Consider the following 57371-nt stretch of genomic DNA (forward strand, 5'->3'; position numbering starts at 1 on the left):
TCACCCCTGCGAGCCAGCCAAAGCCCGGGAGGCGCCGAGGTCAGTGCGCGCTCGACCCGGCCCAGAGGTTGATCCCGGACTCGGTCGCGTACTTGTCGATCTCGGCCAGCTCGTCGGCGGTGAACGTGGTGTTGTCCAGCGCCGCCAGGTTGTTCTCCAGCTGGGACACGCTGCTCGCGCCGAGCACCACCGAGGTGACCCGCGGGTCGCGGACCGACCAGGCGATCGCCAGCTGGGCCAGGCTCTGGCCACGCCGTTCGGCGATGCCGTTCAGCGCCCGGATCTTGCCGAGGTTCTCCTCGTTCAGCCAGTCCGGGGTGAGCGACTTGTGCTCGCCGGCCCGCGACCCCTCCGGGATGCCGTTCAGGTAGCGGTCGGTGAGCATGCCCTGCGCCAACGGGGAGAAACCGATGCAGCCGGCGCCCTCCCGCTCCAGCACGTCGAGCAGATCCTCCTCGATCCAGCGGTTCAACATCGAGTACGACGGCTGGTGGATCAGCAGCGGGGTGCCCAGGTCACGCAGGATCGCGGCGGCCTCGGCAGTCTTGGCCGGCGAGTACGACGAGATGCCGGCGTACAGCGCCTTGCCGGAGCGCACCGCGGTGTCCAGCGCGCCCATCGTCTCCTCGAGCGGGGTGTCCGGGTCGAAGCGGTGCGAGTAGAAGATGTCCACATAGTCCAGCCCCATCCGCTTCAGGGACTGGTCCAGGGACGCGGTCAGGTATTTACGGGAGCCGTGGTCGCCGTACGGGCCGGGCCACATGTCGTACCCGGCCTTCGTCGAGATGATCAGCTCGTCCCGGTGCGGGGCGAAATCCTCGGCGAACAGGCGACCGAAATTGATCTCGGCCGAGCCGTACGGCGGGCCGTAGTTGTTGGCCAGGTCGAAGTGCGTCACACCGAGGTCGAAGGCGCGGCGCAGCACGGCCCGCTGCGTCTCGATCGGCTTGTCGTCGCCGAAGTTGTGCCACAACCCCAGCGAGACGGCGGGCAGTTTCAGGCCGCTGCGTCCGACGCGGCGGTACGTCATGGCGTCGTACCGGCTCGGGGCGGCTGCGTAAGAGGTCACCGTTGATTCATATCCCACCCCGGGTGGTCCTACCCGCCGACCTCGGCGACTGCTCGCCTCGACGGCCCGGTCAGGGTGTAGGCGGCGAACCCGCCGAGCGCCAGCACCAGCGCCGTGACCAGGGCCGCGGTGTCCCCCGGCGCCTGGGACTGCCAGGTCAGTACCCGCCCGAGGGCACCCTCCCCCTGCGGGAACATCACGGCGAACAGCGTCCAGCCGAGTGGCAGGAACCAGGACCGGGCCGGGGTGAGCAGGGTGGCGCTCAGCGCGGTCATCCCGAGCAGCCCGGCCGCGTCGCGGACCACCACCCACGCCGGGCTGAACCGGGCCGGGGTGACCAGGGTGACCGCCAGCAGTCCCACCACGATCAGCAACACGGTCAGCAGGTGCCCGGCCCGCCGGACCGGCCACCGCAGGGCGGCGGTCCGGTCCAGCGCATAGTCCGGGCTGGTCAGGGTGGTGGTCAGCCCGGCCACCATCAGCAGGACGGTCAGCACGATCAGTTCCGGGGCCACCACGCCGTTCTGGGTGTTGCCCAGCGCCAGCAACCACATCAGCACCGCGCAGCCGGCCGCCAGCGACAGCGCCATCGGGGCCCGCCGCGAGCGCAGGTACAGCGTCAGCCACCTCACGTCGTGCACTTCAGCGCGTCGGCGCGGATCGCGAGCACCTTGGCCGTCGCCTGCTCCGCGGGCAGGGCACGCAGCTGCGCCCAGAGTGCCCGGGCCTCGGCGGCGCGCTCGGGGTCGTCGAACTCCGAGACGGCGGTCGGCGGCTCCTGCCCGACCAACCAGTACCCGGCCGCGCGCGCCTGGGCCCAGGACGGCCCCTCCTCGCACTCGTACGGGCCGGTGAACGCCGCGATCACCGTCTCCGGCACCACCGCGGACGGCTCGGCCAGGTGACCGCCGGCGCCGACCTCGACGCGCAGCAAGGCGGTGTCGGCGGTCTGCGGCGCCGGCACGAACGGCAGGTACGTGGTGTTGTCCTCGTGGACCCGGGTCGGCCCGCCCGGCAGCTTCGCCAGGACGGTCAGCGCCTCCCGGGCCGGGCCGACCAGCTCGGGCAGCAGCCCGGCGTGCACCCGGCTGACGCACACCCGCGGTTCGTCCTTCGCGCAGACCAGCGCCTTCGCGACCGGGTCGACCGAGTCGGTGACGATCCGGTTCTGGTGCGGCATGACCAGGATGGCCAGCGCGGCGCCCACCCCGAGCGGCAGCAGCGCCGCCACGCGGGTCCGCCAGGTGCCGGACGCGAACAGCATCGCGCCGGCGACCGCGAGCGCGGCCATCCAGATCGCCTGGGAGCCGCTGACCTGCCAGGGCACCGTCGCGTAGTCGTCCGGCATGTTCATCTCGTCGATCGGCGAGAAGACCATGGACAGCCAACCTCGGGGCCGGGTGGCCCAGGGCAGGCCCAGCAGCAGGCCGAGACCCGCCACGGCCAGGACCGGCGGGGTCACCGGGTGCGGCAGCAGGCGGCCGACCGCCAGACCGAGCCAGACCCCGGCGATCAGCGTCAGGCCGCCGACCGCGGCGACACCCAGGACCGCGGACGGCAGGTAGTCGGCGGTCCTGAAGATCGACACCCCGGCCGCGACGCCCACCAGCAGGTAGCCGGCGATCATGGCGAGGGCCATCGCGGTGATCGTCGGCACGGCCCGCCGCACCCGGGGCCGGGGCGTGCTGGCGAACAGCTCACCGACGTCCGACTTCTTCTCCCGGCGGCCCTGCCAGGCGCCGGCGGCCAGGGCCAGCGGCCAGAGCAGCACCAGGTACAACCGCTGGGTCATGGCCAGCTGCATCCACCCGACCGACCACTCCGACCCGGTCATCGAGCCGCTCGCGAGATACATCAGCGCGGCGCCGACCGCCAGCACGATCAGGGCCGATCCGAGGGCCGCCGACCGGCGCAGCTCGATACCCAGCACGCGGCTCATCGGGCGGCCTCCGCCCGGTGCCGGCGCAGCAGCGCGGAGTAACCCCGCTCGGCGGGACTGTCCCCGGCGTCGCCCTCGCCACCCTGGCCGATCAGCTCGTCCGGGGTGCCCTGGAAGACCAGCCGGCCCGCGTTGATCATCACGACGTCGGAGCACGCCGCCACCACGTCCTCGACCAGGTGCGTGGAGACCAGGACGCAGCTGTCGACGCCCAGGTCACGCAACAGCTCCCGGAAGTCGAGGCGCTGCTCCGGGTCGAGGCCGACGGTCGGTTCGTCGAGCAGCAGCACCGAGGGGTCGTTGACGATCGCCTGCGCGATGCCGGCCCGGCGCAGCATGCCGCCGGACAGCGTCTTCATCCGCGAGCCGGCCCGGTCGGCGAGACCGACCCGTTCGATCGCCCGCTGCACCGCGCCCGGCACCGACGGCCTCGGCATCTCCTTGAGCCAGGCCATGTACTCGACGAACTCCCGCACGGTGAACCGCGGGTAGAAGCCGAACTGCTGCGGCAGGTAGCCCAGCCCGCGGCGGACCCGGCGCAGGTCGGCGCGGCCGGCCACCGACTCGCCGAGCAGGGTCAGCGCCCCGCCGGCCGGTTCGATGACGGTGGCCAGCGCGCGCATCAGCGTGGTCTTGCCGGCGCCGTTCGGACCGAGCAGGCCGTGCACCCCCGTGCCCAGGGCCAGGTCGAGTCCGTCGACGGCCAGGTGCCGGCCGGCCCGCACGCGCAGGCCCTCGGCGTGCACCACCCACGGGTGGGTGGTGGGGGCCGTCTCGGCCGCGCTCACCGTACGCATAAATCGGTCTCCTTCGATTGATTGCGCCGACAGCTGTCGCGGGGAAGCGACAACCCGACGGCGCCGGGGAGGTTCAGGTGGCGCCGCCGTGAGGCGGCGCGAGAGAGCTCAGTGGTGGCTGGACAGCCGCCGGAAACGGTCGGACCGGATCAGGGCGAACCCCGCGGACACCGCGATGACCAGCAACCACAGCCCGGCGCTGCCCGCCTGGAGCACGCCCGGCAGGCGCAGATTGATCAGGGACGGCACTGCCACCGCGAGGCCCCATCCGGCCGCCAACCCGAGGGCCGCGCGGCGGACGCCGACGAAGACGCCGAGCGCGACGGTCACCGTGGTGAACGCCAGGCACGGCAGCAGTGCCAGGGCCAGCGACGCCCCGGTCCGGTCGCTGGCCAGCCCGAGCACCGGGATCACCACGGCCAGCACCGCAGCGGTACGCCGCAGCAGCAACGGCAGTCCGGCGGTCGGGGTGCCGGCGATCAGCTCCCAGGCCGGATCACTGCCCCGGCTCCACGCCACCGCCACACCGGGCAGCGGCGCGACCGGAGCCAGCAGCAGCACCAGCGACGGCAGGCTGGGCTGCAAGCCTTGGAGCAGCACCGCGCAGCCCAGTACCGCGATCGTCATGGTCAGCCACGGCACCAGCTGCCAGATCAGCCATCGGTGCCGGGCCGCCGACCAGGGCCGGCGGCGGGCCGGAGCGGGTCCGGTCGTGACGCCCTCGTCCACACCGGCCGCCACCCGCTCGAGCAGCGCCCGCAGGTCGTCCGGCACGTCCGTGGTCAGCAGCGCCCGGCAGTCCGCGCAGTCCTCGAGGTGCACCTCGACCGACCAGACCGTGGCCTCGTCGAGAGCCGGGTCGCCGTCGGCGTACCGGGTGATCCAGGTGGGGTTCGGGTGTCCGGTCATGACAGCGCCTCCCGCAGAGCGAGCCGGGCCCGCCGCGCCCGGGTTTTCACGGTGCCCTCGGGCACTCCCAGCAGCAGCGACGTCTCCCGGACCGAGAGACCGTCGAGGACCATGGCGCGGAGCACCTGGCGTACGTCGTCGGGCAGCGTGAGCAGCGCCTGCTCCAGGTCGTGCCCGACCCGGCCGGCCATCACCTCATCCTCGGCGGCCGGTGCGACCGTCGCGGCGAGTTGCACGGCCGGCAGGTCCTTCTGCCGGGCGCGCCGCCGGAACGCGTCGACGAGCCGGTTGGCCGCGATGGTCCACATCCAGCCGACCGCGCTGCCTGTGGTGGCCGACCCGGCGAAGTCGCCGGCCGCCCGCCACACCGCCAGATACGTCTCCTGCATCACGTCGGCGATCACGTCGTCGTCCGAGCAGCGCCGGCGCAGGCGGACGGCGAGCCACGGCGACGTGCGCCGATACAGCTCGTCGAACGCGTGCCGGTCACCGGCTGCGGTGCGGCGCACCAGCTCCGCCTCGTCCTGACTTGGTCTCACAACCAGCAAGACGACGGCAGATGACCTTCGGTTCTCCAGGAAGAGTGACGCGCGTCACAGAGTGGCTCTGCCGTACGTTGGGCGGTATGGCCTTCGACGAGGGACTCGCGGAACGGATCCGGGACGCGTTCGCGGACGCGGACGGCGTGACCGACAAGCGGATGTTCGGCGGGATCACCTTCATGGTGCACGGCAACATGGCCGTCGGCGTGATGGGCGACGACCTGATCGTGCGGCTCGGCGCGGAGGCCGGCGAGGCCGCGCTCACCGAGCCGGGCACCCGGGTCTTCGACTTCACCGGCCGTCCGATGAAGAACTGGATCGTGGTCGACGGCGACCGTCTCGACGACGAGGAGCTGGCCCGGTGGCTGCGAGCCGGCGTCGACTTCGCCAGCTCGCTGCCACCAAAATAAAGACCTTTTTAAACCACTTTTCGGTACGAGGTGAGCGTCGCGTCCAGGATCTCCCGTCCGGGACGCTCCCACAGCTCGGCGTTCATCACCTCGACCTCGATCGGCCCCGCATACCCGGCCTTCTCCACCGCGGCGTGGAACGCGGCCATGTCGATGCACCCGTCACCGGGCAGGCCACGGCCGGTCAGCACTCCCTGCGGCAGCGGGGTGACCCAGTCGGCCAGCTGGTAGATCGCGATCCGCTCGCCGGCCCGCGCGATCCGGTCCAGCACGGTGTCGTCCCACCACAGGTGGTACGTGTCGACGGTGACACCGACCTGCCCGACCGGGTGCTGCTCGGCGATCGCCATGGCCTGATCCCAGGTGCTGATCACGCAGCGGTCCGCGGCGTACATCGGGTGCAGCGGCTCGATCGCCAGGGTCACCCCGGCGGCGGCCGCGTGCGGCACCAGCTCGGCGATCGCGTCGGCGACGTGCTGCCGGGCGCCGGCCAGGTCCTTCGAACCGGCCGGGAGCCCGCCGGAGACCAGCACCAGCACCTTGGTGTCCAGGGCGGCGGCCTCGTCGATGGCCCGGCGGTTGTCGTCGAACCAGTCCGGCGCCTGGAAGAAGCCGCTGCGGCAGAGCGTGGTCACCGACAGGCCGGCGTCCCGGACCAGGGCGGCGGAACGCTCCAGGCCGTACTCGGTGACCGGCTCACGCCAGAGCGCGACCTGGCCGACGCCGGCCTCGACACAGCCGGCGACCAGGTCCGGCAGGTCCCACAGCTTGGCGGTGATCTGGTTGAAGGAGAAACGGCTCATCCGGCCATCACCTCGAAGAACCGGTTCGCCCGGTGGGCGGCCAGGTCCGGGTCAGGGAGCAGGCCGGCGGTGTCGGCGAGCTCGATCAGGGTGGCGAAGTGCGGCACCGAGCGACCCGACTGCAGGCCGCCGACCATGGTGAAGTGCCGCTGGTGACCGGTCAGCCAGGCGAGGAAGACGATGCCGGTCTTGTAGTAGAAGGTCGGCTTCTCGAAGATGTGCCGGGAGAGCGGGACGGTCGGCGCGAAGATCCGGTCGTACTCGGCCAGGTCACCGCGGTCCAGCGCGGCGAACGCGGCAGCGGCGGCCGGGGCGATCGCCGCGAAGATGCCGAGCAGCGCGTCCGAATAGCCCTGCTCGTCGCCGCGGATCAGGTCGGGATAGTTGAAGTCGTCACCGGTGTAGAGCCGGACGCCGGCCGGGAGCCTGCGGCGCAGGCGGATCTCGTGGTCCGCGTCGAGCAGCGAGACCTTGACGCCGTCGACCTTGGCCGCGTTGCTGTTGATCAGCTCGAGCAGGGTCTCGGTCGCCTTGTCCACGTCGGACGAACCCCAGTAGCCCTCGAGCGCCGGGTCGAACGCGGTGCCGAGCCAGTGCAGCACGACAGGTTTGTCGGACTTTTCCAGCAAGGGTCGGTAGATCGCCAGATAGTCGTCGGCGTCGCGGGCGGTGGCGGCCAGGTGGCGGCTGCACATCAGCACCGGGACCGCACCCGCGGTGAGCACGTCGCTCAACTGCTCGGCGTAGGCCCGGCCGACCTGCTCGAGGGTGGCCGCGCCGGGTGCCAGCTGGTCGGTGGCGACACCGGCCACGATGCGACCGCCCGCGGACCGGGCCTCGGCCGCGCTGCGCCGGATCAGTTCCTTGGTCGCGGCGTAGTCCAGGCCCATCCCGCGCTGCGCGGTGTCCATCGCCTCGGCGACACCGAGACCGTGCGACCACAGGTGATGGCGGAAGGCCAGCGTGGTCTCCCAGTCCAGGACCGCGGGCGCGCCCGGGGCGTTCTGCGCGCGCGGGTCGGCGACGACGTGCGCCGCCGCGTACGCAATCCGGTTTGTGGGTGGGTTTTTCGGTATTTCCCATGACTGCTGTCCGGAAAGGACCAGGTCGCGGCCGTCGGGGAGGTGCACCGTGGCCATGTCAGGCGTTCCCCAGCTCGATGCGTCGGCCCTCGCGCGCCGACTGCAGACCGGCCTCGGCCAGCCGCACCCCGCGGGCACCGGACGCGAAGTCCCAGTGGAACGCCTCGCCGGCCACCACGTGCCGGAGGAACGCCTCCCACTGGACCTTGAAGCCGTTGTCGAACTCGTCGTTGTCGGGCACCTCGGCCCACTGGTCCCGGAACGACGCGCCGGTCAACGGCAGATCCGGGTTCCAGACCGGCTTCGGCGTGGTGGCCCGGTGCTGGATCTTGCAGCCGCGCAGACCGGCCACGGCGCTGCCCAGCGTCCCGTCGACCTGGAACTCGACGAGCTCGTCCCGGTTCACCCGGACCGCCCACGACGAATTGATCTGGGCGACGATGCCACCCTCGAGTTCGAAGATCGCGTACGCGGCGTCGTCGGCGTCAGCGGTGTACTCCTCGCCGCGCTCGTCCACCCGGCGCTCCACGTGCGTGGCGATCGTGGTCTGCACCCCGCGGACCGCGCCGAACAGCTCCTCCAGCACGTAGTTCCAGTGCGGGAACATGTCCATCACGATGCCGCCGCCGTCGGCCAGCCGGTAGTTCCAGCTCGGCCGCTGGGCGACCTGCCAGTCCCCCTCGAAGACCCAGTAGCCGAACTCGCCGCGCACCGACAGGATCCGGCCGAAGAACCCGCCGTCGATCAGCCGCTTCAGCTTGCGGAGTCCGGGCAGGAAGAGCTTGTCCTGCACGACACCGCTGCGGATCCCGGCCGCGCCGGCCAGCTCGGCCAGCTCCTCGGCGGCCGCCGAACTCTCCGCGAGCGGCTTCTCCGTGTAGACGTGCTTGCCGGCGCCGATCGCCTGCCGGATCGCCTTCTCCCGCTGCTGGGTCACCTGCGCGTCGAAATAGATCTCCACGTCCGGCCGGGCCAGCGCGGCGTCCAGGTCGGTGGTCCACTCGGTGAGGCCGTGCCGCGCGGCGATCGCGGCGAGCTTGTCCGGGTCGCGGCCGACCAGGATCGGCTCGGGCCAGATGTGGCCGCCGCCGGGCAGGGCCACGCCGCCCTGCTCACGGATGGCCAGCAGGGAACGGACCAGGTGCTGCCGATACCCCATCCGGCCGGTCACTCCGTTGAGCACAATGCCGATCGATCTGCGCGCTGCCATGTGCGGTTACCTCCGGGTGCTTTGGGAAAGCGCTTTCCTGCTGCTGGCAGCGTAGGACGCTGATCGGCCCGGAACAAGAGTCAATTCACACACCGCCGAACCACCCCCGCGAGCCTGCCCACAAACCCCCTGCGTGGGGCTTTTAGCGCAAACCCAACCGCAACTCCCCACACAAGCCGCGCCCGACACTTGCGTGGGGACTTTCGGTGCGGAGCGAACCCCAACTCCCCACACAAGCCGCGCCCGACACTTGCGTGGGGACTTTCGGCGCGGAGCCGACCGCAACTCCCCACGCAGGCGGCACCCGACAGCAGCGTGGGGACTTTCGGTGCGGAGCGGACCGCAACTCTCCACGCAGGCGGCGGCCGACGGGGTGGGAAAGGGCGAATCCCGCGCTCGGTGGGGAGCGCGGGATTCGTTGGGCGGTGCTAAGGGGTCAGCGTTCGCAGTTGACGGCCACGTCCGGGGCGTAGGGGTGGCACTCGTCGCCGGCCACGCCGTTCGCGCCGCCGTCAAGGTGGTCCGCGGCGGCCCGGTCCTCGTAGCCGAAGAGCTGGTCGTCGCCGGCGTCGCCGTACAGGTAGTCGCGGCCCTCGCCGCCCTCCACCAGGTCGTTGCCGCCGCCGCCGTGCAGGATGTCGTCGCCGGGGCCGCCCTGGAGCTGGCCGGCGCTGTTGTTGCCGGTCAGACGGTCGTTGCCGGTGCCACCGATCAGGGTCTCGACGTCGGTGCCCACGTTGTCGTGCTCGCCGGACTGGCCGTCGTCGCCAACTCCGTCGGCGTCCGCCCAGACCGCCCGGGTCCGGCCGTAGTACGACACCGCGTCGGTGCCGGCGCCGCCGAGCAGGACGTCGGCGTAGACGGCCGTGGAGGCGTCGTCGCCGTCCAGCCCGTCGTTGCCGGGGCCACCGTCGAGCCGGTCCTTGCCCCGGCCACCGGAGAGGCCGTCCTGGCCGTAACCGCCGTACAGCTTGTCGTTGCCGTCGACGCCCTCGAGCGAGTCGTTGCCGTTGCCGCCGTAGAGGGTGTCGTTGCCGGCCCAGCCGACCAGGGTGTCGTTGCCGTCACCGCCGGAGAGCGCGTCGTTGCCGGTGTCGGCGTCGAGGTGGTCGTTGCCGCCCATGCCGTAGAGCCGGTCGGCGCCGGACATCCCCCGCAGGGTGTCACCGCGCGAGCCGCCGACGAGTTTGTCGTTGCCCGAGCCGCCCTCGGCGGTCATCGGCAGACCGGAGTTGTTCACCACCGAGTCGTTGCCGTCGTAGAGCCAGATGTTGACCCGGGTCGGGCCCTTGCCGGTGCAACGGACCTTGGTCTTGTCACCCTTGACCGCTTTGCAGCCCTTGCCGGCCTTGACCGCGACCCGATCGTCGACGGTCACGGTGTTGCCGCTGCGGGTGATCACCACGCGGTTGGTCTGGCTGCTGCCGGCCACGTAGCGGAACTTGGTGCCGGAAATCGAGGCGACGCCGGCGGTGGCGGCCTGCGCGGGCGCGGCGAACGCGCCGATCGAAACAGTTGCGAGAAGAGCCGCGCCGAGACGGGCGGGCAGAAGAGAGTGAAGCACGTGGATCCTCCCCAAGGATCCGGGCGGCATCCATGCCGCACGGCGGCGTGATCATATCTTGGGTACGCCGTCCGTCAGCACCCCGGAAAAGTCAACGCGGGGGCCAACGGACCCCCGCGTTGACTCAGCGTTCGCAGTTGACCGCGATGTCCAGAGTGTCCGGCTGGCACTCGTCGCCGGAGGCGCCGTTCGCGCCGCCGTCGAGCAGGTGGCCCGCGGCGGTGCCGCGCGCCTCGACCGCGTCCAGGACCAGTTCGAGGGCCAGCTCGAACTGGTCCTCCCGGTCGACCTCGCTCAGGTGTTCGGCCACCCCGCGGATGTGCGGGTACCTGTCGGCGGGCAGCACCACGTACTCCCGGTCCCAGGCCAGGCCGTCCTGGCGCATCACGTCCAGCCCGACCGCGTGCACGTTCGCCTCGAAGGCCGTCCAGGCCAGCACGGTGTCGGCGACCACCCGGTACATGCTGGCCGCCGCCCGCCCGCTCAGCCCGGCCTGCTCCATCGCCCCGATGATCAGCTCCACGGTGCGGAACTCGGCCTCCTGGCGCAGCGTCCGGGTGGCCACCAGGGCCGCGACCCGGGGATGCGCGACGAACGCCCGGCGGGTGGCCCGGGACAGCGACATGATCCGCTCGCGCCAGCTCGGCTCGTCGTGGTCGACCTCAGCGAGGGCGTTCTCCAGCAGTTGCGCGCCGATCGCCAGCAGCAGCTCGTCCTTGTCCCGGAAGTGCCGCAGCACCGCGGTCGGCGCCACCCCTAGCGCCGGCCCGAGCCGCCGGAACGTCAGCGCGTCGGAACCCTCCGCCTCGGCCACCTCCATCGCCACCCGCACGATCTCGGCCCGGCTCAGCGTGCCCCGCTCCCTCTTCGCCATGACCACATCCTAGTGAAACAACGTTGTGAACACCGTTGACATCAGTGTTCAAATGTCGTTGCATCTGTGGCCAGGGCCACTCTGAGGAGCGCACGGATGAACACAGCCATGCCGAAGTCGCTCGGCGTCGTGGACGGCGTTGTCATCGCCGCGTCCAGCACCGCCGCCACCACCAGCATCGCGATCGGCACCGGGGTGCTGGCCGCGACCGTCGGTCACCAGGTGCCGATCCTGCTGATCCTGGCGTTCCTGCCGATGCTCGGCATCGCCGGCGCCTACGCCCGCCTGAACCGCTCCGAACCGAACTGCGGCGCCGGATACACCTGGGTGGGCAGCACGCTCGGCCCGTGGCTGGGCTTCCTGGCCGGCTGGATCCCGATCGCCGGCACGGTGATCTTCCTGGCCTACACCACGGCGATCTGCGGCTCGCTGCTCATCCAGACCGCCGACAAGCTCGGCCTGCACGGCCTCGACCCGAACTCGACCGCCCAGTGCACCCTGGTCGGCCTGGTCATCCTGGTCGCGGTGACCTGGACCGCGATCCGCGGGGTCAGCCACGCCGCGAACTTCCAGAAGTACCTGCTGATCTTCGAGTACGCGGTCCTGATCGTCTTCTGCGGCTGGGGCATGATCGTCGGCGACCAGCCGTTCTCGCTCTCCGGGCTGAACCCGTTCGCCTTCGACTCGGTCACCTCGCTGGCACAGGGCCTGGTCCTGGCGGTCTTCTTCTACTGGGGCTGGGACGCGGCGTTCAGCGTCACCGAGGAGACCCGCAACCCGGAGGACGCGGCCCGCGGCGGCTACATCGCGCTCTTCACCATGCTCGGCCTCTTCGTGCTCGGCTCGATCGCGTTCCAGCGGGTGCTGCCGGTCGGCAAGCTGGCCGAGAACGGCGCGCAGGGGCTCAGCTACTACGCCGCGAAGCTGGTCGGCGAGCCGTGGGCGTCGCTGCCGCTGCTGGCCCTGATGTTCTCGGCGATCGCGTCGGTGCAGTCCGGGGTGATCCCGACCGCCCGGCTGACCCTGGCGATGAGCCGGGACCGGACGCTCGGCCCGGCCTGGGCACGGCTCAACCCGCGTGGCGCCCCGGCCGCCGGCACCGTCGCGATCGCGGTGATCGCCGGGTTCGTCGCCCTGCTGGAGTTCGCCATTCCCACCCTCAACCAGGCGATCCTCGCCGCGGTCAACACCATCGGCCTGCTCGTGGCGATCTATTACGGACTGACCGCTGTCGCCTCCGCGGTCCGCTTCCGCGGACTCCTGCGGACGAACCCCGCCGAAGGCTTGCGGGCCGTCGTGGTCCCGCTCCTTTCCGGTACGACGTTGCTCGCCCTCGGCGTCTACCTCGCCGGGTACTACGCGACACTCAGCGACGGGTTCGCCATCAGCGTCGACAACGGCTGGTTCAACCTGGCCGCGCCGGCACTCATCGTGCTGCTCGGCCTGGCCGCCGCCGCGGTCGCCAAGTGGCGCCGCCGTTCCCCCTATTTCGTCACCGCCGTCGCTGCCACTGCCGAGGAGACCGTATGACCACCGCTGACCTGCTCTTCACCGGTGGACCCGCGTTCACCGTCGACGCGGCCCGCACCCGGGCGACCGCGGTGGCCGTCAAGGACGGGCGGATCCTGGCGGTCGGTCACGACCTGGACGAGCTGCGCGGCCCGGGCACCGAGGTCGTCGACCTGGCCGGCCGGCTGCTGATCCCCGGTTTCCAGGACGCGCACGTGCACGCGGTCTTCGGCGGCGTCGAGATGGGCGAGTGCGACCTGACCGGCACCACCGACCTGAACGAATACCTGTCCCGGGTGGTCGCCTACGCCGCCGCGCACCCGGACCAGGAGTGGATCACCGGCAGTGGCTGGTCGATGGAGAGCTTCCCGGGCGGCGTGCCGACCAAGGAGCTGCTCGACCGGGTCGTCCCGGACCGGCCGGTCTACCTGACCAACCGCGACCACCACGGTGCCTGGGTCAACTCGGTCGCCCTGGAGCGGGCCGGCCTCACCCGGGACACCCCGGACCCGGCCGACGGGGTGATCAACCGGGACGCCTGCGGGCACCCGGCCGGCGCCCTGCAGGAGGGCGCGGTCACCCTGGTCAACCACCTGATCCCGAAGACCACCCCGGCCGAGCTGGTGGCCGGGCTGCGCCGGGCGCAGGACCTGCTGCACTCGCTGGGCATCACCGGCTGGCAGGACGCCATGCTGCGCGGCTCGAACGGCTACCCGGACCCGGCCGACGCCTACCTGACCGCGGCCCGCGAGGGCTGGCTCACCGCGTCGGTGACCGGGGCGCTCTGGTGGGACCGGGACCGCGGCGGCGAGCAGATCCCGGAGCTGGTCGCACATCGTGCGCAGCTCACCCACGGCCGGCTGAGCTGCTCGACCGTGAAGATCATGCAGGACGGGGTGGCGGAGAACTTCACCGCCGCGATGACCGCGCCCTACCTGGACGCGTGCGGCTGCCCGACGCCGAACAGCGGCCTGAGCTTCGTCGAGCCGACCGCGCTGAACGGGTACGTCACCGAACTCGACGCGCTCGGCTTCCAGGTGCACTTCCACGCGCTCGGCGACCGGGCGGTCCGCGAGGCGCTGGACGCGATCGAGGCGGCCCGCGGCAAGAACGGGTTCCGGGACACCCGGCCGCATCTGGCCCACCTCCAGGTGGTGCACCCCGCCGACATCAACCGGTTCCGGCGGCTCGGCGCGACCGCGAACCTGCAGCCACTGTGGGCCGCGCACGAGCCGCAGATGGACGAACTGACCATTCCGTTCCTCGGGGCGGAGCGGGCCGGGTGGCAGTATCCGTTCGGTGACCTGCTGCGGGCCGGTGCGACCCTGGCGGCCGGCTCGGACTGGCCGGTGAGCAGCCCGAACCCGATCGAGGGCATCCACGTGGCGGTGAACCGGTCGGCGCCCGGCGAGGACGACGGGCGGGTGTTCCTGCCGGCGCAGCGGCTGGACCTCGGAACGGCGCTGGCGGCCTACACGGCGGGTAGCGCGTACGTGAATCACCGGGACGACAGCGGCAGTATCCGTACCGGAAACGTCGCGGACCTGGTGGTGCTGGACCGCGACCCGTTCGACGGCCCGGCCGCGGAGATTTCCGCGACGAAGGTCGCGATGACCTTCGTCGGCGGCACGGCGGTCTATCGGTCCTGAGCGGCCACGACGGCCAGGCACTCGCGGCAGATGTCCGGGCTGTTCCAGGTGGCGAAGATGTCCACCTCGGGCGGCTGGTCCGCCTCGTCCCAGTCCGCGAAGCCCATGACGGCGTAACGGCGGTACGGCAGCGGGGTGCCCGACACGGGCGCCCCGCACCGGGCCCGATCCGCCAGTTGCGATAAATGCCGCAATTCGTCGGCCACGCCACGGATCATCTCGTGGCTCTCCTGGACGCGCCACATCCAGTACGGCGAGAGCGGGCCGAGCACCATCGCCCGTCGCGGACAGTAAACGGCCGCCCAGTGATAGTCGTCCGGCGCGTGGCTGATCTCGACCGGGATCAGCTGATCAATCGGGGCGCGCGGCGCCTCGGGAAATCTCGGCAGCGGGTCACCACAGATTGACTCTCGGTAGTGTTCCACGTGAAACATCGCATGCAGCTCGGTCGACATCGACCCAGAGACAGTGCTGTATGCGGCATATCTCGCGGTGCCATCCGGGAAGCGGACAGTGGCCAACCAAGTACCCACAGCGACCCCCTCGGTCCCGTCACCCGAGACGCAGGCTAAACCGGCGAGGCAAAACCCGGCAGGATCAGGGTCATGCCTCTGCTCTTCTCGTACGGCACCCTGCAGGAGTCCGCGGTTCAGCGGGCCAACTTCGGACGGGAGCTGGAGGGCCGGGCCGACACGTTGCCCGGTTACGCGGTGCGACTCCTGGAGATCACCGACCCGGAGGTCATCGCGATCAGCGGCGAGACCCGTCACCCGATCGTCGTGGAGACCGGCGTCGAGCACGACCGGATCCCCGGCGCGGTCTACGAGGTCTCCGAGGACGAGCTGCTCGCCGCGGACAAGTACGAGGTGGCCGACTACCACCGGGTGCTGCTCTCGCTCAGCTCCGGCGTCCGCGCCTGGGTCTACGTGAGCGCCGCCGCCTACTGACCGCCCCCGGCTGGCCCTCAGGGGTGCCTCGGGGCCCACGAGACACCCCTAAAAACCAGCCGGCGAACCGCGAGCGGACCGCCGACGCTGCGACGGCTGGCTCTGAGGGGCGCCTCCGGACCCGCGAGACACCCCTGAGGACCAGCCGGGGGACCGCGAGCGGACCGCGGGCGTTGCGCGGAGCGGTCAGGCGGGTCACAAGCGGTCGGCGGCCGTGGTGAGGTTCGGGTAACTCGTTGACGTAGGTGGGGGTGACCGGGCGGTAATCCCCGCTTCCTACCGTGGCCATGCGAGGACGACCCCGGACGGAAGGACTCCCCCTGTGGCCGCCGATGTCACCCAGGTGCGCACCGTCTGCGGCTACTGCGGCGTCGGCTGCGGCATCGTGCTCGACGTGGCGAGCGACCCGGACGGGCGCCGCCGCGTCCTCAAGGCGACCGGCGACAAGGCGCATCCGGCCAACCGCGGCCGGCTCTGCACCAAGGGCGCCACCAGCGCCGAGCTGCTGCAGGCCGAGGGGCGGCTGGGCTACGCCCTGGTCCGGCCGGAGCGCGGCGCCGAGCCGCAGAAGCAGAACCTGGACGAGGCGATCGCGGAGACCGGGCGCCGGCTGCGGACGATCGTCGACGAGCACGGGCCGGACGCGTTCGCCATGTACGTCTCCGGCCAGATGACCCTGGAAGCCCAGTACCTGGCGAACAAGCTGGTCAAGGGCTACATCGGCACCAACAACATCGAGTCGAACTCGCGGCTCTGCATGGCCAGCGCGGGCACCGGCTACAAGCTGTCGCTGGGCGCCGACGGGCCGCCCGGGTCGTACGACGACCTGGACCACGCGGACGTCTTCTTCGTGATCGGCGCGAACATGGCGGACTGCCACCCGATCCTGTTCCTGCGGATGATGGAGCGGGTCAAGGCCGGCGCCAAGCTGATCGTGGTGGATCCGCGGCGCAGCGCCACCGCCGACAAGGCCGACCTGTTCCTGCAGATCCGGCCGGGCACCGACCTGGCACTGCTCAACGGCCTGCTGCACCTCGTCGAGAAGGACGAGGAGTTCATCACGGGGTACACCGAGGGCTGGGCCGCGATGCCGGAGCTGCTCGCGGACTACCCGCCGGACCGGGTGGCCGAGCTGACCGGGCTGGCAGAAGCGGACATCCGCACCGCCGCCGAGTGGATCAGCGACGCCCCGAACTGGGTCTCGCTGTGGACCATGGGGCTGAACCAGAGCACGCACGGCACCTGGAACACCAACGCGATCTGCAATCTGCACCTGGCGACCGGCGCGATCTGCCGCACCGGAAGTGGCCCGTTCTCGCTCACCGGGCAGCCGAACGCGATGGGCGGCCGGGAGATGGGCTACATGGGTCCGGGTCTGCCCGGGCAGCGATCGGTGCTGGTCCCGGCGGACCGCGAGTTCACCGAGCGGGTCTGGGACCTGCCCGGCGGCACCCTGCGCACCGACGTCGGCAAGGGCACCGTCGAGATGTTCGAGCAGATGGCCGCCGGACGGATCAAGGCCTGCTGGATCGTCTGCACCAACCCGGTCGCCTCGGTCGGCAACCGGAAGACGGTGATCGCCGGGTTGGAGGCCGCCGAGCTGGTGATCACCCAGGACGCGTTCGCGGAGACCGAGACGAACGCGTACGCCGACATCGCGCTGCCGGCCGCGATGTGGTCCGAAACGGACGGCATCATGATCAACTCTGAGCGCAGTCTGACCCTGGTCCACCCGGTGGTGGACGCGCCGGACGAGGCGTTGCCGGACTGGTTGCTGATCGCCCGGGTCGCGGCCGCAATGGGCTATGCCCAAGCCTTTTCGTACGGCAGCGCGTCCGAGATCCTCGACGAGATCAAGCAGTTCGCGAACCCGCAGACCGGTTATGACCTGCGCGGAGTGTCGTACGAAAGGCTCGAAGCGGGCCCGGTGCAGTGGCCGGCCGTGCCCGGTGGGCCGGACCGCAACCCGATTCGCTATCGCGCCGAAGGCGGTGGTTTCCGGTTCGCCACCGCGAGCGGCCGAGCGGTCTTCCATGCCCGCCCGCACCTGGACCCGGCCGAGCTGCCGGACGACGACTTCCCGTTCGTGCTGAACACCGGCCGGCTGCAGCACCAGTGGCACACGATGACCAAGACCGGCAAGGTCGCCAAGCTCAACAAGCTCAACCCCGGCCCGTTCGTGGAGATCAACCCGGCGGACGCGGCGGCGCTCGGGGTGGCCGAGAACGATCAGGTGGAGATCGCGTCGCGGCGGGGCCGGGCGGTGCTGCCCGCGGTGCTCACCGACCGGGTGCTGCCGGGGTCGTGCTTCGCGCCGTTCCACTGGAACGACCTGTTCGGCGAGTACGTCAGCGTCAACGCGGTGACCAGCGACGCGGTCGACCCGCTGAGCTTCCAGCCGGAACTGAAGATCTGCGCCGTCAATCTCTCCAAGGTCGCCGTCCCGGCGCCGGTCGCCACCTCGGGCACCACGATCCACGACCTGCTCGGCCTGGATCCGGTGCCGCCCGCGCTGACCGACCCGCAGCGCCGCTACCTGGCCGGGTTCATCGCCGGGCTGCCACCGGGCCTGGCCGGCGCGCCCACCCTGCCGGGGAACGCCCCCTTCGACCCGGACACCACGATGTGGGTGAACGGCCTGCTCGCCGGGGTCTTCACCACCGCGCCCGTGAAGGCCGTGGCCAGGCCGCAGCCGACCGGGCCACGGCTGCAGATCCTCTGGGCCTCACAGACCGGCAACGCGGAGGATTTCGCGCGCGGACTACAGAACCGCCTGGCCACGACCGGTCACCAGATCTCGGTACGCGGCATGGACGGCGCCGCACCCGACCTGCTCGACCCGGACGCCGACCTGCTCGTGGTGACCAGCACGTTCGGTGACGGCGACGCACCGGACAACGGCACCGCGTTCTGGCAGTCGCTGACCGGCGACGGCGCGCCCCGGCTGGACGGCCGCCGGTTCGCGGTGCTGGCCTTCGGCGATTCCAGTTACGACGACTTCTGCGGACACGGCCGCCGCCTCGACGAACGGCTCGCCGAACTGGGCGGCACCCGGCTCGCCCCGCGCGCCGACTGCGAGCCGGACTTCGAGGACACCGCCACCGACTGGCTGGAATCGGTCGTCTCGGCGCTGACCGCCCCGCCCCCGGTCGCACCGACCCGGGCCGCGCCGATGACCGCCCACCTGGTCGGCAACCAGCTGCTCAGCGAGCCCGGCTCGGCCAAGGAGGTCCGCCGGTTCACGTTCCACACCGGCGGGCGGCTGGACTACCGGGCCGGTGACGCGCTCGGCGTGTGGCCGGTCAACTGCCCGGACCTGGTCAGCGAGTGGCTGACCGTCACCGGCTTGGCCGCGGACGACGCCGTCGAGCTCGACCGGGTCGGCATGCTCCCGCTCGGCGAGGCGCTGTCCAAGCACCTGGACATCACCCGGATCACCAGCGACCTGCTCCGGTTCACCGCCGACCGCGGTGGGGACGCGCAGCTGCGCACGCTGTTGCGGCCGGACAACAAGGGTGAGCTGGCGAAGTGGTCCTGGGGGCGCCAAGCCGTCGACCTGATCGCCGAGCAGGGAGTGCGCGCGTCGGCGCAGGAGTGGGTCGGCGTGCTGAAGCGGTTGCAGCCCCGGCTGTATTCGATCAGCTCGACACCGCTCGTCGACCCGGATCAGGTGAGCCTGACCGTGTCGGTGGTGCGGTTCGACAGCCTGCTCGGGCGTACCCGGAAGGGTGTCTGCTCGACGCACCTGGCGGACGCCGAACCGGATCTCGAGGTGTCGTTGTTCGTGCAAAGGGCGCCGCACTTCCGGCCGCCGGCCGACCCGGCCACCGCGATGATCATGGTGGGGCCGGGCACCGGGGTGGCGCCGTTCCTCGGGTTCCTGCAGGAGCGGCAGGCGAGCGGCGCGTCCGGGGCGAACTGGCTGTTCTTCGGCGAGCAGCGCCAGGCGACCGATTTCTACTATGCCGAGGAGCTGGCGGCGCTGTCCGCGGCGGGCACGCTGACCCGCCTGGACCTGGCGTTCTCCCGGGATCAGCGGGCCAAGGTCTATGTCCAGGACCGGATGCGGGAGCACGGCGCGCAGGTGTGGGCCTGGCTGACCGGCGGCGCGCACTTCTACGTCTGCGGCGACGCCAGCCGGATGGCGAAGGACGTCGACGGCGCCCTGCACGAGATCGCGGTCAACCACGGCCGGCTGAGCCCGGAAGCGGCCACCGCGTACCTGAAGCAGCTCGCCGCCGAGAAGCGTTACGTGCGGGACGTGTACTGAGCGCGGTTCAGCGCCATCCCGGCCAGCCCGCAGCAGGCGGTCAGCCAGCTGAGCGGCAGCAGCAGGTAGACCGCGTCGCCGACGATTCCGGAGAGCAGACCGCTCAGGATCAGCAGGGCCGCGCCGATGAAGACGAGAGCGGCGACTGCCACCGTCCGATGCAGGGCGTGCGTAGGCATGGGAACTCCTGGGCTCGGCAGCGGGATGGGCTGGAAGCGTCCCCTATCCCCGCGAATCAGGACAACCGCCATCCGGGCTGAGTGAGCGCCCGTTACGACGTGACGGCCATCACAGTCATGTCAGGCAACGGATCTTGGCGGTCGGCGCCACCTCCCCCATGAGGCGACCTTCCCCCACCCCGCCTCGCCCCGAAGCGGAAGGAACACCCATGAACAGCGCCGAAGACAGCGCGAACAAGCCGAGTCGCCGGAAGCGGAAAGTCGTGCTGGCGACCGGCATGGCCGTGGTCGTCGCCGGGCTCGGCACGGTGGCCGGCGTATCGTTCGCCGACGCCGACACCGCGACCGCCGCCGGGTTCTCCGACAACTTCGAGGACGGTGACACCGCCGGCTGGACCAAGTCGGGTGGTGACTGGTCGGTCGTCAGCGACGGCAGCAAGGTGCTCAAGCAGGGCAAGTCCGGTGCGACGCTGGCCCGGCAGTTCGCCGGCGACACCAGCTGGACCGACTACACCGTGCAGGCCCGGGTCGAGCCGCTCGCCGTCGCCACCGGCGGGTACGCCGCGCTCGTGGCCCGCTCGACCAGCTCGACCAGCTTCTACCGGCTCGCGCTGACCGGCACGAACAAGGTGCGCCTGGAGTCGGTGAAGTCCGGCTCGGCCACCGTCCTCGGCGAGGCGGCCCTGACCGTCAAGGCCGGCGAGTCGTACACGCTGGCGCTGAAGGTCAGCGGGAGCACGCTGAGCGGCTCGGTGAACGGGGCGTCGATCCTGTCCGCGACCGCTACCGCGTTCGGCAAGGGCCGGGTCGGCGTGCAGACCTACGACGCCACCGCCGAGTTCGACGACGTGCTGGTCAGCACCGGCGGGGCCGCCGCGACCACCGCACCGACGACCGCGCCGACGACCACGGCTCCGACCGCCTCGGCGACCGCGACCGCCGCACCCACGAAGACCGCGACCGCGAGTCCGACCGCGACCACGTCGGCATCCGCGTCGGCGACGAGCGGAGGCAGCGGCACCAGCACCGCGTTCGAGACCAGCCCGATCGGCTTCGGCGAGGGCACCACCGGTGGCGCCGGCGGCACCACCGTGAAGATCACCTCGCTGTCCCAGCTGGTCACCGAGGCCGCCTCGGACGGCGCGAAGATCCTGCAGCTCTCCAGCGTCCTGCAGGGCAGCGGTGCCGACGAGGTGGTGGTCTCCTCGAACAAGACCATCGTGGGTGTCGGCGCGAACGCCGGCCTGACCGGTGCGGGCTTCTTCATCAAGAAGGCCAGCAACGTCATCATCCGCAACCTGAAGATCTCGTTCGCGCAGGCGCCGACCGACCTGATCGCGGCGCAGAAGTCGGACCACATCTGGATCGACCACAACGAGCTCTTCAACGACACCAGCCACGACAAGGACTTCTACGACGGCATGGTGGACCTGACCCACGCCACCGACTTCGTCACGGTCTCCTGGAACTACCTGCACGACCACTTCAAGGGCTCGCTCGTCGGCCACTCGGACAGCAACGCCGCCGAGGACACCGGCCACCTGCGGATCACCTACAGCCACAACTGGTTCGACAACGTGGCGTCCCGGCTCCCGCGCCTGCGCTTCGGCACCGTGCACCTCTACAACAACCTGTTCACCAACGCCAAGACCAGCGGCATCCACTGCCTGATGGACGCGCAGTGCCTGGTGCAGAACAACGTCTTCGTCGACGTCAAGCTGCCGGTCTGGACCACCGAGGACTCCGACAAGGACGGCTTCGCGGTCATCTCCGGCAACGACTTCGGCGGTGAGGCCCCGGTGATCACGCAGACCGGCACGTTCACCAAGGCGCCGTACTCGGTCACGCTGGACCAGACGTCCGCGGTCTCCGCACTGGTCAAGGCCGGTATCGGCACCGGCAAGATCTGACACTCGCCGCACTCCAGGCGCCCGGTCCGCTCACGGCGGCCGGGCGCCTTCGGCGTTTTTTCGTACGTACGAAAAGCGCCCTGACGACGCCGCAGCCCGCTCCGGTCACGACCAGATCTGCTGGTGTTCGCAGCTGACCAGGGTGTCGGTGGAGGTGTAGAGGCAGGAGTCGCCGGTGGTGGTGGCGTTGGCGCCGCCGTCGAGCAGGTCGGCGGCGAACGGGCCGGACACCTCGAAGCCGTTCAGCGAGTCGTCGCCGGCCTCGCCGTAGAGCTTGTCGCGGCCGTCGGAGCCGTCCAGCTCGTCGTTGCCGCCGCCACCGAGGATGACGTCGTCACCCTCCATGCCGTTGATGAAGTTGGCCGCGCCGTTGCCGGTGAGCCGGTCGTTGCCCTGGCCGCCGTAGATGCGCTCGACGTCGGCGCCGACCGTGTCCCGCTCGCCGGCCTGCCCGTCGTCACCGGTGACGCCGTCCAGGTCGACGGTCACCGCCCTGGTGTGGTGGTTGTACTCGACCGTGTCGACGCCCGGGCCGCCGAGCAGCACGTCCGCGCCGATCGGGCCCTGCCGCTGGTCGTCGCCGGTCAGGTCGTCGTTGCCGGCGCCACCCTCGAGGCGGTCGCTGCCCGACTCACCGAGCAGCCAGTCGTCGCCGTTGCCGCCGTACGCCCGGTCGTTGCCGGAGCCGCCGAGGAAACCGTCGGCGCCGTTGCCGCCGGAGAACACGTCGGTGCCGTCCCCGCCGTCGGCCCAGTCGGTGCCGTCCTCGCCGGAGAACCGGTCGTTGCCCCGGTCGCCGTAGAACCGGTCGTTGCCGGCGCCGCCGTACGCGGTGTCGTTGCCCCAGTCGCCGAGGATCGTGTCGTTCCCCGCGCCGCCGTTGAGCAGGTCGTTCTCGAACGAGCCGTTGAGCCGGTCGTTGCCGCCGCCGCCGTAGAGCTTGTCGGCGCCGTGGCCGCCGTCGATCGAGTCGCCCTTGGTGCCGCCGTAGATCCGGTCGTTGCCGTCGTCACCGTAGGCGACCATCGGCACGTCGGACCGGTTGGACAGCACGTCGTTGCCGGCGTACAGGTTCACCGACACCCGGGTCGGCGTCGCCGACGTGCTGCACCGGACCTTGGTCTTGTCGCCCTTGACCTGCTTGCAGCCCTTGCCCGGCTTGATCAGCTTCTTGTCGTCAATCGTGATCGTCCGGCCACTGCGCGTTATGATGACGCTGTTCGCGCCGGTGTAGGCCGCCTTGTATCGCACCTTGGAGCCACTCACCGTGGCGATGCCGATGCTGCCTTCCGCGGCCTCAGCGGGCCCGGCGAAAACAGCGGCAGCGGCAGTGGTGACACCCAGGGCCAGCAAGAGCCTCGGAACGCGTCGCAAGTGGATCCTCCCCCGTCGAGTCCGAGGATCATAAATGGTCGGCGGCCCGGTTGGGCACTGGTCGTTATGGTGACGGCCGGGTCTCCGGGAAGGCGGGCAGGACGTGCGGATTCTGATGGCCGATGACGAGCGGACGCTTGCCGACACGGTCGCCGACGGGCTGCGACAGTTCGCGATGGCGGTGGATGTCGTCTACGACGGCACGAACGCGCTGGAGCGGATCAGCACGCACCGCTACGACGTGGCGATCCTGGACCGGGACATGCCCGGCCTGACCGGTGACGAGGTCTGCGTCCGCGCCGTCGACCAGGGCATCGACACCCGGTTGCTGCTGCTGACCGCGGCCGCCGGGATCCGCGACCGGGTCGAGGGGCTCGGGCTGGGCGCCGACGACTACCTGACCAAGCCGTTCGCGTTCGCCGAGCTGGTGGCCCGGGTGCAGGCGCTGGCCCGGCGCTCCGCGGCGCCGCTGAAGCCGGTGCTGGAGCAGGACGGCGTGGTGCTGGACACGGTCCGGCACTTCGCCGCGCGGGACGGGCTGACGCTGGCCCTGACGCCGAAGGAGTTCGCCGTGCTGCGAGTGCTGCTGCGCGCCGGCGGGCAGGTGGTCAGCGCCGAGGAGCTGCTGGAACAGGCCTGGGACGAGAACGCCGACCCGTTCACCAACTCGGTCCGCGTCACGATCATGACGTTGCGCAAGAAGCTCGGCGAGCCGGCGGTCATCCACACCGTGCCGCGCGTGGGCTATCGGCTGGGCCAGTGAAGTCCCAGTCGCCGGCCCGGCGGATCATGGTGGTCTGCACCGCGGCGTTCCTGTTCGGGGTGGTCGTCGTCTGGCTCAGCGACGTCCTGCTGTTCTGGCTGAGCCTGGTCGGCGAACAGATCTGCGGGCCGGCCGGCGCCCGCGGTGAGCTCTGTCAGGTCATGGCCATCCGCACCGATCTGCAGTTCGTGGTGCTCGTCTGCCTGATCGCGGTGGTCCTGCCGTTCGGCGCCCGGTGGGCGGTCCGGTGGTGCCTGCGGCCGATCCGCGAGCTGGAGCCGGTGATCGCCAGCGTCGGCCCGCAGAACCTGGGCTACCGGATCAACGCCGGCACCGGCAACACCGAGATCACCGTGCTGGCCCGGGCCATCGACGAGATGATGGACCGGATCGCGATGGGTTACGAGGCGCAGCGGCACTTCGCCGCGAACGCCTCGCACGAGCTGCGCACCCCGCTCGCCGTGCAGCGCACCCTGATCGAGGTGGGCCTGGCCCGGGCCACCACCCCGGAGAAGCTCGACCTGGTCACCGCGCAGCTGCTGGAGAGCAACGAGCGCAACGAGCGACTGATCGAGGGCCTGCTGGTGCTCAGCGAGAGCGACCGCGGGCTGGTCACCAAGATCCCGCTACGGCTCGACGAGATCACCGAGACCGTCCTGGCCGACCACGAGGTACGGGCCGCCGAGGCCGGCCTGACCATCAACCGGAAGCTCACGCCCCGGGTGGTGCTCGGTGAACGGGTGCTGCTCGAGCGGCTGATCATCAACCTGGTGCAGAACGCCATCAAGTACAACCGGCCGGGCGGCTCGATCGACGTCGAGATCGGCGACCAGCCCGCGCTGACCGTCACCAACACCGGCGACGACGTGCCACCCGAGGCGGTCTCCGGACTGTTCGAGCCGTTCCGCCGGCTGGGCGGCACCCGGATCGACCACAGTGGCGGGTCCGGCCTGGGCCTGACCATCGCCCGGTCGATCTGCCGGGCTCACGACGGTGCCATCAGCGCGCACTCCTCCGGGCGGGACGGGCTCCGGGTGGAGATCGTCTTCCCGGCCGAGCGGCCGCGGTAGCAGCGCGGCACCCGGCCGCCGATCCCGGTGAGGATCTCGTGCGGGTTGGTGTCCGCCCAGGCCGCCCACTCGTCCACCGACGGGCCGCCGGCGCCGAAGAGCACCACCCGGTCGCCGGCGCTGACCGGCAGGTCACCCACGTCCACCACGACCTGGTCCATGGCGACCCGGCCGACGATCGGGCGGCGGACGCCGTGCACGGTGACCTCGGCCCGGCCGGTGACCCGCCGGGGCACGCCGTCCGCATAACCGGCCGGGACCAGGGCGAGCGTGGTCTCCCGCTCGACGACGTGGTCGTGGCCGTAGGAGACCCCGGCGCCCGGCGCGACCCGCTTGGTCAGGATCACTGTGGACTCCAGGGTCATCGCGGGGCGCAGGCCGAAGGAGCGACCGGGGATCGGCTCGACGCCGTACAGGGCGATGCCTGGTCGTACCAGATCGAACCTCGCCTGCGGCAGCTGCAGGGCCGCCGCGGAGTTCGCGAGATGGATCAGCGGTCCGGTGAAACCGGCCGCGGCGGCCTCGGCCCGCGCGTGACCGAAATCGAGCAGCTGCCGGTGCAGTCCGGGGTCCGCCGGGTCCTCCGCGGTGGCCAGGTGCGACCACAGGCCGCGCACCGTGATCAGGCCCGCGGCCTGCATTTTCCCGGCGACGGTGAGCAGGTGCGGCCAGTCCGCGGCGGTCGCGCCGGCCCGGGACAGCCCGGTGTCCGCCTTGAGGTGCACCGCCGCGGCGCGACCCAGCCGGCCCGCGGTCCGGCCCAGCGCCTCGAGCGCCCGGGCCGAGCTCACCGAGATGTCGACGTCGGCGAGCAGGGCCTCGTCCAGCACGTCGTCCGGGGCGTAGAGCCACATCAGGATCGGTGCACCGATCCCCGCCCCGCGCAGCTCCATCGCCTCGCGCAGCGAGGTCACGCCGAGCCAGGACGCGCCGTGTGCGAGCGCGGCGCGGGCCACCGGCACGCTGCCGTGACCGAATCCGTTCGCCTTGACCACGGCCATCACTTGCGCCCGGCCGGCCGCTCCGGTCAGCACCGTGGTGTTGTGCCCGATCGCGTCCAGGTCGACGATCGCCCGGGTCATCGTTCGGTCGACGCGGCGGTGCTCACCAGCTGATCGAGCAGGTCGGGGTAGGAGAGCCCGTCGGACCGCCAGATCTGCGGGAACTGCGACAGCTCGGTCAGGCCCGGCAGCGTGTTGACCTCGTTCATCACCACCACGGCGGCCCCGTCGACCTCGGTCAGGAAGAAGTCCACCCGCAGCAGGCCGGCACAGCCGAGCGCCTCGAACACCCGGCGGGCGGTGTCCTCGAGCAGGTCCCGGTGCTCCGGCTTGAGGTCGGCCGGGATGGTGAACGCGGCCGCGCCGGGCGTGTACTTCGCGTCGAAGTCGAAGAATGACGCCGAGTGGTTGATCTCCAGGGCCGGGCCGACCTCGATCGTCCGGTCCGGGCGCTGCAGCACCGCCATGTCCACCTCGCGGCCCAGCACCGCCGCCTCCACCAGGACTTTGGTGTCGTGCTTGCGGGCCAGCGCGATCGCCTCGGCCAGGTCGTCCCAGTCGTCGACGCGGGAGACACCGACGCTGGAGCCGCTGCGGGCCGGCTTGACGAAGACCGGCAGGCCGAGCCGGTCCCGGTCGGCGGGCGTGACCTGTTCCTCGCCGCGCAGCACCACACCGTCGGCCACCGGGATGCCCTCGGCCGCCACGATCGTCTTGGTGAACGCCTTGTCCATCGCGGTGGCGCTGGCCAGGACGCCGCTGCCGACGTACGGAATCCGGGCCATCTCGAGGACCGCCTGCAGGGTGCCGTCCTCGCCGAACGGGCCGTGCAGCACCGGAAAGACGACGTCGACGCCGCGCAGCGTGGCGAGCGCGTCGAGGATGCTCGCCAGCGAGGTCTGGCCGGTGGGCTCGGCCGGGAAGACCGGCTCCGCGCCGTCCGTGCCGACCTGCCAGCGGCCGGCGCGGGAGATCCGGATCGGCACCACCTGGTAGCGGTCCCGGTCGAGGAAGCGGAAGACCGAGGACGCCGAGCGGCAGGACACGTCGTGCTCCGCGCTACGTCCGCCGAAGATCACCGCGACCCGGATCTTGTCTGCGGAATTGTGCATGGCGGACATCCTGGGGAGAACACCGTGCGGCGAGCGTCAGTGATCTCCTTATCGGACCTTTAACCTTCACCTATCGGGCGGTACGCAACCGGAACGTCGCAACGGGATCGATATCTCGTCCGGTCTATGTCATGATCCGGGGCGATGTCCATTCGCGCGCTTCCCGCCACCGCGGCCGTGCTCTCCACGGCCCTGCTGCTGACCACCGGCAGCGCCGCCCTCGCGGCCTCGAACACGCTCACCCTCACCGCGGTGAACCGGTCCGGCGCCAAGGTCGCGATCAGCGCGACCGCGGTCAACCTGTCGACCAGCTCGTCGTACACCCTCCGGGCCGGCAAGGCGCGGAAGCTGCCCAAGGGCAACTACGCCGTCGTGGTCTCGATCCCGACCGGCAGCACGACCACCCTCGGCGGGCGGACCGTGAAGGTCTCCGGCACCAGCAAGCTGACCCTGGACGCCCGCTCCGGCCGCCGGATCAACCTGGGGCTGAACCCCGCCCCGGCCGGCCTCGCGGCCCGGCTCGACGTGCAGATCTGCACCAGGACCAGCGCGCCCGCCCGGATCGACGCGAGCACCTGGGACCGGACCGCGCTCTACGTGATCCCGAGCAAGTCGACCAAGCTGGCCTACGGCGCGCTGGGGTCGTGGACCGACGGCTCCGCCGAGACCGCCAGCTACGCGGTGATGCACCGGACCACCGGGCTGCCGAGCGCACCGGCCAAGACGTTCCGGCGCACCGGGCTGGCCACCGTGCAGGTCACCTCGCGCCGCGGGCCGAACTCGGCGAACTACCTCAACCAGGCGGTGCAGCCGGTCAAGGGTGGCTGCGGCGATCACCTGTGGGCGCCGCTCGGCTCCACCGACCGACCGGCCAGCAACAAGCTCTACCTGTCCGCCGGCACCTGGGACCTGCAGGCCGACGGCAGCCCGACCGTGACGCGCAAGGTCGCCGCCGGCAAGGCGTACAGCGTCCGGCTCAACAGCGCCGGCTGGGGTCCGGGCACCGAGCTGCCGTACACATATCAGGGTCGCCTCGAGTTCCCGCTCGACGACATGTTCGCCGACCCGTCGCTCTCGGCCACGTCCGGCAGCATCAGCGATGGCCGCGGGACCGCGACCCTCACCTACCGCGGCAAGGTCGTCAAGACCCGGTCGAACTCCGGCGGGTCGTGGCCCAGCCTGTACTACCGGCCGGCCAAGGCCGGCTGGTACACGCTGACCAACACCGCGACCCGGTACGAGGCCGGCGTCACCTTCCCGGCCGGGATGCTCTCCACCAGCAGCCGGGTCACCTACCGGTTCCCGCTGAACCCGAAGGCGAAGAAGAACACGCTGGCCCCGAACTACTCGGTGCAGATCATCCCGACCGGGCTGGACCTGTACAACAAGGCCAAGCCGGGCAGCACCACCACCGTGGCGCTCCGGCTGAACCGCGTCGTGCACTACGAGGACCTAACCCGCGGGGCGAACCCGAAGCTGAAGTCGCTGACCGCGAAGATCTCCGCGGACGGCGGCAAGACCTGGCGCGCGGTACCGGTCCGCAAGATCGGCGGGAACTGGACCGCGGTGGTGAAGAACCCGGCGGCCGGCTACGTCGCGGTGAGCGTCCGGGCCACGTACACCAGCGGTGGCTACAGCGAGTCGACGATCTACCGGACCTACCGCATCGGCTGACCGCGATCCGCTGACGGGGTGCGTGCCATCGGGTGATCCACCTGGTGGCACGCTCTGCGTCATGGACCTGACCGTGATCCTCGGCCCGATGAAGGGCGGCAAGTCGCTCGAGATGATCAGCTTGCTGTCACCGCTGCAGCACACTGGCATCCCGCACCGCATCTTCCAGTCCGCCCGGCACGGCCGGGACACCGCGGTGATGTCCCGCTCCGGCGGCACCCTGGAGACCGTGAAGGTGCACTCGCTGGCCGGCGCCGCCGACGGTGACGTCGAGGTGATCGGGGTCGACGAGATCCACATGTTCACCGTCGACGACATCGCGGTGCTCGGCGTCGCGGTCCGGCAGGGTGTCAAGGTGGTCGTGGCCGGCATCGACCTGGATCACCGGGGGCAGCTGTTCGCGCCGGTCCGGGCGCTGTTCGAGCTGGCGCCGGAGAAGGTGATCTATCGGCGCGCGGTGTGCGACGTGTGCCGGTCGCTGGACGCGACGCACACCCAGGTGCTGGAGCACGGCAAGCCGTTCATCCGGGAACTCGCGCCGTCGACGGCGCTGCCGGACGACGGGACCTACACGTACGAGGCGCGGTGCCGTCGCTGCGTGGTCCTGCCCTAGCTCTTGCGGCTGGTGCTCTAGCTTTTGCGGAACGCCATCCGGTAGCTCTGCGGGCTGGTGCTCTAGCTTTTGCGGAACGCGACCCGGTAGCTCTGCGGGCTGGTGCCGACGATCAGTTTGAAGCGGTCGCGGAACGCCGTGGGTGAGCCGAACCCGACCTGGCCGGCGATCTGCTCGACCGGCTGGTCGGTGGCCTCCAGCAGGTGCTGCGCGCGACGGATCCGGGCCCGGAGCAGCCACTGCAGCGGGGTCGTCCCGGTCTGCTCACGGAACCGGCGATTGAGCGTACGGATGCTCATCCCACCCCGCGCCGCGAGGTCGTCGAGCGTGACATCGGCGTCGGTGTTCTCCTGCATCCAGCTCAGCAGCGGTTCCAGGACCGAGCCGCGCGGCGTCGGCGGCTGCTCCGGCACGATGAACTGGGCCTGACCGCCCTCCCGCTCCAGCGGCATCACCGACAGCCGGGCCGCGTCGGCCGCGACCGCCGAGCCGTGATCACGCCGGATCAGGTGCAGGCACAGGTCGAGGCCGGCGGCGGCGCCGGCCGACGTGAGGAACTGGCCGTTGTCCACATAGAGCACCCCCGGATCCACCTCGATCTGCGGATGACGGGCGGCGAGGTCCGACGCGGCGAGCCAGTGTGTGGTCGCGCGCAGACCGTCCAGCAGGCCGGTCGCGGCCAGGATGAAGGCGCCGGCACAGATCGAGGCCACTCTCGCGCCGCCTGCGGCGGCTTTCCGCAGATGATCCAAAACCTTTTCCGGTACGACCATGGCCACGTCCGCGCAGCCCGGCAGGATGATCGTGTCGGCGGCCAGCAGGGTGTCCAGGCCGTACCGGGTCCGCAGGGTGAACGCCCCGGCGTCGACGGTGTCGGTGACCGAGCAGACCCGCACCTCGTACGGCGTGCTGCCGTCGGCGAGCCGCACCCGGCCGAACACCTCGAGCGGCGTGGCCAGGTCGAACGGGATCACCTGGTCGAGCGCCAGAACCGCGACGATGTGCATCGCACCTTTATAGCTGGCCGGAATCCGTTGACAGTGGGCAATCCAGCCAGTTCCGGTGCCCGATAAGGATCACTAGCGTCGTCGGCGTGACAAAGCTCCTGCTCAGCCTGCACGTCCTGGCGGCGATCATCGCGATCGGTCCGGTGACCGTGGCGGCCAGCATGTTCCCGGCGGCGGCCCGCCGCGGTCAGCGCGACGCCCTGCCCCTGCTGCACCGGATCTGCCGGGTCTACGCCCTGTTCGGGGTGGCCGTGCCGGTCTTCGGGCTGGCCACCGCGAGCAGCCTCGGCGTCCTCGGCGACACCTGGCTGATCACCTCGATCGTGCTCACCGGGCTGGCCGCCGCGCTGCTCGGTCTGGCCGTCCTGCCCGGCCAGCAGCGGGTGATCGCGGGCGAGGACGTTCCGCCGGGCCGGCTCGGGATGCTGACCGGCGTCTTCAACCTGCTCTGGGCCGTGGTCGTGGTGCTGATGATCATTCGCCCCGGCTCGACGACGGGAGCCTGACCGTGCGTGTCCTGCGGATCGCGGCGATGGTGGAGCTGCTCTCACTGGTGATCCTGCTGAGCAACCTGGCGACCGTGCACCTGAAGCCGATCGCCTCGCTGTGCGGGCCGATCCACGGCTGTGCGTATCTGATCGTGGTGATCCTGGCCTTCCCGCACCGGCCGGCCCGGTTCCTGGCCTGGATTCCCGGCGTCGGCGGGTGGCTGGCCGTGACCCGGATTCAGCGGGTCACGGCCGGCCGGTAGCCCCTGATCAGGGCAGGGCGTTCTCTCCCCGCCGTCAGGGCAGGGCGTTCTCTCCCCGCCGTCAGGGCAGGGCGTTCAGGAACGGCTCGTGACTGTTCTTGAACTCCCAGCTGTAGAACCGGTCCCAGTTGATCGACCAGGTCATCAGGCCGCGGAAGTCCGGGTTGAGGCCGCTCCGCGGGGTGTATCCGCCGCAGCCGGTGCCCTTGACCAGGCAGGTGACCGCCGACTGGACGACGGCCGGCGCGACGTATCCGTTGCCGGCGCTGACCGAGCTCGGCGCGCCGAACGCGACCTGGTCCTCGCGCAGTGCGGGGAACATGTTCGCGGTGTTACCGGCCACCGGGAAGCCGGCCAGCATCATGTCGGTCATCGCGACGTGGAAGTCGGCGCCGCCCATCGAGTGGTACTGGTTGTCCAGCCCCATGATCGAGCCCGAGTTGTAGTCCTGCACGTGCAGCACGGTCAGGTCGTTGCGCAGCGCGTAGATCACCGGCAGGTACGACCCGGCCCGCGGGTCCTGGCCACCCCACGGCCCGGAGCCGTAGTACTGGTAGCCGAGCTGCACGAAGAACGTCTCCGGCGCCATGGTCAGCACGAAGCCGGTGCCGTACCGGGCCTTGAGCGACTTGACCGCGCTGATCAGGTTGACGATCACCGGGGTGGTCGGGTTCTTGAAGTCGGTGTCACCGGTGTTCAGCGACAGCGAGTGACCCTCGAAGTCGATGTCCACGCCGTCCAGGCCGTACTTGTCGATGATCGCGCTGACCGAGCTGACGAACTTGTCCCGCGCCGCGGTCGTGGTGAGCTGCACCTGACCGTTGGCACCGCCGATCGAGAGCAGCACCTTCTTGCCGGCCGCCCGCTTCGCCTTGATCGCCGCGATGAAGTCGGTCTCGCTCTCCACCCCGGGGCACTCGGTGGCCGGGCAGAGGGTGAACCGGATGTCGCCGGAGGTCGCGTTCGTCGGCTCGCCGAAGGACAGGTTGATGATGTCCCAGTCGGCGGGCACGTCGGCCATCTTCAGGTAGCCGGCGCCGTTGGCGAAGCTGGCGTGCAGGTAGCCGATCAGCGCGTGCTTCGGCAGGCCGCCGACCGGGATCGGGGTGCTCGGGCTGGTGCTCGGGCTGGGGCTGGTGCTCGGGGACGTGCTCGGACTCGGCGACGTGCTCGGGCTGGTGCTCGGCGACGTGCTCGGGCTGGCACTCGTCGTGCTCGGCGACGGGTTCGTGGTGCCGCCGCACGCGCCGCTGTTGATCCAGACGTCCCACTGGCCGCTCTTCAGGACCGGGTCCTCACCCTGGGTCCACCACTTCGCGGTGTAGTTGTTGCCGCCCTTGGAGGCGACGTTGTCCTTGACGTAGGTGGCGGACGTGCTCCAGGCCGGGGCACACGCTGCCGCCGCGTTCGCGGTGCTGGCCACATAGACGCTGGAACACGCGGCGGCCACGACAGCCGCAGTGGCGAGGGTCACTGATCGACGCATGGCTAATTATTAGGACTGTTAACTGAAGTTGTAAAGAGATGGGCGCCCAGGAGAAATCCCGGAGCGCCCATCGTGGACCTAGTAGCGAACGGTGATCACCACTCGCCGGTTGTACTTCTGCTTCTTCTTGTCGGCCAGCTGGCCACCGACCCCGACCACCTTGATCGGCGCCCGGACCCCGAGAGCCCGCAGGTAGTCACGGACGACAATGGCCCGCTTCAGGGAGAGCCGCCGGGTGGCCGCGATCGCGGCCTTCGACTTCCGGCCGGTCTGCGTGTACCCGGTGAGCGTGATCAGGCCGGCGTTACCCATCGCACCGTCCTTGACCTTGAGGAATCGCTTGGCCGTCGGTGGCAGCTTCGCGCCGAGGTACGGGAAGAGAACACTCCCCAGCCCCACCACGCTGTGCGGCGGCGCGGTCCCGGCGCCGGTCTGCGCCGTGCAGGTGTCGTCGAGCACCACCCAGCTGGTGTCCGCGACGACGCTCCCGTCCGGCGCAACCCCGGTCAGTACCAACCGGTGCAGGCCGCCGGAGACACACGCCTTGCGCGGCATGGTGACGCCGGCGCTGAAGTGTCCCGCCGCGTCGGCACGGCCCGACGCGAGAACCACCGGCGTCGAATGCATCGTCAGGGTGTACGGCGACGACCCCTTCAGGCCACCACCGCTGATCGACGCCCGCGAGCCGGCCAGCTGCTCGTCGGACTTCAGATGCAGATCGAGCTTGAGCTTCGCGGGGACGGACGGCGTCGCTGTCGGGGTCGGAGTCGGGCCGGCCGTGGGAGTGCTCGTGCTGGGCGACGGCGAGACGGTCGGCGACGTGGTCGGCGACGCGGAGATGCTGGGCGACGGGCTCGGCCCGCTCGGCCGGACCTCGGTGGAGGGCAGGCTGGGCGGGCTCACCCCGGCCGAGTTCGTCGCCTCGACCCGGAACGTGTAGGCCGTACCGGCGGTCAGCCCGGTGATCGTCGCCGTGGTCGAGGTCGACGGATACCGCGAGCTCGGCTGGGCGACACCGGCCAGGTAGGGCGTCACCACGTACTCGAGCAGCGGGCTTCCCGGGTTGGTCGGCGCGGCCCAGGTGACGGTCACGGCACGGTCACCGGCCTGGACCGCTGGCACGGCCGGTGCGGACGGCACCACGTCCGGGGTGATCCGTACCGGCCTCGACGGCAGCCCGAGTCCGGTGCCGACGGCGTTCCGGGCCCGGACCCGGACCTCGTAGGTCCGCCCGTTGACCAGGCCGGTGACGGTGCCGGTGACCGCCGGGCCGCCGGGAGTGGTGGTCAGCGTGGTCCAGGTGATGCCGTCGGTGCTGTATTCGTACGGATCAGGGTTGTTCAGCGGAACGCCGCTGCCTCCGGTGTAGACCGGAGCGCTGAACCTCAGCGTCGCGGTCCCGTTGCCCGGCTGCGCGGTCAGTCCGGCCGGTGGCCCGGGAACCCGGTCGGGCGGGGTGAGCTGGTGCACTCGGTAGTTGAGGCTGTCGGCGATGTAGATCTTCCCGTCGTCGGGCCGCACCGCCACGCCGTGCGGCAGCGCCAGGTCGGAGTCGACGCTGTCGGTGTTGTCCGTCGCCGCGGCGAGGGCGCCACTGCCCACGATGACCTGCAGCTCGGGTGTGGCGGCCGTGGTGTCGAAGCGCTCGATGACGTTGTTCGACCGGTCCGCCAGGTACAACGCCTGTTCGGGGCCGATGGCGAGCGAGGAGATCTCGCCGAGAGCGCTGGTGGCCGCGAGCGTGCCGTCCAGCGGGAAACCCTGCTGCCCGCTGCCGGCGACGACCGACAACCGGCCGGTGCCGGCATCGACCCTCAGCACCTGATAGTTCCCGGTGTCGGCGATGAACACGTTGCCGCAGGCGTCGGCCGCCACCCCGCGCGGCGCCCGCAACGGTGATGCCGTCGCGAGGGCGGCCGGGATCGACGCCCCCGCGACGCCGGTGCCCGCGACGATCGACAGCACGCCGGTGGCCTGGTCGACCCGGACCACCTGGTTGCTGGTGGTGTCGGCGATGTACAGGTTGCCGTCGGTGTCCAGGGCCAGGCCACCCGGTGCGCCGAGTGGCGAGCTCGTCGCCGGTCCGGCGATCGGGGTGCCGCCGGTGCCGGTGCCGGCGAACGCCGTGATGATGCCGCCGGAGACCTTCTCCACCCGGTGGTCGGCATAGTCCGCGATGTAGAGGTCACCGTTGGCGGCCACCGCGAGCGCCCGCGGGGAGAGCAGCCGGGACGCCGTCGCCGGGCCGTCGAGGGTGGGGAATCCGCCGCCGCTCCGGAGACCCGCGACGATGCTGATCTGGCCGGCCGCCACCTTCGTCACCAGGCTGTCGCCCGCGTCGGCGAGGTACACGTTGCCGGCCGCGTCAGCCGTCACACCACTCGGGTTGTACAAGGGCTGCGCGGCGGCACCGCCGGTGTCCGTGATGGCTTGCAGCCCGTTGCCGGCGAAGAAGTTCAGGTGATAGGGGTACCCGGCGGCCTGCGGCACCCCCGAGCCGGTGGACACCTGGAGGTTTCCGGTGCCGGCCGCGCTGGTCGCGGTCACCACGAAATCGTACGAAACGGTGTTGTCCAACCCGGTCACCCAGCAGAAAAGCGCGCCGTCGGTGTGGCATCGCCGGCTGCCCGGCACGGACACCACGTCATAACCGGTGACCGTCGAGGATCCGGGGACGGCCGGCAGCCAGCTGACCCGCACCGCCCGGTTCGAGCCGGACAGCGCCTGCGTGAGCCCCGGCGCACCGGGCGCGTCCGGATGTTGCACCACCTGCCCCGAGCCCAGATCGGCGCTGACTCCGGCGTCGCCGCGGGTCGTCACGTACAGCCGCGACAGCGTGGGGGACGCGGCCACGCCCCAGGCCTGTGGCAGGCTGCTGACGCTGGCGAGCCTGGTGACCGGCCGGGGCGGCGTGTGCAGCGTCGAGATCAGGAACGCGCTGATTTCGTACGAGTTGAGCCGCGCGCTGATCGTGCCCCCGCCGCTGGCGCCGTAGACCGCGCGCCCGTCCCGGGTCGCCGCGAGCTGCGTGAACGGCTTCTCGTCGGTCCGGGTGATCGAGCTCAGATAGCCGAGGCTGTTGAAGGCCGTGCTGTACGCGTCGATGTACCCGGTGGTCGAGCCGTCGCCGCCGGCGGCCAGCAGGATCTCGCTGTCCGGGCCGGTGCTGTGCGGGGTGAGGACGAGATCCTGAATCGTGGTGCTGTGCGCGGTCACCACGCTGGCCCCGATGGTGTTGTTGCCGGTGGCGATCTGCCGGATCCCACCGTCGCTGCCGCCCACGAACACCCTGGTGCCGTCGCTGCTCGCGGTCAACGCGGTCGGGAAGAAGCTGGTGTTGATCATGACGTTGAGACCTGTCGTCGCGTTCAGCGCGTAGACCTTGTGCGCGTCCGAGGCGGCGACGTAGATGACGTCCTGCGACCCGACCCTGGCGACCGTGATGGCGGTGGGGACGTCACCGATGGTCCACGGCGACGCGTAGTTCATCCCGACCGTGAGTTCCGCTCCGGTGGTGGCGTCCACCGCGGCGACCAGGCCGGCACCGCCGCTCATCGTGACGTACATGGTCTGGTTGTCGCTGCTGTACGCGATGTCGTACGGATCCTGGCCGGACAGCGGCGCGACCGTGTGCCAGACAGGTGACGTCTCGGTGCTCACGTCCAGTTTCAGGATCTGCGCCGGGCCACCCGGATCGCCCAGGTCGACCGCCCACACCCGGCTCCCGTCCGGCGAGACCCGGACCCGTCCCGGCTGATGCCCCGATCCGGAGCCGAAGTCGGCATGCGCCAGCACCTGAGCGGGCTGGACGACGGCCTGGGCGGGCGAACTCACCACCACCACGGCCGACATCGCGACGAGCAGTCCGACGAGGGCCGACCTTCCGACCGCGCTTTGTGTCATGAAAATTACACTAAGTCACCATCTGGAATGAGACGGCGCCCCCGGGAGATCTCCCGGGGGCGCCTGATCAGCAAACTCGCTCAGTAGCGGACGGTGATCACCACTCGTCGGTTGTTCTTCTGCCAGGCCGGCTTGGCGGCCGTGGAGCCACCGACGCCGACCACCTTGATCGGCGCCTTGACGCCGAGTGCCTTCAGGTAGTCACGGGTGGCGATCGCCCGCTTGAGTGCCACCTTCTGCGCGGCGGCGATGCCGGTCTTCGTCTTCGAGCTGGTCAGCGCGTAGCCGGTGAGCGTGACCAGGGTCGACGTCTTCATGGCGCCGTCCTTGGTCTTGAGGACGGTCTTGGCCGAGGCCGGCAACGCCGTGCCGACCGCCGGGAACAGGACGCTGCCCAGCGCCACCGAGCCGGCCGGCGGCTTGGTCCCGCTGCCGGTCTGCGCCTTGCAGGTGTCGTCGAGCACGATCCAGCTGGTGTCCGAGACGACGGTGCCGTCCGGCGCGGTACCGCTCAGCACCAGCTGGTGCAGGCCGCCGGAGATACACGCCTTGGCCGGCATGATCACCTTCGCGCTGAACGAGCCCGCCTCGTCGGTGACGCCCGAGGCCAGGACCACCGGCGTCGAGTGCAGCATCAGCGTGAACTCCGAGGAGCCCTTCAGCCCGCCACCGTTGATGGTGGCCTGCGAACCGACGAGGTCCCCGCCGCTCTTCAGGTTGAGGTCAACGTTGATTTTCGGCGGTGTGGTCGGCGACTGGGTCGGGGTCGGCGTGGCCGTCGGTGAGGTGGACGGGCCCGGGCCCGGCGTGCTGGTGCTCGGGGACGGCTCGGCCGTGGGCGACGGGGTCGGCGGTGTGGTCGTACCGGTCGGCTTCACCTCGTTGGAGGCCGCGCTGGCCGGACCGACGCCGAGCGCGTTGACCGCCTCGACCCGGAACGTGTACGCCCCACCACCGATCAGCCCGGTGATCGTCGTGGTCAGGGTCGACGCGGTGAACCGCGCTGTCGACTGCTTGACGCCGTCGAGGTAGGTCGAGACGACGTACTCGCGGATCACACTGCCGCTGTTGGCCGGCGGGTTCCACTTGACCAGTGCCGAGTTCTCCCCGGCCTCAGCGGTGGGCACGACCGGCGCCTGCGGCAGGACGTCGGGGGTGACCCTCACCCGCTTCGACGGCACCCCGTCGCCCTCGGCGTTCATGGCCCGGACCCGAACCGCATAGGTCGTCCCGTTACCCAGCCCGGTGATCGTGCTGGTGACCGTCGAATCGTTGATGCCGGGGCTCGGCAGCGGGCTCCAGTTCACACCGTCATCGGTGCTGTAGTAGTAGGGGTTCATGTTGAGCAGGACCCCGCTACCACCGGTGTAAAGCGGCGTCGTGAACGTCAGGACCGTGGACGCGTTGCCCGCCTGGGCGAGTAGGCCGGTCGGCGGTCCGGGCACCCGGTCCGCCGGCGTCAGCTGGTGGACCCGGTGGCTGCCGCTGTCGGAGATGTAAACCTTCCCGTCGTCCGGCCGCACCGCGACACCGGACACCTGGCGGAGGTCCGAGTCGATGCCGTTGACCTCGGTCGCCGCGGCCGCGAGGCCACTGCCCGCGATCACCTGGATCGCGGTCGGCGCCGTCAGATCGATCCGCTCGACGATGTTGTTCGACCGGTCCGCCAGGTACAACGCCTGCTCCGGACCGACTGCCAGGGAGTAGATGTCGCCGAGGTCGTTGCCGATCGGGGTGGTGCCGTTCAGCGGCGTGCCCTTCTGCCCGCTGCCGGCCACCACCGAGAGCAGCCCGGTCTCCGGGTCGACCCTTTCCACCTGGTAGTTGCCGGTGTCGGCGATGTAGACGTTGCCGAAGGCGTCGACCGCGACACCGCGCGGGCTCTGCAGCGGCGACGCCGTGGCCGGCGACCCGGGGGTAGCCGTCCCGGCCGAGCCGGTGCCGGCGAAGACCGACAACTGGTTGGTCGCGTGATCGACCTTCAGGATCTGGTGGTTGCCGGTGTCCGCGATGTAGAGGTCGCCGTTGAGGTCGAACGCCAGGCCCCTGGGCGAGGCGAGCGGCGAGCTACTCGCCAGTCCGGGGATGACCGCGGCACTGGTGCCGGTGCCCGCCACTACGACGAGGATGCCCTCGTCAATCTTGGACACCCGGTGGTTGCCGGTATCGGCGATGTAGACGTCACCGGAGGGCCCGAGGGCCACCGCGTTCGGATTCGACAGGGCGGCGGTCGCGGCCGCGGTGGGCAACGCCGGCGAGCCGGCGCTGCCGTTGGAGTTACCGGCGATCCGGGTGATCGTGGCGCCGCTCACCTGCGTCACCTGGTCGGCCCAGGAGTCGGCGATGTAGACGTCGCCGTTCGCGGCGGCTGCCAGACCCACCGGCACCTGGAGCTTCTCCGCAGTGGCGGTGCCGGGCGAGGCCGGAAGGCCCGAGACCCCGGTGCCGGCGAAGAATGCCAGATCAAAGGTGTACGGGTACGGCACAGCCGACGGTGTCTGCGGCGAGCTGACCGTGGCGAGGCTCGTGCCGGCGTCGGACGTCGCGGTCACGGTGAACGTGTACGGCGTGCCGTTGGTCAGGCCGTACACCCAGCAGTAGGTGTCGGTGCTGGCGCTGTGGCACCTCTTGCCACCCGGCGAGGAGATGACGTCGTAGCCGGTGATCGACTCCGATCCGGGGTCGACCGGCGCGGTCCAGCTCACCTTGACGGCCCGGTTGGCCGACACCGTCTGCACCGAGGTCGGCACGTCCGGAGCGGTCGGATGCGTCACGGCGAGAGCCCAGCCCTCGTCCAGGGGTATGAGGCCCGTGTCGCCCCGACCGGTTGCGTACAGGACCGGCGATGTCCGGTTGGTGGTCACCCCCCACAGCTGTGACACGGTGCTCTCCGAGTTCAGCGGGGACGCCGGGGCCGGCGGCACCGCCAGCGCCGCGGTCGTGAAGTCACTGAGGTTGAAGGTGAGCAGACGCGCGTCGCTCGAGCCGTTCGTCTCGGTGCGCCCACCGGCAGCCGCGTAGATAGTCCGCCCGTCATGAGTGACCGTGATCTGGGTGAACGCGAGCTGAGCCGTGGTCGAGTTGATGAACGTGAGGCCGCTGGGCGACGAGGCGTAGGCGTCGATGTAACCGGTGGTGCCGTCGTCCCCGGCCACCAGCAGGGTTCCGCCGTCCGGGGTGACGGCCAGATCCTGGATAGTGGTGCTGTGCGACTGGTTGACGCTGCCGCCCACGATCGTGTTGCCATTGGTGCTGATCTGCCGGATGGTGCCGTCGGTGCCGGCCGTGAACACCTTGTCGCCGGCATTGCTCGCCGCCACGGCAACCGGCCCGACGCCACCGTTGGCGACGGTGCTGACGATGCCGGAGCCCAGGTCGATCACTTTGAGCGTGGTCAGACCGGAGGTGGCGACGTAGGCCCGAAGATCGCCTGAAACGGGTTCGCTGACGACCGCGATACCCGTGGGCGCGGATCCCCCTCCGGTGGAATACGGGCCTCGCGCGATGTCCTGTCCGGATCCGATCGGCGCGCCGGAGGCGGCGGAGAGCGCGACGACCTTGTCGGAACCGGTCAGCGGGGCGAACATGAACGCGCTGTCCGGGCTGAAGGCGATGTCCGCCGGGTCGTTGCCGTCAACGTTTGCCGTGACCAGCATCGAGTACCCGCTCAACGCGTTCAGGTTCAGGATCTGTCCCGGCGCCCCGGGGCTGGACAGGTCGGTCGCCCATACGTGCGTCCCGTCCGGCGAGACCCTGATCTTTCCTGGCTGCACACCCATCGGTGCATGCGCGACCGCTAGGGGGATGCCGGGCGGGGCGGTGGCTTGGGCCGGCGAACCGACCACCGCCGGCACTGCCACGCCGACAAGCAGCCCGGCAAGGACTGACCTTCCCACGACGGTGGCACCGCGGCGACACCGTTGCCGCGTCCGCGATCCACCGCCCCTCACGCTTAGTGTCATGAAAGGCACCCTAAGTCACCCTTTCCGTGGAGAAACCTCCTTTCGTGACCTCGACTGCCACTAACGACCCTCGTCGATGAGCGACCGCCTTCCCGGACGCCCTTTTTCCGATCGACGTATTTGATCAAGTCGATTAACGTGCTGACCGCGACTCCGCTGGACCCGGAGTGCACATGGCAAGGCGGCATGCGAGATGCCGCCTTACGAGGGGATCCCATGAAACGCACCACCCTGCTCCGTCTCACCGTCCCCACCGCTACCGTGCTGATCAGCCCGGCCGTCGCCGTCGTTCCCGCCTTCGCGGCGGCATCGGCCGCGCCCACCGTCACCCAGGTCGGTGCCGCGCCCGTGGTCGGACAGACCACGAAGTTCCGGTTCACCGAGCCGGACGGCAGCGAACCCACCGAGTACCGCTGGATGATCAATGGCGGCGAACTGACCGGGGTCGCCACCGCGACCGCCGGCAAGGCGACCCTGCAGATCCTGGCCACCCGCGCGGTCAACCAGCTCGCGGTCTACGCGGTCGGCGCGGACAACAGCCTCAGTGACAGCACCCAGCTCATCTACACCGGCACCGGCCCGAGCCCGTATGCGGATCAGGATCTCAACGGTGACGACAAGCCCGACCTGGCCGCGGTGGTCGGCGACCAGCTCCTGCTCGCGACCGGCAAGGGCACCGCCGGCAAGGTCCGCGTCCCGGCGATCGACCTCGCCCCGGCCGGCAACGGCATGGGCGGCAGCGGCTTCGCCGGGTTGCAGCTGATCACCGGCAAGTTCACCGGTGGTCCGTTCGAGGACTATGTCGCGTACAACCCGGTTTACGGTCAGGCGTTCGTCTACCGCGGGCTCGGCGAGGCCGACGCGAAGAACCCCGGCTTGCTCGCCAAGAGCGCGGGCAGCTGGAGCGGCGGCTTCTTCGCCGACTGGGACGGTTACAACCCGACCCAGTTGATCAACGCCTACGACCTCCGCGGCACTCAGCAGACCACGCCCGACCTGCTCGGCGTGCTGGGCAGCGCGGCCACCGGATACCACCTGTCGTACTACGGCTCGTACGGCTACACCGGCGGCTTCGACATGCCGCTCGACACCGGCGCGGTCACCCCGGACGGCGGCAGCGACTGGGCCGGATGGCAGCTCGCGTCGAAACTGCTGCCCAGCGGTACAGCGATCAGCCTGTGGAACCCGGCGACCGGGGCGCTCTACCTCTGGGAGGGTGTCACCGCCGACAGCGCGAGCGGCCGGTTGGCGTACACGCAGTACCACCTGTCGGCGCAGTTCCTGACCGGCGCCGTGGACACCACGCTGCAGCTCACCGACGTCGACGCGGACGGGGTTCCGGACGTCCGGGGCGTCACCGCGGCCGGGACTGTCACGGCGTACCGGATCAGCGGCCTGTCGGCGACCGGGACCGCGACCGTCAAAGCGCAGACCCCGCAGACCCTGCGCTGATCCCGCGACGAGGGCCCGGCTCCGATCGGAGCCGGGCCCTTCTGCGTTCCGGGCCGATCCGGCCGGCGCCGGCACCCTTTCGTCCGTACAAAAAAGTCTCTCGGACAGGCCGGTAAACCTTCGCCCGGTGGCCGGCGTGTAAGCCATGTGACTCCCCGAAGCGAACCGACGGATACCAGCGACGCCGGGTACGTGGCCTTCGTCGCGGCCGGCTGGAACCGCTACCTGTGGATGGCCAGCGTGATCACCGGAGACCGGCATCACGGTGAGGAACTCCTGCAGGAGTGCCTGGTCAGCCTGTTCACCCGGTGGCGGAAGGTGGCCGGCAAGGGCGACCCGCACGCCTACCTGCGTCGCATGCTGGTCAACGGCAACGTGAGCCGGTGGCGGCGGTGGCGCCGGGAGGAGCCGGTGGCCGAGACGCCGGACCGGCAGGACGGCCGGTACGCGCCGGTCGAGCCGCACGACGCGCTGCAGCGTGCCGTGCTGCGCCTGCCCCGGCAGCAGCGCGCGGTGATCGTGCTGCGCTATTTCGAGGACCTCTCCGAGAAGGACGCGGCCGCCGCGATGGGCTGCTCGATCGGTGCCCTCAAGTCCACCCACTCCCGGGCCCTGGCCAAGTTGCGCGCCGAGTCGGCGCTCCTCGAAACCCGTGGCTGAACCCCTCTTTTCCATGGAAGGAACCTCATGAGCGACCTGCAGAAGGCCATGCACGACTGGGCCGACCGGATGCCCGCCGGTGAGCCCCCGATCGCCGAGCTGGTCGGCGCCGGCACGCGCAGCCGGATCCGCCGCCGGGTCGGTGCGGCCGGCACCGCGACCCTGGCCCTCGCGGCAGTGGTCGGTGTCGCGCTCTCCACCGGCGGCACCACGCCGTCCGGTTCGACCGAGGCGGCCGGCCCGGTGGCGGCACCGGTGTCGCCGGCGTTGGAGCTGGCGGCCGCGGCCACCTCGACCGCGGAGTCCAGCTTCGCGTTCAAGATCGCCTCGACGCTGACCCTGGCCGAGTGGCAGATCGACCACGTCACGACCACGTGCACCGGTGCGCTCGACCCGGCGAACAACAGTGGGTACGTCAGCGGCGGCCTCTTCGAGACCCGGCTCGTGGACGGGCACAGCTACGTCCGCAAGGACACGCTCTGGATCGACCGCGGCAAGGGCACCCTGGCCGGCTCGATGCTCTGCGGTGACAGCAAGGCGCCGGCCGCGATCAGCGCCAACCCGGCCACCGCGCTGAAGAGCCTGCAGAAGGCCGGTGACGTCACCAAGACCGCCGGCGGGTACACGTTCACCGCCGACGAGGTGCGGGGCAAGGTCAAGGTGGCCAGCGGCAAGATCACCGAGTTCACGTACACGATCGACAGCAAGGTCACCAAGGACTACCCGGCGTACACCCGGGAGACCACGATGACGTTCGGCAGCTACGGCAAGGCGGTCTCGGTCAAGAAGCCGCTCTGATCCTCAGCTGAGCGCCTGACCTGGGCGAGGGGCCTCATGGCCGCTCGCCCAGCAGCGTGAACCAGCTCTCCGCCAGCACGGTGACCACCTGCTCGCGGCTCGCCTCCGACCGCCCCTCGGTCCAGTGCCGGCCGAGATGGTCCAGTTGCACGAAGGCCAGCACGGCCCGGGAGTGGCGCACCTCCGGCACAAACCGCCCGGCCCGGTCGAGCCCGTTCTTGATCTCCGCGATCACTTCCTCGAACCAGCCCACGACCAGGCCGCGCAGCTCCGGCTCGACCGTGGCGGCCTCGCTTATCGCGCTGAGATGCGGGCGGAACAGCTCCCAGCTGCTCGAGCGGTGGTGCAGCCAGCCGGCCATGGCCTGGTAGGTGCCGGCCGCGACGACATCGACGAGGACCGGCGCCGACGCGGAGCGTCCGAGGAGATCGTTCAACTCGCCGATGAGGGCCCGCGCCAGATCGCTGCGGGATTTGAAGTACGCGTAGAAGGTCACCCGGGTGGTCCCGGCGGTCGACGCGATGTCGTCGACGGTGGTCGAGGCGTAGCCCTTGCTCTGGAACAGCTGCAGCGCCGCGGACAGCAGGAGTTTGCGGGTCATCTCCTTCTGTACCGCCCGAAGGTTCGCCACGCGGTCACTTCCCCCAGGTCAGCCCGCTGATCGTCGAATTAGCTTACGGCGCGGCCGGTACCGCGGTTCACCAGCCAATCCATGATCGCCAACTGGTGGGACGCCCGTCGTTGGTGGACTCGACGACTTTCGCGGCTTTGCCGCTTCAGGGGGAGACAGCGAAGGGCCCGGACCGCTGCCGGTCCGGGCCCTGACTTTCCGGTACGAGGGTCAGCCGCTTCGCCGGTTGCCGTACTGGCGCGGGCTCTGCACGGTCCCGGAACGGACCTGACGCTGCCCGGCCTCGCCGTGCACGTGGTTGCCGGCCGACTTGCCCTTGGCCCGGCGTGCTGCCCGGTTCTCGAAGGGCTCGGGCGTCTCCTCGGTCTCCGGTTCCGAGCCGGCGTCCGCGGTGGGGTCAGTCATCGATGTCTCCTTGTGCTGTTCGAGACCGGAAAAACTCGCAAACGGCCCCGAAGCGCGACTTCCGCGATACGCAGACCGTAGCGCAAACACCACCGCGCTCAGGCCCACAACCGACGCCAGCCGGTGTCGGCGAGGCGTCACCGGCTCGGCGTCAGAGCCAGCCGCGCTTGGCGGCGCGGAGACCGGCCTCGAACCGGCTGCGCGCGCCGAGCCGGTCCATCAGGTCGGCCACCATCCGGCGGGCCGTCCTGGTCGACACGCTGAGGCGTTTGGCCGTCACCTCGTCGGTCATCCCCTGGGCCAGCAGCAGCAACAACTCGCGGTGCTGCGGGGTCAGCCCCTCCTCGTCCGGTTCCGGCTCGGCACCCAGCGGCGCGGCGGCCGTCCACACCTGCTCGAACAGGGTCAGCAACGAGGCGATCATGCCGCGGCCGGTGATCTGTACGGCGCCGGCCCGGCTGTTCTGCGGGTCGGCCGGCAGCAGCGCCACCTCCTGGTCGACGATCACCATGCGCGGCGGCAGGACCGGCACCGTACCGACCTCGCCGCCGGCCTGCACGAGCCACTGCGCGTACGCCACGGTGGCCTGATCGTTGCGGACGCTCTCCTGGTAGACGGTGCGCAGGCTGACGCCCCGCAGCAGTGAGGCCTCGTCCAGCGGGCGGCTGGCCGCCAGGCTGGCCGGCGACTGACCACCACCGGGCATGAACGACAGACACTCGAAGGTCGCCCGCACGGCCAGTTGCTCCAGCCGGGACTGGATGGCGTCCATCCCGGTCAGCAACTCGTAGTCGGGTTGGGTGGTCTCCGGTCGCAGCACCGCGCACTCGGCGACCATCTCGGCGATCGCGGCGTGGCTGGCCGCGATCTCGTGCTGCTGGCGGGCGAGATCCGCCTGCCTGCGGGCCAGCAGCGCGCTGAGCCCGACGTCCGGCCGGACCGGGCGCATCGCACCCGGCGCCTCCATCGAAGGGCTCAGCAGCGCAAGTTCGAAGAGTTTGTCGAGTGCGGTCCGCACCTCATCCTCGGCGAGCACCAGGTGCTCACCGATCTCGCCGACTCCCCAGCCGGGATTCGCCAGCATCGCCCGGTAGACCTTCTCCGCGCGCCCGTCGATTCCCAGCAATCCGAGTCCTGGCGACCCCAGCATGTGTCGCCCCCGTCATGCCGTGCCTGCATCAGTAGATCGCCCGACATTAATGCATCAGAGCAACCAGCGGCGGCCCCGTTCGAACAAATCACCGCACCGAACGGCCGAGCATTGTGGACGGTGCCGACCCTACGGAAAAACCTCGCGCAACGCCGTAATTGGACAATTCATGCCCGGGGCCGCATCCCTGGTGACAAAAACCGGTCATGGCCGGTTGTGTCCAGCCTTCGGGGCCATGAACACCCCTGGCGCGCTGGTAGAAAGTTCTCAGGCCGATCGCCAAACGCGATTGCGGCACCGCAAAAGTCACCGGACCGGCGATTTTGGACATTCACGGGGGTAAAACCAATGAAGCTTCCTAAGCGTTTCTTCGTAGCTCTGCTGGCCGTCGGTTTCGCTTTCTCGGCGGCGCCGGCAGCGGTGGGCTCCCACACTTCGACTCCAGGCGGTGGCAACGTACTTGCTGGATTCGGCTGGGACTAAAAAGGAAGCGGAGTGATGGTACTTGTTTCCATCACTCTCGCGGCCGACGGTGAGCCGATCAGCACGGTCCTGCTCATCGACACGGTCTGGTCAGTCACCAGGCCCGAGGACCGCCTCGAACATCTCAGCGCCCGAACCGGCGCCGACTGCGTTCACCTAGGCATGTTCATCCGAACAGCGTCGGCCGACGAGGCGCTCGTCACCGCACACGAAATCTGGCTCAGAGCCGCCACGATGTCAACGACGCTCCAGTGCCTGAGGAATGTCTCCGCGGCGAGTCTGCGCACCATCGACATCGCCGATAGATCTTTCGCCAAGCGGCAGGACATATGATCTCGGAAGCAGGTCAGAAATGATCAGGGTTGGTATTGTTGATGACCATCCCATCGCCCTGTGGGGGTTGCGCGGCGCGCTGGAGTCAGTGCCTGACATCAGCGTGGTGGCGACCGCCGCGACGGCAGAATCGTTCGATCCCGCAAATCTTGATGTTCTGGTTCTCGATATCCATCTCGCCAGCGATCTACCCTGCGTTCCGGTTGTTACCGCAATGGCCGCACACACCCGAGTGATCATGACATCGGCAACCGAGCGGACGGCCGACATCGAGCAGTGCATGGCCGCCGGGGCCCGGGCGTTCGTTCCGAAGAGCAGCCCGCTCGAGCAGTTCGCCGACACGGTGCGGATGGTGGTCGCGGACGGCTCGGCGCCGCTGGCCGCTCCCGCGGTCACCCATCCGGTCCTGTCACCCCGGGAGCGGGCGGTCCTGGACCACATCGCCGGCGGGCTCACCCACGAGCAGATCGCCCGCCGGCTGGGGATCAGCAAACACACCGTCGACACCTATCTCAAACGGGTCCGCGCCAAGCTGAACCTCGGCAACAAGGCCGAGCTGACCCGGGCCGCGCTCGCCACCTCCGGCCAACCAGCGGGGTACTGAGATGCGCCTGAGCACCGAACATTGGGCCAACCGGGTCAACCAGGTCATCCGGGTCGTGGTCGTCGCCACCGACCCGGCCCGCCGGGACGAACTCTGCGAGCTGCTGGCGGCCGTGCCCGGTCTGCGGGTGGCCGCCGCCGGGCCGGACCTGCCGCGACGGCGTGGCTACCGCGGTGAGGTGCTGCTCGTCCAGCACGACTTCGGCAGCGACGACACCCGGCTGATCGAGCTGGGGCGGCTCAGCCGGCGCCGCCGTGTCGTCGTCACCTCGGTGTCGCAGCTACGCAGCGACATCTGGATGGCGGTGTCCTGCGGCGCGCTGGGGTATACGACGTCCGACGCGGAGCTCGTGCCGGCGCTGCGCTCGGCCGCCGAGGGCCGCCCGCACCGGCCGTACTTCCTCGGCGACCCGCCGGCCTGGCTCGACCTGCCGCACCTGACCGACCGGGTCTTCGCCTACGTGCGGGAACGCGAGCGCGCCCAGTACCACCGCCTGATCCACGACCACGTGCTGCAGACCCTGGAGGGGTTGGCGCTCTCCCCGTCGATCACCGACGTGGAGGTCAAGGCGCTGCTCTCCCGGGAGGCGGGCGCGCTGCGCCGGTTCATCCGGGCCGGTGCCGGCGAGGACGTCCGGCCGCTGCTCACCGAGCTCCGGTCGATCATCGCCCGGCACGACCGCAAGCCGCTCGACGTGGTGCTGCGGACCGACGGGCACACCACGCCGCCGCTCGCCGACCAGACGCTGCGGGCGCTGGCCGACGCGGCGAACGAGGCGCTCTGCAACGTCAGCAAACACGCGGCCGCGCCGTCGGCGGCGGTGACGGTCACCGCCGCGCCGGACGCGGTGAGCATCCGGATCGTCGACTCGGGGGTCGGGTTCAACCGGCGTACCACCCGGCCGGGCTTCGGCCTCAACGAGTCGATCGTCGCCCGGATGCAGTCGGTGGGCGGCAACGCGACGATCGAGAGCATCCCCGGCCGGGGCACGGTGGTCGAGCTGACCGGACCGGCCATCCGGGTGCCGAGCCGGCCCGAGCACCGCGCCGCGTGAGGCGCCGCTCAGTTCCGGTTGCGGGGGTGCTGCCGGGCGGTGCGTTCGTTGCCGTGCCGGTAGTTCCCCGTCCAGCGGGCCATCGCCAGCTGCGGATCGTCCTCGACCTCGGCGAGGAACTCGGCGGCGCGAGCGCCCCGCAGCTTCGCCGCCACCCGGCCGTGATGCGTGACGATCACGGTGCCGTCGGCGCGACGAACGTACTCGAATCCACTCGCCGATCCACCCATTCGTCGGACTGTACGCGACTCCACCGGGTCCACACCGGCCCGTCGCGCGCCGGAGGCACGAGGAAATCTAGTGACTGTGATCAATAACGTACGGGGCTGGACGCGCCGCCGCGGTCCGGGCGCGCGCCCGGACCGGGCCGGGTACGCGCGCCTGTTCGCACAGGACCGGGCCGCCCCGCACTGGGCCTACGACTACGCCGACCGGCTCGCCCGGCGCCATCCCGCGGACCACCGCATCCTGATCCAGACGAGCATGTCGCCGAGCGGGACGTTCCACATCGGCAACCTGCGGGACACCATCTGCGCGCACCTGGTGCACCGGGCGCTGGTGCGGACCGGCCGGCGATCCGCCGTGCTGCTCAGCTTCGACGACTTCGACCCGTTCCGGCAGAGCCAGGCGGTGGCCGGCACCGAGCTGGCCCCGTACGGCGGACGGCCCCTGGCCCTGGCCCGCGAGCGCTCCACCGCGATCTGCCGCACCTACCTGCGTGCCCTCAAGGACCTGGGCATCTGCCCGCCCGACGCGGACCCGGACGGGCGGATGCCGGTCGGCGCCGCCTGGGAGACCCACTACCAGTGGGAGCGGTACACCAGCGGCACGTACCGGGAGATCCAGCGCCGGTACGTGCGGCACGCGGACCGGCTCGCCGCGCTGCTCGGTGTCGAGGACCCGCGGCGGCTGTTCGCCGTCTACTGCCAGCAGTGCGGGCGCAACACCACCACGATCCACGAGTTGCGCCCGGACCAGGTGCGCTACGACTGCCGGTCGTGCGGCGCGTTCGTCACGACCGAGGTGATGGAGTGCGTCAAACCGTCCTGGGCACTCGACTGGACGCTGCGGGTCGCGTACGAGCACATCGACTGTGAACCGGCCGGCCAGGATCACTGCAGCTCGGGCAGCACGATGGACCGCACCCAGCCGATCTACGACCGGTTCCTCGGCTCCGACCAGCCGGTGATCGTGCCGTACGGTCTGATCCGCCAACCCGGGCAGCGGCAGAAGATCTCCGGTTCACGGGCCGGCGGGCTGGCGCCGGACGACCTGCTCCGGGTCATGCCGCCCACCATGATCCTGTGGCTGTACGCCCGGCCCAACTGCCTCTCGGACATGCGCCTCGGCCTGGACCGCGGCTCGGTGCTCGCCGCCTACGCCGGCTACGACCGGTTCCTCAGCCGGGTGCCGGTCGCGCCGCGGGCCCGGAAACTGTACGAGCTGCTCACCGACGCGCCGGTGCCGGACGGTCCACCGCTGCCGTCGATCCGCCGGGTGCTCGGCCTCCTGCACGCCACCCTGTACGACGCCGGGCGCGTCCTCGACGAGCTGGCCGCCGAGGCACCGGCCGCCGACCGCGCGGCGCTCGCCGAGCGGGTCCGGCACGCGCTGGCCTGGGTCTCCGGCCCCGGCCGCGGCACGTCCTGGCTGCACGGCCCGGCACCCGCCGGCACCGGTACCGGTACCGCGCTGCTCGCCGGCAGTCTGGCCGGACGGTGGGACCGGGCCCGGCACGCCGCCCTGCTCGGCGCCCTGTTCGGGGTGGCCTCCGGACCACCGCTGCGCCGGCTGCTCGACGCGTTCGCCGAGGCCGAGGTGGTCGACGCGGTGACCGCGTTCGACAACACCGGCGCCCGGCCGCTGCTGCGGCGAGTGACCGACCGGCTCGACGCCGTGACCGTGACCGGAGGTTCCTGTGCACGCTGAGATCTTCGATCCGCGCTTCGAGCCGGTGCCGGCCGAATGGGAGAAGTTCGTCCAGGACGAGGGGGTCTCGGCGGCGTGGAGCGCCGACGCGCTCGCCGCGGTCGCGTGGACCTCGCAGCGCACCGTACACCTGGGTCTGGTCTTCGACGGCAAGCATGTGGTGGCGCTGTTCTGCGGTGATTTCGGCGCGCTGCGCCGCCGCCGGGCCCGGTTCAGCGCGACCGCGGGGCTCCCGCTCGCCGGGGTGTTCTTCGCCCGCATCCTGATGGGCTTCGACGAGGGGTTCGTGTTCGCCGAGTCCCTCGACCTGCCCGGCCGGACCGCGGCGCGGGCGGCGTTCGAGCGCGGGTTGCGCGCCCGGCTGGGCCGGCGCTGCCTCGGCGTCGTCTACCAGAACGTGGCGACGGCCAGCCTTCCGGCGTTCCGCAGCCGCACCCGGCTGTGCCGGCCGGTCTCGCCCAACTCCGTGCTGGTCAACCGGTGGAGCTCGATGGACGAGTACTTCGCCGAGCTGCCCCGTCGCCGGCGCCGCCGCTTCGAGCAGATCTACCGCGACGTGGACCGGGATCCGGGCCTGCGGGTGCTCCGGGCGGTGCCGGCGATCGATCCGCACGAGGCGAGCCGGCTGGAGCAGCTGACCCGGCTCAAACACCTCGGTCCGGGCGAGGTCCTGGTGCCGCTGCCCAGCCTGTACTTCGAGCGCCTCAACCACCGCGACGGGGTGCGCTACTTCGCGCACACCCAGCCGGCCGACGGCGCCTTGGTCTCCTTCGACCTGTCCTTCGAGCACCGGGGCGGGCTGGTCACCACGGTGACCGGGTCCGCGTCCGGCGCCCGTAAAGGTCAGGGTCTCTACTGGGACCTCTACCTTCGCGAGATCGAGTACGTCATCGACCGCGGTCTGCCCCGGTTGGAGTTCGGCAAGGGGCTCGTCGACCTGAAGAAGCAGTTCGGCTGCGTCACCGAGACGCAGTACGCCGTCGCCGCACCGTGGTGACACCGACCCGAGGGGAACCCCGCATGATCAAGTTCGACGCCGCCGTCACGGCGCACCTCGACGCCGTGACCCGGCGCGACCTGCCCGCCTACCTGGACACCGTCCACGACGACGTCACCGTGGTGCTGCCGAACGGCAAGGTGGTCAGCGGCCGCGACGAGGTGGCCACGTTCCACAAGGGCTGGTTCGACGACCCGGACTGGCGGATGGAGCTGACCCCGGTCCGGTCGTACACCGCCGGGGACACCGGGGTCGCGCTCTACTCGGTCGAGTACCACGACGTCGACGGGTCGGGCACGCCGTACCAGAAGACCTACGTGCTGAGCCTGCTGTTCACCCGGCACGACGACCGGTGGCTGCTGGTACACGACCAGAACACGTTCTGCTGAGATGGCGGCCCTCCTGGCGTACCGCGTCCCGCGGTCCTTCTCCACGGGCGCGCACGAGCGGGACCACGCCACGGTGGTCCGGCTCGCCCACGACGAGGTGCCCTTCTACCGGGAGCGGCTCGCCAGGGCGGGCGCCACGTCGGACGTACCGGTGCCGCTGCCGACCGCGGACCTGGACCGCCTCTACCACCAGCTCTTCCCGCTGGGTTCGCCCTGGCTCGGCCAGGCGGACCCGCCGGCCTGGGTCCCGGACCCGGCGGAGCTGCCCTCGGCGCTCCGGCTGACCGAGCGGCACCGCACCAACGCGACGGTGTTCGAGCTGCGGGCCGCGCTGCTCGGCGGCGGGCGGGGCCGGTACCGGGTGCTGCTGAACCGGGACGCGGTGATCGACCCGTTCGCGCCGGACCCGCGCGAGGCTCAGGCCGTGGCGTTCGCCGCGACGCGGCTCGCGACCCTGGTCGGCACGCCAGGCGATCTCGCAGCGTTCCGGTCCGCTGCCGGTCCGACCGATGCGACGATCCTTCCGGTACGACAATGTGCCGACATCGTCGCGGTCACCGGCGAGCCAGGGCTCCTGCACGACCCGTACCTGGGTCACCTCGGTGCCTGGGCCGCCTCGTGCGGGCACGCCCACCTGGACTGGCGGCGGTTCCACGCCACCGCGGTCCCGGCCGGTGTGCTCGTCACCAAGCTGCGGCAACGCCGGCCGACCCTGGTGCACGTGCTGCCGGCCGGTGCCGATGGGCTGACCGTGACGAGCTGTCCCGCCCACCGGACCCCGGTGCTCGTACCCCGTTCCTGACCTATCGCGGCGCCGCCGCCTTGACCAGCTTGATCTTGCCGTTCGCCTCCGGCTCGATCTGGTCGACGGCGTGCACCTCGACGGAATATCCCGGCAGTGCCGCCAGCACCGCCGTCCGGATCGCCTCCACCCCGGAGAGCTCGTCCCCGCCGGTCATCACCAGCCGGAGGTCGAGCGACCCGGGGTGGTGCTGCACCAGCTGCATCCGGTGCACCGCGGGGAACCGCTCGATCACCTTGGTCAGGAAGTCGGCGTGCATACTGCGCCCGTCCAGGGCGGTGATCCGGTCCTCGCTACGTCCCTGGATCTTGTCGACGATCGGGGTGTGCGCCACCCCGCACGGGCAGTCGTTCGGCCGGATCCGCACCCGGTCGCCGACCCGGTACCGGATCAGCGGCATGGCCTCGCTGCGCAGCCGGGTGACCAGCACCTCGCCCTCGCCGTCCTCCACCGAGACGCTGCCGTCGTCGTGCTCGACCTCGACCACCACGTTCCCGGTACGCAGGTGCAACGCCCCGAGCGGGCAGGTCCGCGCCGCCGTGAACATCTCCACCGACGCGTAGACCTCGTGCCCGGCCGCACCGAAATAGCCCAGCACGTTGGCGCGGGCGGCCGGGGTGAGCCGCTCGCCGCCGAACACCACGGTGTGCACGTCGCGGTACTCGATGCCGCGCCGCTGCAACTCCTCCACCAGCGTGGCGATCACGTTGGGGAAGCCGAACAGGAACGTCGGCCGGGCCGCCAGGAACGTCGCGACCTGGGTGTCCAGGCCCTCGGCGGTGTTGATGTGCAGGTTGCGCACGACCCCGAACCGCTCCAGCGGGTGCCGCAGGAACGCCCCGGTCCGGAAATACCCGACCCGGTCGAACGGCCGCAGCCCGGACGCGAGCATGTCCTGCAGGTAGGTGGCGCGCAGGTACCCGAGGTCGCGCTCCGAGTTGCGGAACGTCACCGGGATGCCGGACGAGCCGCTGGTCCGCGCCGCCCGGGTGTTCTCCGCGGTGTAGCCGGCCGCGAGCAGCTCGGTCTCCGGCAGCTCGTGCACCAGCGACCGGTCGAGCACCGGCAGCCGGGCCAGATCCGCCGCCGACCGCACCGCCTCGACCTGCTCGGCGGTGAGCACCCGGCGGTAGTACGGCACGTTGCGCTGGGCGTGACGCAGCAGCGTGCGCAGTTGCCTGCTCTGCACCTCACGCAGGGCCTCGGCGCGCTGGCGCTCGCGGCGCCGGGCGACGAACAGGTTCGCCACCACCGGCGCGAGCGCGATCGAGGAACGAAGTGTCGACGGCATCGGAAAACCTCAGTTCTTCAGTACGGCGAGCCACGAGGGCGGCAGGTTCCGGCGTACCTCCACGGCCTCGAACACCGACGGCTCCTGCGGCCCGTGCTGCTTTGCCCAGGCGGCCATCCGGGCGAGTCCGTCGACGAGCGGCACCGGCGGGTCGACCAGGTCGAACACCTTGCGGGCCTTGTCGTGGCTGGCGTACGCGCTGTGCACCTCCTGCCGGGCCGGCAGGTAGTTCACCGACAGCGGCACACCCATCGCGGCCGCGGTGTCCGCCGCGAGCACGTTCACCGAGTACACCGAGTCGCCGCCGATGTTGAACGTCTCGTTGTAGGCGGCCGGGGTCTCCACCGAGCGCGCGATGACCGGGGCCACGTCGCCGATGTAGCTGAACGCCCGGGTCTGCTCCCCGTCACCGAAGATGGTAAACGGTTCGCCGCGCAGCGCCTGGTTCATGAAGATGCCGATGACGTTGCGGTAGCGGTCGCCGATGTTCTGGAACTCGCCGTAGACGTTGTGCGGGCGGAACACGATGTACGGCAGCCCGAACATCGCGTGCGACACCTTGAGCTCCTGCTCGATCGAGAACTTCGCGATGCCGTACGGGTCCTCCGGCTCCGGCACCAGGTCCTCGGTCATCGGGGGCTGGTTGCTGCCGTACACCGCGATCGACGAGGTGAACACGAAGCAGCGCACCGTGCCGGTGTTCACCGCCGCGTTGATCAGGTTGATGCTGCCGATGACGTTGTTGTGGTAGTTGAACCGCTTGATGAAGTGGCTCAGGCCCTCCGCGGCGTACGCGGCCAGGTGGAAGACGTAGTCGAAGCGGAACTCGGCGAACAACTCGTCGACCAGCACGTGGTCGCCGATGCTGCCCTGGCGGAACTCCGCGCCGTCCGGGACGTTCTCCACCACGCCACCGCTGAGGTCGTCCAGGACGACCACCCGGTAGTTCCGGTCGAGCAGTTCCCGGGCGACGTTCGCGCCGATGAAGCCGGCGCCGCCGGTGACGAGAGCGGTCGGTTGTGCCATTACAGGGACACCTTTTCCTTGATGGTGGCCGGGGAGTCGTCGCCGCCGTCCGGCTCGATGGCTTCGGGTGGGCCGGCCGGCCGGCTGATCCGCAGCAGGCGCAGCAGCGGCGCGGCCATGATGGTGGTGGTCAGCGCCATCACGACCATCACGGTGAACGCCTTGGTGTTGATGACGCCGATGTCCATCCCGGTGCGCAGGACCACGATCTCGGTGATCCCCCGGGCGTTGAGCAGGACGCCGAGCCCGAGCGACTCCCGCCAGGGCATGCCGCCGGCCCGGGCGCAGAACGCCGCGCTCAGCAGCTTCCCGCCGACCGCGACGACCAGGATCAGCAGGCCGGCCAGCAGGACCGAGGTGTGGCCGATCGCGCTGACCACGTCCACCTGCAGGCCGATGGAGGCGAAGAAGACCGGCAGCAGCAGCGCCCGGTTGAGCGTGCTGAGCCGCTCCGGCACGGCGGCCAGGAAGCGGGACTTGCGGGGCAGGATCAGACCGGCCAGGAACGCGCCGAAGATGGCGTGCACGCCGATCTGGTCGGTGAGGCCGGCGAGCGCGAAGACCAGGCACAGCACCGCGACGATGCGGACGGCGAGCGACGCCTTCACCGCGTCCAGCCGGTCCGCGGCCCGCTGCAGCAGCGGCTTGAGCACGAGCAGCGCGAACGCCGAGACCGCGATGGCCAGCGGCAGCGCCACCAGGGCGCCGAGCGCGCTGCCGGCCTGGATCACCGCGATCACGACGGCGAGCGCGCACCACGCCATGACGTCGTTGATCCCGGCGCAGATCATCGCAAGGTTGCCGAGCCGGGTGCCGGACAGTCCGGAGTCCTGCACGATCCGGGCCAGCACCGGGAACGCGGTGATGCTGATCGCGGTGCCCATGAAGATGGCGAACGGCACCATACCGACGCCCTCACCGGCGAAGTCCGGGTACAGCGTCGGGACCAGGAGCAGACCCAGCAGGAACGGGGCGATCATCGTGGCTTGACTGATCATGCCGATCGCGGCGCCCTGCCGGCGCATCATCCGCAGGTCCATCTCGGCGCCGACCGAGAACATGAACAGGATCAGCGCGATCTGGGCCAGCACGTTCAGGTCGGCGCGGATGTCCGCCGGGAACAGCGCCGTGCTGACCTCGGGCAGGAACCGGCCGAGCACCGACGGGCCGAGCAGCAGCCCGGCGACGATCTCACCGACCACCCTCGGCTGGCGCAGGCGCGCGGCGAGCCAGCCACCGGCGTGCGCGAGCCCGCCGATCAGCAGGACGGCCAGGAAGAGGCGCAGGTAGATCGGGATCGCGGCGTGGGTCGCAGCGGCCGGCGCCCGGCCACCCGCGGTGTCGGAGATGCCGCCGCGCCACACCAGCAGGCCGACGATCACGGCGGGCACCACGGACACCAGGATGGACACGAGCAGGATGCGCTTGGGCGAGGTGACGAGCCGGGCCGGCTCCGCGGCCGGTTCGCCGGCCTCCCTGGTCGGCGGCAAGGTCTGTGTCATGTGGATTCCTTCGAGGAGGTCAGCGCCGGCAGGACGGTGATCGCGTGGACCACGTCACCGACGGCGATAGCCGCTAGTGCACCCGGCGCGCCCAGCAGCGGCACCAGGACGAACGCCGACAGGGCCGCACCGGTGAGGCCCATGACGGAACCGGAGGCGGTACGCCGCAACGTCCGGCGATCACCGTTCTCCAGCACGAAGTTGATGCTGCCCAGGCCGAAGAAGAGCGGGATGCAGGCGAGGTAGAGCAGCGCCAGCGCGGCGGTCTGCCCGGTGGCGCCGGCGTGCTGCCGCCAGAGGATCGTCAGCGCCGTCACCGCGGCCAGGTACGGGGCGCCGCCGATCGCGATGATCCGTGCCCAGCGCACCGTCCGGCGGCGTACGGCCTCACTCGCCGCACCGCGGTGCAGGGTCCGGGACACCTGCGGCTGCATGATCCGCAGCAGGAATCCGAACGCGTTGACCAGCAGCGCGGACGCGCTGACGATCACGTACAGGGCGGCGCCCTGGTCCCGGAACCCGCTGCGGGCCAGCAGCAGGAAGACCAGGCTGACGATGCCGGCCGCGGCGAGCTCGCTCGCCGACATCAGCGCCGAGGTACCGATCGCCTGCCGCACCAGGGCGCGGCGGCGCAGACCGGACGGCCGCAGGGCGAGACCCGACACCAGCGCCACGTTGAGCACGGCGACCGCCGTCACCATGACGGTCAGCGCCCACAGCGGGCCCTGATCCGCCAGCAGCGCACCGGCCACGCCCAGCCCGATCGCGAGGACCAGCACCGCGTGGTTCGCCACGTCCCGCCAGGGCCGGTCGAGCACCCGGTGCAGGCCGACGAGCACCTGGTTGAGGCCCAGGCCGACGGCCAGCACCCCGGCCAGGATCCAGAGCGACGAACGGCCGCCGCCCAGACCGGTCGCCAGGATCCAGATCAGGCACACCGACCCGGAGATCGCCGGCAGCACCACGAACACCGCGATCAGCTCGGACCGGGCCCGGGTCACCCGGGGCACCAGCTTGAGCGCGCCCTTCTCCACACCGCACGAGGTGAGGAACATGACCGCGGTGAAACTGCCCATCACCAGGGCGTACGTGGCGAACGTCGACTCACCCCAGGCGGCCAGGAACAGCAGGTTCGACACCACGATGGCCAACCGGTAGACGCCCCGGCCGGCCAGCAACGGAAGGAGCAGCCGGCCCCGCAGCAGTATCGACAACGGCCGCGGAGCCGACACGGCGCCTTCAGGCGTCAACGGAGTACTCCGAGGTGATGAACTTGCCCTTGCCGCCGACCGTCAGCGGCAGCCGGTCGGCCCGTACCACCTCGAGGTCGAACGGCCCGGCGGCCAGGCGGAACATCTCTTCCCGTACGCCGGCGAAGACGCTGTCGAGGTCGGTGACCCCGTCCATCGGCACGATGTTCAACCGCACCCGGCCCTGCTTGTCCTGCTCGACGAAGCACTCGGCGATGTCCGCGTGCACGGCGGCG

At 70.7% G+C, this 57371-nt stretch carries 51 protein-coding genes (1 of these 51 running past the window's edge); 22 read left to right on the forward strand and 29 right to left on the reverse strand.

The features are described 5' to 3' along the window. Positions 1-40 precede the first annotated feature (40 nt). From mgrA to Apa02nite_RS41815, 6 genes are all read right to left on the reverse strand, one after another. Complete coding sequence (gene mgrA / locus Apa02nite_RS41790; RefSeq protein WP_203830026.1) at positions 41-1069, reverse strand: L-glyceraldehyde 3-phosphate reductase; 1029 nt, start codon at positions 1067-1069, stop codon at positions 41-43. Positions 1070-1098: 29 nt separating this feature from the next. Then, positions 1099-1701: a hypothetical protein gene (locus Apa02nite_RS41795; RefSeq protein ID WP_203830027.1), complete on the reverse strand. Its 603-nt coding sequence runs from the start codon at positions 1699-1701 to the stop codon at positions 1099-1101. Then, positions 1698-3008, reverse strand: a complete 1311-nt coding sequence (locus Apa02nite_RS41800) for a hypothetical protein (RefSeq protein ID WP_203830028.1) — start codon at positions 3006-3008, stop codon at positions 1698-1700. Before Apa02nite_RS41800 ends, Apa02nite_RS41795 begins: the two co-directional genes overlap by 4 nt. Then, positions 3005-3805 (reverse strand): ABC transporter ATP-binding protein, encoded by an 801-nt coding sequence (locus Apa02nite_RS41805; protein ID WP_203830029.1) that lies wholly within the window; start codon positions 3803-3805, stop codon positions 3005-3007. Before Apa02nite_RS41805 ends, Apa02nite_RS41800 begins: the two co-directional genes overlap by 4 nt. A gap of 108 nt (positions 3806-3913) precedes the next feature. Then, complete coding sequence (locus Apa02nite_RS41810) at positions 3914-4714, reverse strand: anti-sigma factor family protein (protein ID WP_067690691.1); 801 nt, start codon at positions 4712-4714, stop codon at positions 3914-3916. Further along, the gene (locus Apa02nite_RS41815) at positions 4711-5253 is read right to left on the reverse strand and encodes an RNA polymerase sigma factor (protein ID WP_067690688.1); all 543 of its coding nucleotides are present in this window, start codon (positions 5251-5253) and stop codon (positions 4711-4713) included. Before Apa02nite_RS41815 ends, Apa02nite_RS41810 begins: the two co-directional genes overlap by 4 nt. Positions 5254-5339: 86 nt before the next feature. Here Apa02nite_RS41815 and Apa02nite_RS41820 point away from each other — a divergent pair, with 86 nt between their 5' ends. Continuing rightward, a complete protein-coding gene (locus tag Apa02nite_RS41820) occupies positions 5340-5666 on the forward strand; it encodes a TfoX/Sxy family protein (protein ID WP_067690685.1) in 327 nt (108 codons plus the stop codon). Positions 5667-5674: 8 nt separating this feature from the next. Here the strand turns inward: Apa02nite_RS41820 and Apa02nite_RS41825 are convergent, their stop codons facing one another. The 5 genes from Apa02nite_RS41825 to Apa02nite_RS41845 form a co-directional block, all read right to left on the reverse strand. Then, the gene (locus tag Apa02nite_RS41825) at positions 5675-6469 is read right to left on the reverse strand and encodes a sugar phosphate isomerase/epimerase family protein (RefSeq protein WP_203830030.1); all 795 of its coding nucleotides are present in this window, start codon (positions 6467-6469) and stop codon (positions 5675-5677) included. Next, positions 6466-7608 carry a dihydrodipicolinate synthase family protein gene (locus Apa02nite_RS41830; RefSeq protein WP_203830031.1) on the reverse strand — a complete coding sequence of 381 codons (1143 nt, stop codon included), beginning with the start codon at positions 7606-7608 and terminating at the stop codon, positions 6466-6468. The genes Apa02nite_RS41825 and Apa02nite_RS41830 overlap by 4 nt, the downstream gene beginning before the upstream one ends. Before the next feature lies 1 nt (position 7609). After that, positions 7610-8761: a Gfo/Idh/MocA family protein gene (locus tag Apa02nite_RS41835; RefSeq protein ID WP_067690677.1), complete on the reverse strand. Its 1152-nt coding sequence runs from the start codon at positions 8759-8761 to the stop codon at positions 7610-7612. A 436-nt stretch (positions 8762-9197) separates the two neighbouring features. Then, a complete protein-coding gene (locus tag Apa02nite_RS41840) occupies positions 9198-10325 on the reverse strand; it encodes a calcium-binding protein (RefSeq protein WP_203830032.1) in 1128 nt (375 codons plus the stop codon). A 124-nt stretch (positions 10326-10449) separates the two neighbouring features. After that, entirely contained in the window at positions 10450-11199 is a 750-nt protein-coding gene (locus tag Apa02nite_RS41845; RefSeq protein WP_203830033.1) for a TetR/AcrR family transcriptional regulator, read from the reverse strand. A gap of 96 nt (positions 11200-11295) precedes the next feature. Here Apa02nite_RS41845 and Apa02nite_RS41850 point away from each other — a divergent pair, with 96 nt between their 5' ends. Further along, positions 11296-12729: an APC family permease gene (locus Apa02nite_RS41850; protein WP_203830034.1), complete on the forward strand. Its 1434-nt coding sequence runs from the start codon at positions 11296-11298 to the stop codon at positions 12727-12729. After that, on the forward strand, positions 12726-14357 hold the full coding sequence (locus Apa02nite_RS41855; RefSeq protein ID WP_203830035.1) for an amidohydrolase: 1632 nt from the start codon (positions 12726-12728) through the stop codon (positions 14355-14357). The genes Apa02nite_RS41850 and Apa02nite_RS41855 overlap by 4 nt, the downstream gene beginning before the upstream one ends. On the opposite strand, the gene Apa02nite_RS41860 is transcribed toward Apa02nite_RS41855, so the two are convergent. Next, the gene (locus tag Apa02nite_RS41860; RefSeq protein WP_203830036.1) at positions 14345-14812 is read right to left on the reverse strand and encodes a hypothetical protein; all 468 of its coding nucleotides are present in this window, start codon (positions 14810-14812) and stop codon (positions 14345-14347) included. The genes Apa02nite_RS41855 and Apa02nite_RS41860 overlap by 13 nt on opposite strands. Before the next feature lie 150 nt (positions 14813-14962). Between Apa02nite_RS41860 and Apa02nite_RS41865 the strand changes: the two genes are divergently transcribed. Then, entirely contained in the window at positions 14963-15304 is a 342-nt protein-coding gene (locus Apa02nite_RS41865) for a gamma-glutamylcyclotransferase family protein (RefSeq protein ID WP_203830037.1), read from the forward strand. A 322-nt stretch (positions 15305-15626) separates the two neighbouring features. Continuing rightward, positions 15627-19574 carry a bifunctional nitrate reductase/sulfite reductase flavoprotein subunit alpha gene (locus Apa02nite_RS41870; RefSeq protein WP_203830038.1) on the forward strand — a complete coding sequence of 1316 codons (3948 nt, stop codon included), beginning with the start codon at positions 15627-15629 and terminating at the stop codon, positions 19572-19574. Here Apa02nite_RS41870 and Apa02nite_RS41875 read toward each other — a convergent pair. Beyond that, positions 19553-19753, reverse strand: a complete 201-nt coding sequence (locus Apa02nite_RS41875; RefSeq protein ID WP_067690654.1) for a hypothetical protein — start codon at positions 19751-19753, stop codon at positions 19553-19555. The two genes, Apa02nite_RS41870 and Apa02nite_RS41875, sit on opposite strands and share 22 nt — an antisense overlap. 209 nt (positions 19754-19962) lie before the next feature. On the opposite strand from Apa02nite_RS41875, the gene Apa02nite_RS41880 reads away from it, so the two are divergent. Next, positions 19963-21663 carry a pectate lyase family protein gene (locus Apa02nite_RS41880; protein ID WP_203830039.1) on the forward strand — a complete coding sequence of 567 codons (1701 nt, stop codon included), beginning with the start codon at positions 19963-19965 and terminating at the stop codon, positions 21661-21663. A 105-nt stretch (positions 21664-21768) separates the two neighbouring features. Here Apa02nite_RS41880 and Apa02nite_RS41885 read toward each other — a convergent pair whose 3' ends face one another. Next, positions 21769-23037: a calcium-binding protein gene (locus Apa02nite_RS41885; RefSeq protein WP_203830040.1), complete on the reverse strand. Its 1269-nt coding sequence runs from the start codon at positions 23035-23037 to the stop codon at positions 21769-21771. A 103-nt stretch (positions 23038-23140) separates the two neighbouring features. On the opposite strand from Apa02nite_RS41885, the gene Apa02nite_RS41890 reads away from it, so the two are divergent. Both Apa02nite_RS41890 and Apa02nite_RS41895 read left to right on the forward strand, forming a co-directional pair. Continuing rightward, the gene (locus Apa02nite_RS41890; RefSeq protein ID WP_067690648.1) at positions 23141-23800 is read left to right on the forward strand and encodes a response regulator transcription factor; all 660 of its coding nucleotides are present in this window, start codon (positions 23141-23143) and stop codon (positions 23798-23800) included. Further along, the gene (locus tag Apa02nite_RS41895; RefSeq protein WP_239164929.1) at positions 23797-24870 is read left to right on the forward strand and encodes a sensor histidine kinase; all 1074 of its coding nucleotides are present in this window, start codon (positions 23797-23799) and stop codon (positions 24868-24870) included. Before Apa02nite_RS41890 ends, Apa02nite_RS41895 begins: the two co-directional genes overlap by 4 nt. Here the strand turns inward: Apa02nite_RS41895 and alr are convergent. Both alr and Apa02nite_RS41905 read right to left on the reverse strand, forming a co-directional pair. Then, positions 24786-25952: an alanine racemase gene (gene alr / locus Apa02nite_RS41900; protein ID WP_203830041.1), complete on the reverse strand. Its 1167-nt coding sequence runs from the start codon at positions 25950-25952 to the stop codon at positions 24786-24788. The two genes, Apa02nite_RS41895 and alr, sit on opposite strands and share 85 nt — an antisense overlap. After that, positions 25949-26983, reverse strand: coding sequence for a D-alanine--D-alanine ligase family protein (locus Apa02nite_RS41905; protein ID WP_239164930.1), 1035 nt, complete (start codon positions 26981-26983; stop codon positions 25949-25951). The genes alr and Apa02nite_RS41905 overlap by 4 nt, the downstream gene beginning before the upstream one ends. A gap of 144 nt (positions 26984-27127) precedes the next feature. Here Apa02nite_RS41905 and Apa02nite_RS41910 point away from each other — a divergent pair, with 144 nt between their 5' ends. Together Apa02nite_RS41910 and Apa02nite_RS41915 are read left to right on the forward strand one after the other, a co-directional pair. Beyond that, entirely contained in the window at positions 27128-28657 is a 1530-nt protein-coding gene (locus Apa02nite_RS41910) for a hypothetical protein (protein ID WP_203830043.1), read from the forward strand. A gap of 61 nt (positions 28658-28718) precedes the next feature. Then, entirely contained in the window at positions 28719-29270 is a 552-nt protein-coding gene (locus tag Apa02nite_RS41915; RefSeq protein WP_067690637.1) for a thymidine kinase, read from the forward strand. Positions 29271-29332: 62 nt separating this feature from the next. Here Apa02nite_RS41915 and Apa02nite_RS41920 read toward each other — a convergent pair whose 3' ends face one another. Then, complete coding sequence (locus tag Apa02nite_RS41920) at positions 29333-30277, reverse strand: GlxA family transcriptional regulator (RefSeq protein WP_203830044.1); 945 nt, start codon at positions 30275-30277, stop codon at positions 29333-29335. Positions 30278-30363: 86 nt separating this feature from the next. Here Apa02nite_RS41920 and Apa02nite_RS41925 point away from each other — a divergent pair, with 86 nt between their 5' ends. Further along, entirely contained in the window at positions 30364-30783 is a 420-nt protein-coding gene (locus Apa02nite_RS41925; RefSeq protein WP_203830045.1) for a hypothetical protein, read from the forward strand. A gap of 2 nt (positions 30784-30785) precedes the next feature. After that, positions 30786-31028, forward strand: coding sequence for a DUF3817 domain-containing protein (locus Apa02nite_RS41930; protein WP_239164931.1), 243 nt, complete (start codon positions 30786-30788; stop codon positions 31026-31028). Positions 31029-31089: 61 nt separating this feature from the next. Here Apa02nite_RS41930 and Apa02nite_RS41935 read toward each other — a convergent pair whose 3' ends face one another. The 3 genes from Apa02nite_RS41935 to Apa02nite_RS41945 all read right to left on the reverse strand — a co-directional run bounded on the left by Apa02nite_RS41935 (position 31090) and on the right by Apa02nite_RS41945 (position 40196). Beyond that, positions 31090-32514: a chitinase gene (locus tag Apa02nite_RS41935; RefSeq protein ID WP_203830046.1), complete on the reverse strand. Its 1425-nt coding sequence runs from the start codon at positions 32512-32514 to the stop codon at positions 31090-31092. A gap of 78 nt (positions 32515-32592) precedes the next feature. After that, positions 32593-36417, reverse strand: coding sequence for a fibronectin type III domain-containing protein (locus Apa02nite_RS41940; RefSeq protein WP_203830047.1), 3825 nt, complete (start codon positions 36415-36417; stop codon positions 32593-32595). 80 nt (positions 36418-36497) lie between these two features. Further along, complete coding sequence (locus Apa02nite_RS41945; RefSeq protein ID WP_203830048.1) at positions 36498-40196, reverse strand: fibronectin type III domain-containing protein; 3699 nt, start codon at positions 40194-40196, stop codon at positions 36498-36500. 399 nt (positions 40197-40595) lie between these two features. On the opposite strand from Apa02nite_RS41945, the gene Apa02nite_RS41950 reads away from it, so the two are divergent. The 3 genes from Apa02nite_RS41950 (at position 40596) to Apa02nite_RS41960 (ending at position 43289) form a co-directional block, all read left to right on the forward strand. Then, a complete protein-coding gene (locus Apa02nite_RS41950) occupies positions 40596-41831 on the forward strand; it encodes a hypothetical protein (protein WP_203830049.1) in 1236 nt (411 codons plus the stop codon). Between the two features lie 147 nt (positions 41832-41978). Next, entirely contained in the window at positions 41979-42491 is a 513-nt protein-coding gene (locus Apa02nite_RS41955) for a SigE family RNA polymerase sigma factor (RefSeq protein ID WP_083971290.1), read from the forward strand. A gap of 27 nt (positions 42492-42518) precedes the next feature. Continuing rightward, a complete protein-coding gene (locus Apa02nite_RS41960; protein WP_203830050.1) occupies positions 42519-43289 on the forward strand; it encodes a hypothetical protein in 771 nt (256 codons plus the stop codon). Positions 43290-43323: 34 nt separating this feature from the next. On the opposite strand, the gene Apa02nite_RS41965 is transcribed toward Apa02nite_RS41960, so the two are convergent. The 3 genes from Apa02nite_RS41965 to Apa02nite_RS41975 all read right to left on the reverse strand — a co-directional run bounded on the left by Apa02nite_RS41965 (position 43324) and on the right by Apa02nite_RS41975 (position 45451). Then, positions 43324-43890 (reverse strand): TetR/AcrR family transcriptional regulator, encoded by a 567-nt coding sequence (locus Apa02nite_RS41965; protein ID WP_203830051.1) that lies wholly within the window; start codon positions 43888-43890, stop codon positions 43324-43326. Positions 43891-44130: 240 nt separating this feature from the next. Further along, the gene (locus Apa02nite_RS41970; protein ID WP_067690614.1) at positions 44131-44325 is read right to left on the reverse strand and encodes a hypothetical protein; all 195 of its coding nucleotides are present in this window, start codon (positions 44323-44325) and stop codon (positions 44131-44133) included. Positions 44326-44476: 151 nt separating this feature from the next. Continuing rightward, positions 44477-45451, reverse strand: coding sequence for a helix-turn-helix domain-containing protein (locus tag Apa02nite_RS41975; RefSeq protein ID WP_239164932.1), 975 nt, complete (start codon positions 45449-45451; stop codon positions 44477-44479). 519 nt (positions 45452-45970) lie between these two features. Between Apa02nite_RS41975 and Apa02nite_RS41980 the strand changes: the two genes are divergently transcribed. Genes Apa02nite_RS41980 through Apa02nite_RS41990 form a run of 3 tightly spaced genes read left to right on the forward strand, consistent with a single transcriptional unit; the run spans position 45971 to position 47949 of the window. Continuing rightward, entirely contained in the window at positions 45971-46291 is a 321-nt protein-coding gene (locus tag Apa02nite_RS41980; RefSeq protein ID WP_203830053.1) for a hypothetical protein, read from the forward strand. A gap of 19 nt (positions 46292-46310) precedes the next feature. Continuing rightward, positions 46311-46895, forward strand: coding sequence for a response regulator transcription factor (locus Apa02nite_RS41985; protein WP_198170796.1), 585 nt, complete (start codon positions 46311-46313; stop codon positions 46893-46895). A 1-nt stretch (position 46896) separates the two neighbouring features. After that, a complete protein-coding gene (locus tag Apa02nite_RS41990) occupies positions 46897-47949 on the forward strand; it encodes a sensor histidine kinase (protein WP_203830054.1) in 1053 nt (350 codons plus the stop codon). Positions 47950-47957: 8 nt separating this feature from the next. On the opposite strand, the gene Apa02nite_RS41995 is transcribed toward Apa02nite_RS41990, so the two are convergent. Beyond that, positions 47958-48179: a hypothetical protein gene (locus Apa02nite_RS41995; RefSeq protein ID WP_067690602.1), complete on the reverse strand. Its 222-nt coding sequence runs from the start codon at positions 48177-48179 to the stop codon at positions 47958-47960. 70 nt (positions 48180-48249) lie between these two features. Here Apa02nite_RS41995 and Apa02nite_RS42000 point away from each other — a divergent pair, with 70 nt between their 5' ends. From Apa02nite_RS42000 to Apa02nite_RS42015, 4 genes are read left to right on the forward strand one after another with little or no spacing between them, the layout of a single operon-like run. Then, positions 48250-49878 carry a nucleotidyl transferase family protein gene (locus tag Apa02nite_RS42000; protein WP_203830055.1) on the forward strand — a complete coding sequence of 543 codons (1629 nt, stop codon included), beginning with the start codon at positions 48250-48252 and terminating at the stop codon, positions 49876-49878. Continuing rightward, complete coding sequence (locus tag Apa02nite_RS42005) at positions 49868-50875, forward strand: hypothetical protein (RefSeq protein WP_203830056.1); 1008 nt, start codon at positions 49868-49870, stop codon at positions 50873-50875. Before Apa02nite_RS42000 ends, Apa02nite_RS42005 begins: the two co-directional genes overlap by 11 nt. A gap of 23 nt (positions 50876-50898) precedes the next feature. Continuing rightward, on the forward strand, positions 50899-51264 hold the full coding sequence (locus tag Apa02nite_RS42010; RefSeq protein ID WP_232344126.1) for a YybH family protein: 366 nt from the start codon (positions 50899-50901) through the stop codon (positions 51262-51264). A 1-nt stretch (position 51265) separates the two neighbouring features. Continuing rightward, positions 51266-52066: a hypothetical protein gene (locus tag Apa02nite_RS42015; protein ID WP_203830057.1), complete on the forward strand. Its 801-nt coding sequence runs from the start codon at positions 51266-51268 to the stop codon at positions 52064-52066. Position 52067: 1 nt separating this feature from the next. Here Apa02nite_RS42015 and Apa02nite_RS42020 read toward each other — a convergent pair whose 3' ends face one another. The 5 genes in view from Apa02nite_RS42020 to Apa02nite_RS42040 are tightly spaced (at most 9 nt apart) and all read right to left on the reverse strand, a layout consistent with a single transcriptional unit that may run on beyond the window. Continuing rightward, a complete protein-coding gene (locus tag Apa02nite_RS42020; RefSeq protein ID WP_203830058.1) occupies positions 52068-53357 on the reverse strand; it encodes a phenylacetate--CoA ligase family protein in 1290 nt (429 codons plus the stop codon). 9 nt (positions 53358-53366) lie between these two features. Further along, positions 53367-54383 carry an NAD-dependent epimerase/dehydratase family protein gene (locus tag Apa02nite_RS42025; RefSeq protein ID WP_203830059.1) on the reverse strand — a complete coding sequence of 339 codons (1017 nt, stop codon included), beginning with the start codon at positions 54381-54383 and terminating at the stop codon, positions 53367-53369. After that, on the reverse strand, positions 54383-55885 hold the full coding sequence (locus Apa02nite_RS42030; RefSeq protein WP_203830060.1) for a cation:proton antiporter: 1503 nt from the start codon (positions 55883-55885) through the stop codon (positions 54383-54385). Before Apa02nite_RS42030 ends, Apa02nite_RS42025 begins: the two co-directional genes overlap by 1 nt. Then, positions 55882-57117, reverse strand: a complete 1236-nt coding sequence (locus Apa02nite_RS42035; RefSeq protein ID WP_203830061.1) for a hypothetical protein — start codon at positions 57115-57117, stop codon at positions 55882-55884. The genes Apa02nite_RS42030 and Apa02nite_RS42035 overlap by 4 nt, the downstream gene beginning before the upstream one ends. Positions 57118-57124: 7 nt before the next feature. Further along, a protein-coding gene (locus tag Apa02nite_RS42040; protein ID WP_203830062.1) for a phenylacetate--CoA ligase family protein crosses the window boundary here: on the reverse strand, positions 57125-57371 show its 3' end. The gene runs 1034 nt beyond the window's last position; the window shows 247 of its 1281 coding nt (coding positions 1035-1281); its start codon lies off the right edge, out of view; the stop codon is at positions 57125-57127.

It is taken from the genome of Actinoplanes palleronii (genome assembly GCF_016862315.1).
GTDB lineage: Bacteria > Actinomycetota > Actinomycetes > Mycobacteriales > Micromonosporaceae > Actinoplanes > Actinoplanes palleronii.

Coding starts and splice junctions, on each gene's coding strand:
- Apa02nite_RS41880 (WP_203830039.1), top strand. CDS start 19,963: ATGAACAGCGCCGAAGACAGCGCGAACAAGCCGAGTCGCCGGAAGCGG.
- Apa02nite_RS41970 (WP_067690614.1), bottom strand. CDS start 44,325: ATGACTGACCCCACCGCGGACGCCGGCTCGGAACCGGAGACCGAGGAG.
- Apa02nite_RS41800 (WP_203830028.1), bottom strand. CDS start 3,008: ATGAGCCGCGTGCTGGGTATCGAGCTGCGCCGGTCGGCGGCCCTCGGA.
- Apa02nite_RS41855 (WP_203830035.1), top strand. CDS start 12,726: ATGACCACCGCTGACCTGCTCTTCACCGGTGGACCCGCGTTCACCGTC.
- Apa02nite_RS41935 (WP_203830046.1), bottom strand. CDS start 32,514: ATGCGTCGATCAGTGACCCTCGCCACTGCGGCTGTCGTGGCCGCCGCG.
- Apa02nite_RS41995 (WP_067690602.1), bottom strand. CDS start 48,179: ATGGGTGGATCGGCGAGTGGATTCGAGTACGTTCGTCGCGCCGACGGC.
- Apa02nite_RS41985 (WP_198170796.1), top strand. CDS start 46,311: ATGATCAGGGTTGGTATTGTTGATGACCATCCCATCGCCCTGTGGGGG.
- Apa02nite_RS41945 (WP_203830048.1), bottom strand. CDS start 40,196: ATGGGTGTGCAGCCAGGAAAGATCAGGGTCTCGCCGGACGGGACGCAC.
- alr (WP_203830041.1), bottom strand. CDS start 25,952: ATGACCCGGGCGATCGTCGACCTGGACGCGATCGGGCACAACACCACG.
- Apa02nite_RS41990 (WP_203830054.1), top strand. CDS start 46,897: ATGCGCCTGAGCACCGAACATTGGGCCAACCGGGTCAACCAGGTCATC.
- Apa02nite_RS41820 (WP_067690685.1), top strand. CDS start 5,340: ATGGCCTTCGACGAGGGACTCGCGGAACGGATCCGGGACGCGTTCGCG.
- Apa02nite_RS41860 (WP_203830036.1), bottom strand. CDS start 14,812: ATGTCGACCGAGCTGCATGCGATGTTTCACGTGGAACACTACCGAGAG.
- Apa02nite_RS41950 (WP_203830049.1), top strand. CDS start 40,596: ATGAAACGCACCACCCTGCTCCGTCTCACCGTCCCCACCGCTACCGTG.
- Apa02nite_RS42030 (WP_203830060.1), bottom strand. CDS start 55,885: ATGACACAGACCTTGCCGCCGACCAGGGAGGCCGGCGAACCGGCCGCG.
- Apa02nite_RS41865 (WP_203830037.1), top strand. CDS start 14,963: ATGCCTCTGCTCTTCTCGTACGGCACCCTGCAGGAGTCCGCGGTTCAG.
- Apa02nite_RS42020 (WP_203830058.1), bottom strand. CDS start 53,357: ATGCCGTCGACACTTCGTTCCTCGATCGCGCTCGCGCCGGTGGTGGCG.
- Apa02nite_RS42010 (WP_232344126.1), top strand. CDS start 50,899: ATGATCAAGTTCGACGCCGCCGTCACGGCGCACCTCGACGCCGTGACC.
- Apa02nite_RS41875 (WP_067690654.1), bottom strand. CDS start 19,753: ATGCCTACGCACGCCCTGCATCGGACGGTGGCAGTCGCCGCTCTCGTC.
- Apa02nite_RS41910 (WP_203830043.1), top strand. CDS start 27,128: ATGTCCATTCGCGCGCTTCCCGCCACCGCGGCCGTGCTCTCCACGGCC.
- Apa02nite_RS41805 (WP_203830029.1), bottom strand. CDS start 3,805: ATGCGTACGGTGAGCGCGGCCGAGACGGCCCCCACCACCCACCCGTGG.
- Apa02nite_RS41845 (WP_203830033.1), bottom strand. CDS start 11,199: ATGGCGAAGAGGGAGCGGGGCACGCTGAGCCGGGCCGAGATCGTGCGG.
- Apa02nite_RS41940 (WP_203830047.1), bottom strand. CDS start 36,417: ATGACACAAAGCGCGGTCGGAAGGTCGGCCCTCGTCGGACTGCTCGTC.
- Apa02nite_RS42025 (WP_203830059.1), bottom strand. CDS start 54,383: ATGGCACAACCGACCGCTCTCGTCACCGGCGGCGCCGGCTTCATCGGC.
- Apa02nite_RS41830 (WP_203830031.1), bottom strand. CDS start 7,608: ATGGCCACGGTGCACCTCCCCGACGGCCGCGACCTGGTCCTTTCCGGA.
- Apa02nite_RS41915 (WP_067690637.1), top strand. CDS start 28,719: ATGGACCTGACCGTGATCCTCGGCCCGATGAAGGGCGGCAAGTCGCTC.
- Apa02nite_RS41965 (WP_203830051.1), bottom strand. CDS start 43,890: ATGACCCGCAAACTCCTGCTGTCCGCGGCGCTGCAGCTGTTCCAGAGC.
- Apa02nite_RS41850 (WP_203830034.1), top strand. CDS start 11,296: ATGAACACAGCCATGCCGAAGTCGCTCGGCGTCGTGGACGGCGTTGTC.
- Apa02nite_RS41905 (WP_239164930.1), bottom strand. CDS start 26,983: ATGCACAATTCCGCAGACAAGATCCGGGTCGCGGTGATCTTCGGCGGA.
- Apa02nite_RS41960 (WP_203830050.1), top strand. CDS start 42,519: ATGAGCGACCTGCAGAAGGCCATGCACGACTGGGCCGACCGGATGCCC.
- Apa02nite_RS42015 (WP_203830057.1), top strand. CDS start 51,266: ATGGCGGCCCTCCTGGCGTACCGCGTCCCGCGGTCCTTCTCCACGGGC.
- Apa02nite_RS41835 (WP_067690677.1), bottom strand. CDS start 8,761: ATGGCAGCGCGCAGATCGATCGGCATTGTGCTCAACGGAGTGACCGGC.
- Apa02nite_RS41825 (WP_203830030.1), bottom strand. CDS start 6,469: ATGAGCCGTTTCTCCTTCAACCAGATCACCGCCAAGCTGTGGGACCTG.
- Apa02nite_RS41920 (WP_203830044.1), bottom strand. CDS start 30,277: ATGCACATCGTCGCGGTTCTGGCGCTCGACCAGGTGATCCCGTTCGAC.
- Apa02nite_RS41810 (WP_067690691.1), bottom strand. CDS start 4,714: ATGACCGGACACCCGAACCCCACCTGGATCACCCGGTACGCCGACGGC.